The 52,689-nt window shown below is 65.0% G+C and carries 53 protein-coding genes and 4 pseudogenes; 32 read left to right on the top strand and 25 right to left on the bottom strand.

The window, feature by feature from the left end:
• Positions 1–211 (bottom strand): annotated as a pseudogene (locus A5634_RS05795) (hypothetical protein); the annotation flags it as partial.
• Between the two features lie 267 nt (positions 212–478).
• On the opposite strand from A5634_RS05795, the gene A5634_RS05790 reads away from it, so the two are divergent.
• Complete coding sequence (locus A5634_RS05790) at positions 479–2,065, top strand: PE family protein (protein ID WP_065143122.1); 1,587 nt, start codon at positions 479–481, stop codon at positions 2,063–2,065.
• Here A5634_RS05790 and A5634_RS05785 read toward each other — a convergent pair.
• The 7 genes from A5634_RS05785 to A5634_RS05755 form a co-directional block, all read right to left on the bottom strand.
• Positions 2,062–2,517 (bottom strand): DUF350 domain-containing protein, encoded by a 456-nt coding sequence (locus A5634_RS05785; RefSeq protein ID WP_065143121.1) that lies wholly within the window; start codon positions 2,515–2,517, stop codon positions 2,062–2,064. The two genes, A5634_RS05790 and A5634_RS05785, sit on opposite strands and share 4 nt — an antisense overlap.
• Before the next feature lie 31 nt (positions 2,518–2,548).
• A complete protein-coding gene (locus A5634_RS05780) occupies positions 2,549–3,715 on the bottom strand; it encodes a glutathionylspermidine synthase family protein (protein WP_065143120.1) in 1,167 nt (388 codons plus the stop codon).
• Positions 3,712–4,509: a hypothetical protein gene (locus A5634_RS29220; RefSeq protein WP_253861491.1), complete on the bottom strand. Its 798-nt coding sequence runs from the start codon at positions 4,507–4,509 to the stop codon at positions 3,712–3,714. The genes A5634_RS05780 and A5634_RS29220 overlap by 4 nt, the downstream gene beginning before the upstream one ends.
• Before the next feature lie 70 nt (positions 4,510–4,579).
• Positions 4,580–5,410: a Cof-type HAD-IIB family hydrolase gene (locus A5634_RS05770; RefSeq protein ID WP_065143119.1), complete on the bottom strand. Its 831-nt coding sequence runs from the start codon at positions 5,408–5,410 to the stop codon at positions 4,580–4,582.
• Positions 5,388–6,191: a lysophospholipid acyltransferase family protein gene (locus A5634_RS05765; RefSeq protein ID WP_065143118.1), complete on the bottom strand. Its 804-nt coding sequence runs from the start codon at positions 6,189–6,191 to the stop codon at positions 5,388–5,390. Before A5634_RS05765 ends, A5634_RS05770 begins: the two co-directional genes overlap by 23 nt.
• Before the next feature lie 15 nt (positions 6,192–6,206).
• Positions 6,207–6,968, bottom strand: coding sequence for a lysophospholipid acyltransferase family protein (locus tag A5634_RS05760; RefSeq protein ID WP_065143117.1), 762 nt, complete (start codon positions 6,966–6,968; stop codon positions 6,207–6,209).
• Between the two features lie 3 nt (positions 6,969–6,971).
• Positions 6,972–7,751, bottom strand: coding sequence for a lysophospholipid acyltransferase family protein (locus A5634_RS05755; RefSeq protein ID WP_065143116.1), 780 nt, complete (start codon positions 7,749–7,751; stop codon positions 6,972–6,974).
• Positions 7,752–7,790: 39 nt separating this feature from the next.
• Between A5634_RS05755 and A5634_RS05750 the strand changes: the two genes are divergently transcribed.
• From A5634_RS05750 to A5634_RS05740, 3 genes are read left to right on the top strand one after another with little or no spacing between them, the layout of a single operon-like run.
• Positions 7,791–8,534 (top strand): phosphotransferase, encoded by a 744-nt coding sequence (locus A5634_RS05750; RefSeq protein WP_065143115.1) that lies wholly within the window; start codon positions 7,791–7,793, stop codon positions 8,532–8,534.
• Between the two features lie 46 nt (positions 8,535–8,580).
• Positions 8,581–10,131, top strand: a complete 1,551-nt coding sequence (locus tag A5634_RS05745) for an MBL fold metallo-hydrolase (RefSeq protein WP_065143114.1) — start codon at positions 8,581–8,583, stop codon at positions 10,129–10,131.
• Positions 10,128–10,466 carry a hypothetical protein gene (locus tag A5634_RS05740; protein ID WP_065143113.1) on the top strand — a complete coding sequence of 113 codons (339 nt, stop codon included), beginning with the start codon at positions 10,128–10,130 and terminating at the stop codon, positions 10,464–10,466. Before A5634_RS05745 ends, A5634_RS05740 begins: the two co-directional genes overlap by 4 nt.
• A gap of 43 nt (positions 10,467–10,509) precedes the next feature.
• Here A5634_RS05740 and A5634_RS05735 read toward each other — a convergent pair whose 3' ends face one another.
• Both A5634_RS05735 and A5634_RS05730 read right to left on the bottom strand, forming a co-directional pair.
• Positions 10,510–12,078 (bottom strand): phytoene desaturase family protein, encoded by a 1,569-nt coding sequence (locus A5634_RS05735; RefSeq protein WP_065143112.1) that lies wholly within the window; start codon positions 12,076–12,078, stop codon positions 10,510–10,512.
• 49 nt (positions 12,079–12,127) lie between these two features.
• Positions 12,128–12,754 (bottom strand): TetR/AcrR family transcriptional regulator, encoded by a 627-nt coding sequence (locus A5634_RS05730; protein WP_065143111.1) that lies wholly within the window; start codon positions 12,752–12,754, stop codon positions 12,128–12,130.
• Between the two features lie 87 nt (positions 12,755–12,841).
• Here A5634_RS05730 and A5634_RS05725 point away from each other — a divergent pair, with 87 nt between their 5' ends.
• Positions 12,842–13,363 carry a DUF2834 domain-containing protein gene (locus tag A5634_RS05725; protein ID WP_065143110.1) on the top strand — a complete coding sequence of 174 codons (522 nt, stop codon included), beginning with the start codon at positions 12,842–12,844 and terminating at the stop codon, positions 13,361–13,363.
• Here the strand turns inward: A5634_RS05725 and A5634_RS05720 are convergent.
• Entirely contained in the window at positions 13,360–14,460 is a 1,101-nt protein-coding gene (locus A5634_RS05720; protein WP_065143109.1) for a GGDEF domain-containing protein, read from the bottom strand. The genes A5634_RS05725 and A5634_RS05720 overlap by 4 nt on opposite strands.
• Before the next feature lie 75 nt (positions 14,461–14,535).
• Positions 14,536–15,792 (bottom strand): serine--tRNA ligase, encoded by a 1,257-nt coding sequence (gene serS / locus A5634_RS05715; RefSeq protein ID WP_065143108.1) that lies wholly within the window; start codon positions 15,790–15,792, stop codon positions 14,536–14,538.
• 109 nt (positions 15,793–15,901) lie between these two features.
• Between serS and A5634_RS05710 the strand changes: the two genes are divergently transcribed.
• The 3 genes and pseudogenes from A5634_RS05710 to A5634_RS29215 all read left to right on the top strand — a co-directional run bounded on the left by A5634_RS05710 (position 15,902) and on the right by A5634_RS29215 (position 17,967).
• Positions 15,902–17,344, top strand: a complete 1,443-nt coding sequence (locus A5634_RS05710; RefSeq protein WP_437339946.1) for a septum formation family protein — start codon at positions 15,902–15,904, stop codon at positions 17,342–17,344.
• A 4-nt stretch (positions 17,345–17,348) separates the two neighbouring features.
• A pseudogene (locus A5634_RS05705) lies at positions 17,349–17,755 on the top strand (metallopeptidase family protein).
• Positions 17,752–17,967: a hypothetical protein gene (locus A5634_RS29215; RefSeq protein WP_081290220.1), complete on the top strand. Its 216-nt coding sequence runs from the start codon at positions 17,752–17,754 to the stop codon at positions 17,965–17,967. Before A5634_RS05705 ends, A5634_RS29215 begins: the two are co-directional and overlap by 4 nt.
• On the opposite strand, the gene A5634_RS05700 is transcribed toward A5634_RS29215, so the two are convergent.
• Entirely contained in the window at positions 17,944–18,633 is a 690-nt protein-coding gene (locus A5634_RS05700) for a histidine phosphatase family protein (protein ID WP_065143106.1), read from the bottom strand. The genes A5634_RS29215 and A5634_RS05700 overlap by 24 nt on opposite strands.
• Positions 18,630–19,571, bottom strand: coding sequence for a prephenate dehydratase (gene pheA / locus A5634_RS05695; RefSeq protein ID WP_065143127.1), 942 nt, complete (start codon positions 19,569–19,571; stop codon positions 18,630–18,632). Before pheA ends, A5634_RS05700 begins: the two co-directional genes overlap by 4 nt.
• A 94-nt stretch (positions 19,572–19,665) precedes the next feature.
• Here pheA and A5634_RS05690 point away from each other — a divergent pair, with 94 nt between their 5' ends.
• Positions 19,666–20,445 carry a DUF2470 domain-containing protein gene (locus A5634_RS05690; RefSeq protein ID WP_065143105.1) on the top strand — a complete coding sequence of 260 codons (780 nt, stop codon included), beginning with the start codon at positions 19,666–19,668 and terminating at the stop codon, positions 20,443–20,445.
• 36 nt (positions 20,446–20,481) lie between these two features.
• A complete protein-coding gene (locus A5634_RS28890; protein WP_065143104.1) occupies positions 20,482–21,630 on the top strand; it encodes an LCP family protein in 1,149 nt (382 codons plus the stop codon).
• A gap of 100 nt (positions 21,631–21,730) precedes the next feature.
• Here A5634_RS28890 and A5634_RS05680 read toward each other — a convergent pair whose 3' ends face one another.
• Both A5634_RS05680 and A5634_RS05675 read right to left on the bottom strand, forming a co-directional pair.
• A complete protein-coding gene (locus A5634_RS05680) occupies positions 21,731–22,555 on the bottom strand; it encodes a glycerophosphodiester phosphodiesterase (protein WP_065143103.1) in 825 nt (274 codons plus the stop codon).
• A 4-nt stretch (positions 22,556–22,559) separates the two neighbouring features.
• On the bottom strand, positions 22,560–23,600 hold the full coding sequence (locus A5634_RS05675; RefSeq protein WP_081290219.1) for a DUF4328 domain-containing protein: 1,041 nt from the start codon (positions 23,598–23,600) through the stop codon (positions 22,560–22,562).
• A 560-nt stretch (positions 23,601–24,160) separates the two neighbouring features.
• Here A5634_RS05675 and A5634_RS28575 point away from each other — a divergent pair.
• The 9 genes from A5634_RS28575 (at position 24,161) to rraA (ending at position 29,674) form a co-directional block, all read left to right on the top strand.
• A complete protein-coding gene (locus A5634_RS28575) occupies positions 24,161–24,313 on the top strand; it encodes a hypothetical protein (protein ID WP_172831630.1) in 153 nt (50 codons plus the stop codon).
• A 168-nt stretch (positions 24,314–24,481) separates the two neighbouring features.
• Entirely contained in the window at positions 24,482–25,105 is a 624-nt protein-coding gene (locus A5634_RS05670) for a superoxide dismutase (protein ID WP_065143102.1), read from the top strand.
• A gap of 232 nt (positions 25,106–25,337) precedes the next feature.
• Entirely contained in the window at positions 25,338–25,871 is a 534-nt protein-coding gene (locus A5634_RS05665) for a peptidase (RefSeq protein WP_065143125.1), read from the top strand.
• A gap of 243 nt (positions 25,872–26,114) precedes the next feature.
• Positions 26,115–26,846 carry a TMEM165/GDT1 family protein gene (locus A5634_RS05660; RefSeq protein ID WP_065143124.1) on the top strand — a complete coding sequence of 244 codons (732 nt, stop codon included), beginning with the start codon at positions 26,115–26,117 and terminating at the stop codon, positions 26,844–26,846.
• Positions 26,847–27,306: 460 nt separating this feature from the next.
• The gene (locus A5634_RS05655) at positions 27,307–27,705 is read left to right on the top strand and encodes a helix-turn-helix transcriptional regulator (protein WP_065143101.1); all 399 of its coding nucleotides are present in this window, start codon (positions 27,307–27,309) and stop codon (positions 27,703–27,705) included.
• Between the two features lie 123 nt (positions 27,706–27,828).
• Positions 27,829–28,482 (top strand): DUF6474 family protein, encoded by a 654-nt coding sequence (locus A5634_RS05650; RefSeq protein ID WP_065143100.1) that lies wholly within the window; start codon positions 27,829–27,831, stop codon positions 28,480–28,482.
• Entirely contained in the window at positions 28,482–28,658 is a 177-nt protein-coding gene (locus tag A5634_RS28020) for a hypothetical protein (protein ID WP_155769375.1), read from the top strand. The genes A5634_RS05650 and A5634_RS28020 overlap by 1 nt, the downstream gene beginning before the upstream one ends.
• A gap of 68 nt (positions 28,659–28,726) precedes the next feature.
• Entirely contained in the window at positions 28,727–29,185 is a 459-nt protein-coding gene (locus tag A5634_RS30275) for an Rv3852 family protein (RefSeq protein WP_065143099.1), read from the top strand.
• A 3-nt stretch (positions 29,186–29,188) separates the two neighbouring features.
• Positions 29,189–29,674 (top strand): ribonuclease E activity regulator RraA, encoded by a 486-nt coding sequence (gene rraA / locus A5634_RS05640; RefSeq protein WP_065143098.1) that lies wholly within the window; start codon positions 29,189–29,191, stop codon positions 29,672–29,674.
• Here the strand turns inward: rraA and A5634_RS05635 are convergent.
• Positions 29,671–31,140 carry a flavin-containing monooxygenase gene (locus A5634_RS05635; protein WP_065143097.1) on the bottom strand — a complete coding sequence of 490 codons (1,470 nt, stop codon included), beginning with the start codon at positions 31,138–31,140 and terminating at the stop codon, positions 29,671–29,673. The two genes, rraA and A5634_RS05635, sit on opposite strands and share 4 nt — an antisense overlap.
• Positions 31,141–31,293: 153 nt before the next feature.
• Between A5634_RS05635 and A5634_RS05630 the strand changes: the two genes are divergently transcribed.
• Complete coding sequence (locus tag A5634_RS05630; protein ID WP_065143123.1) at positions 31,294–31,965, top strand: TetR/AcrR family transcriptional regulator; 672 nt, start codon at positions 31,294–31,296, stop codon at positions 31,963–31,965.
• Between the two features lie 48 nt (positions 31,966–32,013).
• A complete protein-coding gene (dinB, locus tag A5634_RS05625) occupies positions 32,014–33,213 on the top strand; it encodes a DNA polymerase IV (RefSeq protein WP_065143096.1) in 1,200 nt (399 codons plus the stop codon).
• Here dinB and A5634_RS05620 read toward each other — a convergent pair.
• Together A5634_RS05620 and A5634_RS05615 are read right to left on the bottom strand one after the other, a co-directional pair.
• On the bottom strand, positions 33,202–34,212 hold the full coding sequence (locus A5634_RS05620) for a PHP domain-containing protein (RefSeq protein WP_065143095.1): 1,011 nt from the start codon (positions 34,210–34,212) through the stop codon (positions 33,202–33,204). The genes dinB and A5634_RS05620 overlap by 12 nt on opposite strands.
• Positions 34,212–34,637, bottom strand: a complete 426-nt coding sequence (locus tag A5634_RS05615; RefSeq protein WP_065143094.1) for a hypothetical protein — start codon at positions 34,635–34,637, stop codon at positions 34,212–34,214. The genes A5634_RS05620 and A5634_RS05615 overlap by 1 nt, the downstream gene beginning before the upstream one ends.
• 40 nt (positions 34,638–34,677) lie before the next feature.
• Here A5634_RS05615 and A5634_RS05610 point away from each other — a divergent pair.
• The 10 genes and pseudogenes from A5634_RS05610 to A5634_RS28010 all read left to right on the top strand — a co-directional run.
• Positions 34,678–34,872 (top strand): annotated as a pseudogene (locus A5634_RS05610) (LLM class F420-dependent oxidoreductase); the annotation flags it as partial.
• Between the two features lie 248 nt (positions 34,873–35,120).
• Positions 35,121–35,357, top strand: a complete 237-nt coding sequence (locus tag A5634_RS05605) for a hypothetical protein (RefSeq protein ID WP_065143092.1) — start codon at positions 35,121–35,123, stop codon at positions 35,355–35,357.
• Between the two features lie 37 nt (positions 35,358–35,394).
• Complete coding sequence (locus A5634_RS05600; protein WP_065143091.1) at positions 35,395–36,378, top strand: hypothetical protein; 984 nt, start codon at positions 35,395–35,397, stop codon at positions 36,376–36,378.
• Positions 36,375–36,557, top strand: coding sequence for a hypothetical protein (locus tag A5634_RS05595; RefSeq protein ID WP_065143090.1), 183 nt, complete (start codon positions 36,375–36,377; stop codon positions 36,555–36,557). Before A5634_RS05600 ends, A5634_RS05595 begins: the two co-directional genes overlap by 4 nt.
• Entirely contained in the window at positions 36,554–36,991 is a 438-nt protein-coding gene (locus A5634_RS05590; protein ID WP_065143089.1) for an HNH endonuclease, read from the top strand. The genes A5634_RS05595 and A5634_RS05590 overlap by 4 nt, the downstream gene beginning before the upstream one ends.
• Positions 36,992–37,345: 354 nt before the next feature.
• Complete coding sequence (locus A5634_RS05585; RefSeq protein ID WP_155769374.1) at positions 37,346–37,693, top strand: hypothetical protein; 348 nt, start codon at positions 37,346–37,348, stop codon at positions 37,691–37,693.
• The gene (locus A5634_RS05580) at positions 37,690–38,001 is read left to right on the top strand and encodes a hypothetical protein (RefSeq protein ID WP_065143087.1); all 312 of its coding nucleotides are present in this window, start codon (positions 37,690–37,692) and stop codon (positions 37,999–38,001) included. Before A5634_RS05585 ends, A5634_RS05580 begins: the two co-directional genes overlap by 4 nt.
• Positions 38,002–38,384: 383 nt before the next feature.
• Positions 38,385–39,560: a phage major capsid protein gene (locus A5634_RS05575; protein ID WP_065143086.1), complete on the top strand. Its 1,176-nt coding sequence runs from the start codon at positions 38,385–38,387 to the stop codon at positions 39,558–39,560.
• A gap of 1 nt (position 39,561) precedes the next feature.
• On the top strand, positions 39,562–39,732 hold the full coding sequence (locus tag A5634_RS28015; RefSeq protein ID WP_155769373.1) for a hypothetical protein: 171 nt from the start codon (positions 39,562–39,564) through the stop codon (positions 39,730–39,732).
• Complete coding sequence (locus A5634_RS28010; protein ID WP_155769372.1) at positions 39,729–39,899, top strand: hypothetical protein; 171 nt, start codon at positions 39,729–39,731, stop codon at positions 39,897–39,899. Before A5634_RS28015 ends, A5634_RS28010 begins: the two co-directional genes overlap by 4 nt.
• Before the next feature lie 261 nt (positions 39,900–40,160).
• Here A5634_RS28010 and A5634_RS05570 read toward each other — a convergent pair whose 3' ends face one another.
• The 4 genes from A5634_RS05570 to A5634_RS05555 all read right to left on the bottom strand — a co-directional run bounded on the left by A5634_RS05570 (position 40,161) and on the right by A5634_RS05555 (position 44,618).
• Positions 40,161–40,610 (bottom strand): hypothetical protein, encoded by a 450-nt coding sequence (locus tag A5634_RS05570; RefSeq protein WP_065143085.1) that lies wholly within the window; start codon positions 40,608–40,610, stop codon positions 40,161–40,163.
• A 62-nt stretch (positions 40,611–40,672) separates the two neighbouring features.
• On the bottom strand, positions 40,673–41,170 hold the full coding sequence (locus tag A5634_RS05565) for a hypothetical protein (RefSeq protein ID WP_065143084.1): 498 nt from the start codon (positions 41,168–41,170) through the stop codon (positions 40,673–40,675).
• 1,020 nt (positions 41,171–42,190) lie between these two features.
• The gene (locus A5634_RS05560) at positions 42,191–42,991 is read right to left on the bottom strand and encodes a toll/interleukin-1 receptor domain-containing protein (RefSeq protein WP_172831629.1); all 801 of its coding nucleotides are present in this window, start codon (positions 42,989–42,991) and stop codon (positions 42,191–42,193) included.
• 181 nt (positions 42,992–43,172) lie between these two features.
• Positions 43,173–44,618: a recombinase family protein gene (locus tag A5634_RS05555; RefSeq protein WP_065143082.1), complete on the bottom strand. Its 1,446-nt coding sequence runs from the start codon at positions 44,616–44,618 to the stop codon at positions 43,173–43,175.
• Positions 44,619–44,657: 39 nt separating this feature from the next.
• Here A5634_RS05555 and A5634_RS05550 point away from each other — a divergent pair.
• Positions 44,658–45,353, top strand: a pseudogene (locus tag A5634_RS05550) (LLM class F420-dependent oxidoreductase); the annotation flags it as partial.
• 352 nt (positions 45,354–45,705) lie between these two features.
• On the opposite strand, the gene A5634_RS05545 reads toward A5634_RS05550, so the two are convergent.
• Complete coding sequence (locus A5634_RS05545) at positions 45,706–47,172, bottom strand: glutamate synthase subunit beta (protein WP_065143081.1); 1,467 nt, start codon at positions 47,170–47,172, stop codon at positions 45,706–45,708.
• Positions 47,165–51,748, bottom strand: coding sequence for a glutamate synthase large subunit (gene gltB / locus A5634_RS05540; RefSeq protein WP_065143080.1), 4,584 nt, complete (start codon positions 51,746–51,748; stop codon positions 47,165–47,167). Before gltB ends, A5634_RS05545 begins: the two co-directional genes overlap by 8 nt.
• Positions 51,749–52,689: the final 941 nt, after the last annotated feature.

The raw sequence follows: 52,689 nt of genomic DNA, 5'->3' as shown, positions 1-52,689 counted from the left end.
CCAACTCCGCCGGGGTGGCCACCACACCCAGCTGATTGATCACCGCATGCCCAGATACCCGCAACTTACGCACCACCTGCTGCACCCGATCCATGATCGACAGCAACTCCGACGTGCCAGGAGCATCAAAGGTCAACTCACACAAGCGTTCCGCACAGCCATTGAGGTCGTCGAGTACCTCGGCGATCTGCTCAACCGTGCTCGAACCCATGCCCCGAATTTTACGAAGACCCACCGACAAGTAGGTCCGATGCTTCGCGGCCGAGAGCATTCTCACCGGAATGCACGCCGCGTGCTAGCACGCCGCAGCTGTCGGCTGAAGTACCGCGCCTTCGCTACGTGGACCGTTTTCGGTACCGGATCGCCTTGATCGGCGCTGAATCCGGTTCGAAAAGCGCAAACTCCGGCGCGGCCGGGTGACCTGGTCATACGCTCGATTTGGCGCTCATAGCGTGAGGTCGGTCGAGAGGAAGTTGCCGTGTCGTACGTCGTCACAGTGCCGGAGTTGGTTACGACTGCGGCCGAAGGTTTGGCAGGAGTCGGTTCGACGATTCAACAGGCAACCGCGGCGGCGGCAACTCCCACGACCACACTCGCGGCCGCGGCTGCCGACGAGGTTTCAGCCGGCATCACGCAGGTGTTCGGCAGCTATGGTCGGGAGTTTCAGGCGATCAGCGCAAGAGTGGCGACCTTTCACGAAGAGTTCGTGCGGTTGCTCAACCAGAGTGCCGCGGCTTACGTGGCCACCGATATCGCCACCGCGGGCCAGGGCCTCGCCAATGCGGTGAATGCCCCGGCTCGGTCGCTGCTGGGCCAAGCGACGGGCGGACTGCGAGCGCTGGAAGCCGCTGTGCAGCCATTACTTTGGACGCCGAGCGCGGCGGCAGCGACCGCTCCGGGCGGCGCGTATGGGCAACTCGTCGCCAACACTGCCACCAACCTGCAGGCCCTCGGCAATTCCTGGGCCGCCGACCCATTTCCCTTCCTGCGGCAGTTTCTGGCCAACCAGCAGGGTTACGCGCAGCAGATATCTACCGCGTTGGCCGGTGCTATCCAGAATTTCCCCGCTAACCTGGCGAACTTGCCGACCGCCGCCGAGGCCGCTATCCGGCAGTTATTATCTTTCAACGCAGCGGCTTTCGCCCAACAGTTCGTCGCGACCCAGCTCGGCTTCGCCCAGACGTTCTTCACCTCCGCAGCCAACGGCATCAGCGGCCTGGTGGCCGGGCTGCCCAACTTCGCCTCCGGGCTTCAAGTTGCCTTCCAACAACTCCTGGCGGGCAACTACACCGGTGCGGTATCGGATCTGGGCAGGGCGTTCATCGGGCTGCTGGTGAACGGAGTTAATCCCGGCCAGGTCAACCTCATTTTCGACATTCCCAACGCGACCATTACCGCCGGCGTGAACCCGACGCTGATCGGCCCGCTGGGAGACCTGTTCACCATCATGAACATACCCGGCCAGGAAGCGCAGTATCTCACCAATCTGTTACCGCCATCCATTCCCCGGCAGATGGCGCAGAACCTGACCAATGTACTGAATACGCTTACGGTCCCCATTATTTCGGCACAAGTCATCCTGCGCATTCTCGCCGGAACCGCCGAGCTCGACCCCTTCTTCGGGTTGCCCTTGATCGCTACCTACGCGGCGGCGGGCGCACCGCTGTCCACGCTAAATGCGATCGCGACTAGCGCTGAAACCATCCAGCAGGCCTTGGCGACCGGGAACTATCTCGGAGCGGCGGGGACGCTGTTTGATCTGCCGGCGGTGGCCCTGAACGGCTCCCTCAATGGCAACATCCCCATCGACACGACGATCAACGTGCCGACAGGCCTGGACCCGAATTTCCTTCCCACGAACGTAGAAATCGTTCTGCATCTCCCGTCGGACGGGATCCTCGTTCCGCCCCACCCGGCCACCGCGACAATCGTTGTGCCGAGTTCTCCCTTATTCCCATCCGCGACCTTCCCGGTGACCATCCTCGGCACACCGTTCTCGGGACTGGTCCCCCTGCTGGTGAATTACGCTCCGCAGCAACTCGCGATGGCCATCAGGCCGGCCTAGAGAATCGCGACCGAGACCACGATGCCGAGCGCGAACTGCGCCGCAGCCACCATCAGTGCGTCGTAGCTGAATTCGTCGGCGAAGAACAAGGTTTCCATGTCGATGCCGATCACCAACGCCGCGATTCGCATCATCACGACCTGCGCGGCAATCCCGACCAGCCCGAAGACAGCAGACGCCAGTAGGCCCTGCCGCAGATTTCCCGACGACGAGTAAATCGCAATAACGACAATGAAAGCCATGCTGACCATGCCGGCAGACGACACGATGATCGCGTTCGGCTTTCCGGCATTAACCATCTTGCGCAGCGGACCCGGTGTGGTCAGGTCGATGGCGTAGAAGCCGATGATCATCAGCACCAGGCCGAGGATCGAGTAGAGGACGATGGCTCCCGCGCCGCGACCGAGCCAGCTCCAGTAGTCCGAATGCAGCGCCACAATAGTTGTCGTCATCGAAACTCAACTCCGTTCGGTTCGGTGGAAGTCATTTGAGCGCAATGCGGTGCGGGACGAAGGCGGCGCCGTCGTCGGTGATCAGTCCCCCGGTCTCGCGGATGCCCAGCCCCGCAGCGGTGTCGCCGACCACCCACGCCCCCAAAGCCGGTCGCATGTCGTCGAATTCGGGAAGCGGGTCCAGTAATTGGTAGACGAAGCCCTCCTCGCCGTAGAAGCCGCCGGTAGCGGTCTCCAGGCCGGCGCCGACGACGGTGACGTTGGCGCCTTCCCGCCCGAGCTTGGGCTTGCGCACATATTCAGTGAGTTCGTGCGGATCGTCGAGGTAGGCGGGCAGCAGGTTCGGGTGACCCGGATACATCTCCCACAGCACCGCCAGGATCGCCTTGTTGGACAGCAAGGTCTTCCACAACGGCTCGATCCACATCGTCTGCGGGAGCGACGACACCACGTGTTTGCCGAATTGGTCGTCGAGCACCCATTCCCACGGGTGCAACTTGAAGATGGCCCGGATCGGGTCCTCTTCCAGATCCACGAACCGCTCCAGCGCCGAGTCCCAACCGACGTCCTCGATCAGCAATCCGACGGTATGGAAACCCGCTTCCGCCGCCGTCTCCTGCATGTAGGTGGTAGTGATCTGATCCTCACCGGTGGCCTCCACGCCGGACCAGGAAAAGTGTAATTCGTTGCTGGGCAACAAATTACCGACAGCCTTCCACCGATCGACCAGTTGCTCGTGTAGTGAATTCCATTGATCGTCGGCGGGGAACTTATCCTTGAGCCAATACCATTGCAGGATGGCGGCTTCCAGCAGCGTCGTAGGGGTGTCGGCGTTGTACTCCAGCAGCACCGCCGGGCGTCGACCATCGTAGCGTAAATCGAAGCGGCCGTAGACATGTGGATCCGAACGACGCCACGACTCGGCGATGTAGGGCCAACTCCATTGTGGTAGACCGAAATCCGCGTACCGCTCCATCAGAACGATTTGCTCGACTGCGTTGAGGCACATCGAGTGCAGCAGTTCAACGTCGGCTTCCAACGCCAGGATCTCGTCCATCTCGAATTCGTAGTAGACCGACTCATCCCAGTACGGGCGGTCGGCGCCGGTCGCGTCGCGCGCCGGGGTCCCGTAGACGAGGCCTTGCGATTCGACGATCGACTGCCAGTTCGGCCGCGGCTGCGTCCTGCAGCGTTTCACGAGCCGCCGCTCCCGCTACCCTTGCCGCCACTGCCGCCGATGCCACCACGCTGAATTGTGGTGCCGGACTTGGTAGTAACCGTTGCGCCCCTCGGCAAAGACGTCGAGCCCCCACTCGGCCGCTGTCCGACCGACCCTGAACTGCCGTAGTAGTAGCGGTAGGAATGCCCGCCCCAGATGAAGAATCCGTTCAGGCCCGGGGTGTGGCCGGTGCAGTAGCTGTCGGGGACGACCACCGGCTGCCCGTTCGGGTCGTCCTGCACGCACTGCGCGGTGACGTGTTCCGGCGTCAACAACCAGTACCCGAAAGCAGCCACCAGGCCGACCACTCCGACCGCAGCCGCCGAACCCATCAGAATGCGCTTCTGCCGGCGGCGTTTAGCCTCGGCTGCGAGTCGCGCCTCCTCGATCTCTTGTTGCTTGTCCTCATACTTCTGTCGAGCACGCAATTCCGCCGGCGTCGGCGGTCGCGGCCTCGTTGTTGCCGGGTCCTGGAACTGGATGCTGCCCAGCGGTTCAAGCTTCGGTGGCTTCGGCGTTCCCTTTTCGGGCCGGTTTGCACCGAAGCTGCCTTTTCGGGGACCGCTCTGCGGGGGCGGTTTGCTCGGACTCGGGTCCGGAGAAGATGTCTTTCCGTGCGGCAGCAGTTTGGGCGGCTGATCGGACGGCCCCGGGGCCTTCGGGTCCGTGGAGCCACCCTGGGACTCGATCTTGCCGTGCGGAAGCCACTTGGGCGGCGGGGTAGGCGCGTCCTTGTCCGGCGTCCCACCGTCGGGCGGTGGCTCCGATCCCACTAGCCGTTCTCCGGTGCTAGCCGATATGCGAACACGCGGGCAGTGTCCCACAAAGTCGCCGCATTCAGGGCTAGGACCACCAACGCTCCAGCACGCGCGCGACACCGTCCTCGGTATTGCGGGACGTAACTTCGTCCGCGGCGGCCAGCGCGTCAGGGTGCGCGTTGCCCATGGCCACACCCAAACCGGCGCGCAGCAGCATCGGTATGTCGTTGGGCATGTCGCCGAAGGCGATGACGTCCGTCTCCGCGATGCCCAGTGGGGCACCTACTTCGCGTAGTCCGCTGGCCTTGCTGATGCCGCGCGGCACGATTTCGAGCAGGCCGTTGTTGGTGGAGTAGGTCAGATCGCCCTCCTCGCCGAGGTGTGGGCCCAACGCAGCGGCCATTTCCGCACTCGAGGCGCCCGCCTTGCGGATCAGCAGCTTGATGGCCGGTGCGCTGAGCAGATCGTCCAGGGACACCTCGGTGTTGTCGGGGTTGAGCCAAGCGTGCTCGTAGCCGGGAGAGCTGACGAATTGCGGGGTCGCCGCGTCGTGAGCGCGCTCGCCGATCCGCTCGACAGCCAGACCGGCGCCGGGTATGACGCGCCGGGTGATGTCGGCTAGCGCGGCCAGGGTGTCAGCGGACAGCGTGCGCGCTGACACCACCCGGTCATGCTCGGGGTCATAGATGACGGCCCCGTTCGCGCAAACCGCCATCGGAGCGAAGCCAAGTGCCTCGACGACCGGCCTGATCCAGCGCGGTGGCCGCCCGGTGGCCAACACGAACTGTGCACCGCCGGCGACCGCGGCTCGCACCGCGGCGCGCGTTCGTGGACTGAGGGTTTCGTCGTCATTGAAAAGGGTGCCGTCGACATCGCACCCGATGAGTGCGGGCTTATGGTTGGCCGACCTCGTCAGTTCTTTCCTCTTTTCTGGGTTTCTTCGACGTCACACCGTCATGCCCGCGTTTTTGCGCGCGCTCAGCCAATTCGGCAATGCGAAATTCCTTGGACTCGTCCGGAGTGGGCGCACTACCACCCAGCCGTCGGGGCACCCAGTACTCCCCTTCGGGATGTGGGTATTGCTCCTGCACCCAGTAGAGGATCGCGTTCATCGCCTGGCGCAACGTGGCGTTCAACTCGTCGGCGTTGCTGCCCGGGTACAGCGGCGGGCCGATGGCCGCGGTGATCGGAACCTTGCCGCGGAACAGCTTCTTCGGGTGGTCTTTGGGCCAAATCCGATGCGCCCCCCAGACAATCATCGGAATGATCGGCACCTGGGCTTCGACTGCCATCCGGGCCGCCCCGGTCTTGAACTCCCGCAGTTCGAAGCTGCGACTGATGGTCGCCTCCGGGTGCACCCCGACGAGCTCACCCTCTCGCAGCCGCTCTACGGCCACCGAATACGCCTCGGCCCCCATGGTGCGGTCCACCGGGATCAGCTGGATGTGCTTGATGACGTAATTGACCGCTTTGACTTCGGCCATCTCGGCTTTGATCATGAAGCGCAGCCGCCGTTTGCGCTCCTTGGCGGCCAGCGACGCGGGAATCCAGTCCACATAGCTGGTGTGGTTGAGGGCGATGATCGCGCCGCCGTGCTGGGGAATGTTCTCCAGGCCGTGATATGTGATCTTGTTGCCGTTCAGCGCCATGGCCGTCGGAACGAGATATTCCAGCATCCGGAAGACTGGCTCAGCCATAACTGACTTCTCCTTCTACCCCTTACGCGACTTATTCGGTGTGCGACCGGCGGCCCTCGCCGCGGTCTCGTCAGCGTCCATTTGCGCCGCCTGCGCCCGGGTCGGCGCCGCGCCGCCAAGCCGGTGCGGCACCCAGTACGCACCTGCCGGGCACGGATAGTGTTGCTGCACATCGGACAACAAGGCGGTCATCGACGCCCGCAGCATTTCCTCGGTCACCGAAACATCGTGCGCGGCACGCAATGGCGTACCCACCGCCACGGTTACCGGAACCTTGTTGCGCCCTAAGCTCTTTGGCTGGCCCTTGGTCCAAATGCGTTGCGCGCCCCAAACTATCACCGGGATGATGGGGACGTCGGCCTCGATGGCCATCCGGGCGGCGCCCGTCTTGAATTCCTTGAGTTCGAAACTGCGGCTGATCGTGGCCTCCGGGTAGACCGCGACGAGTTCGCCGTCCCGCAGCGCCTGCACCGCCAGGGCGTACGCGTCGGCGCCAGAACTGCGGTCGACCGGAATCGCCCCGTTCTGCTTGATCAAGAAGTTGACTATCTTCACCCGCTGCATCTCGGCCTTGATCATGAACCGCAATCGCCGGTGCCGTCGGCGCATCGCCAATCCCGCCGGCAGGAAATCGACGTAACTGGTGTGGTTGATCGCCACCACCGCCGCACCGCGCTGCGGGATGTTCTCCTCGCCGACATAGCTGATCCGGGTGCCGGTACCCAGGACCAGGAGGCGGGCGATGATCTCGCAGGCGCGGTAAAACGGTTCCGCCATCGCTCACGGCTCCGGCGGCCCGGTGGGCTGGGCCCGTTCAGCGCGGCGCGCCGCCTTCAGCGCCGCTTCCTCGGCGTCCAGGCGGGCTGCATCGGCCAGCGAAGGTGCGCCACCGCCCAGCCGGTGCGGCACCCAGAACTCACCCGCCGGATGCGGGCCGTACTGCTCCTGCGCACGGATCAGCAGGTGCTGCATCCGGGAGTGCAGGAGGGCGGTCAGTTCGGCGGTGGGCAGCGTGGGTTCGATCGGTTCGCCGACGATCACCTGGATCGGCACCTTCGGACGGAACAGCTTTTTCGGGTGGTCCTTGGTCCAGATCCGCTGGGCGCCCCAGATGACGTGCGGAATGATCGGCACGCCGGCTTCCACCGCCATCCGCGCGGCACCGGACTTGAACTCCTTGATCTCGAAGCTGCGGCTGATGGTCGCCTCGGGATAGACGCCGACCAGTTCCCCGGCTTTGAGGTTTTCGACGGCTGCGGCATAGGAGGCCGCGCCGCTTTCCCGGTCCACTGGAATGTGGCGGAACGACCGCATCAATGGTCCGGTGAACTTGTGGTCGAACACCTCCTGCTTGGCCATGAACCGCACCTTGCGGCCCAGGCCCTGCCGGTAGGCGGGTAGACCCGCCAGGGTGAAGTCGAGGTAGCCGGTGTGATTGATTGCGACCACGGCACCACCGCTGGTCGGTAGATTTTCCACGCCGGTCACGGTGATCTTGAGACCCTGCAGGCGAAAGATCATCCGGGCGAGCGTGATGGCAGTGCCGTATGCAGGTTCCACAGCATTTCAGCCTAGTGGTCCCGGCGATAAGGGGAAGGCATGGCATATCCGTCCGGTCCGAAGTCGGCAGCCGTCCCCGCAGTGGTGCGACGCTTGGCCGCCGGCCGGCCGGTGCATGCGGTGTGGCGCAACGAGCTCGGTGACCTCACTTTTCGGATCGCGCACGGGGCCGAGTTCGTAAAGGTGACTACCCGTGAATCCGCCGACTTCGCCAACGAAGCGCGGCGGTTGCGCTGGGCGGGGCGCTACATTGCGGTGCCGCCGGTCCTGTCGTTCGGTGTCGACGGCGCACGCCGGCCTTATAGCGCGTGGCTACACACCCGCGGGCTGTCCGGGCTGTCGGCCGTCCACCCACGCTGGCAGGCGGCCCCGGGTACCGCGGTGCGGGCGATTGCTGTGGGCTTGCGCACAATGCACGACGCCCTGCCGGTAGCGACTTGCCCGTTCGACTGGTCGGTCGCGAGCCGACTGCCGCTGCTGCTTCCGGCACACCGGGCGAACCTGCCAGACCAGCCGCCGATCGAGAAGCTGGTGGTATGCCACGGCGACGCTTGCGCACCTAACACGCTGATTTCCGACGTCGGGACCTACTGCGGCCACGTCGACTTCGGCGAACTGGGTATCGCTGATCGGTGGGCCGATCTCGCGGTGGCAACGCTGTCCCTTGGCTGGAACTACCCCGGCCACAACTGGGAAACGGAGTTCTTCACCGCCTACGGCATCGAGCCCGACCCGGTCCGCATCGACTACTACCGGCGGCTGTGGCAGGACCCAGACCTGTGATCCCGCTAAACTCGAAGCGACTCCGACCGTCCCTCGAAAGGCATTTGTGCAGGTCACAAGCGTCGGCCACGCCGGCTTTCTGATCCAGACCCAGGCGGGCAGCATCTTGTGCGACCCGTGGGTCAACCCGGCGTACTTCGCTTCGTGGTTCCCGTTCCCGGACAACACCGCACTGGACTGGGACGGGATGGGCGATTGTGACTATCTGTACGTCTCTCACCTGCACAAGGACCACTTCGACGCCAAGCTGCTGGCGTCCCACGTCAACAAGGACGCGGTGGTGCTGCTGCCCGACTTCCCGGTGCCGGACCTGCGAAACGAGTTGGAGAAGCTGGGGTTTCACCGGTTCTTTGAGACCACCGAGTCGGTCCAGCACCGGCTGTCCGGCCCCAAGGGCGAACTGGACATCATGATCATCGCGTTGCGGGCGCCCGCGGACGGCCCGATCGGTGATTCGGCGCTGGTGGTTTCCGACGGCGAGACCACGATTTTCAACATGAACGACGCGCGCCCGGTGGATCTGGACGTGCTTGCGGCCGACTTCGGTCACATCGACGTGCACCTGCTGCAGTACTCGGGCGCCATTTGGTATCCGATGGTCTACGACATGCCCGCGCGCGCCAAGGAAGCGTTCGGCACCCAGAAGCGGCAGCGGCAGATGGACCGCGCCCGCCAGTACATCGCACAGGTAGGCGCTACCTGGGTGGTGCCGTCGGCGGGCCCGCCCTGCTTTCTGGACCCCGAACTGCGCCACCTCAACGACGACAGCGGCGATCCGGCCAACATCTTCCCCGACCAGATGGTGTTCCTCGACCAGATGCGCAGTCATGGCCACGACGGGGGCCTGCTGATGATGCCGGGGTCGGTTGCGGACTTCACCGGTTCGACGCTGAACGCGCTGCAACACCCTATTCCCACCGAGCAGGTCGAAGCGATTTTCACCACCGGCAAGGCCGATTACATCACCGACTTCGCCGAGCGGATGGCGCCCGTGCTGGCCGCGGAGAAAGCCGGTTGGGCGCCGGCGACCGGTGAACCGCTGCTCGAGCCGCTGCGGGCGCTGTTCGAGCCGATCATGCTGGCAAGCAACGAAATCTGCGACGGCATCGGTTATCCGGTCGAATTGGTGATCGGCCCGGAAACCGTCATCCTGGACTTCCCCAAACGTGCGGTGCGGGAACGCATTCCCGACGAGAAGGTGCGCTACGGGTTCGCGATCGCACCGGAACTGGTGCGCACCGTGCTACGCGACAACGAGCCAGACTGGGTCAACACCATCTTCCTGTCCACCCGCTTCAAGGCGTGGCGGGTCGGCGGCTACAACGAATACCTGTACACCTTTTTCAAGTGCTTGACCGACGAACGCATCGCTTACGCCGATGGATGGTTCGCCGAGACGCATGACGACTCGGCGTCAATCACGCTGGACGGCTGGGAGATTCAGCGACGTTGTCCGCATCTGAAGGCTGATCTGTCGAAATTCGGTGTGATCGAGGGCAATACGCTGACCTGCAACCTGCATGGTTGGCAATGGCGGTTGGACGACGGCCGCTGCCTGACCACGCGTGGGCACCAGCTGCGGAGCTCTCGGGCATGAGCAACGACACGGAGCGGTGCTACGACGACGGCGTGGTACAGCTGGACCAGATGGCGATCACGTTGCGCCGCTACCACTTTCCGTCCGGAACGGCGAAAGTGATCGGACTCGACCAGGTCCGGTCGTACAAAGTCGAGCCGCTCGGATTGTTCACGGTCCGGTTCAATATCTGGGGCAGCCCGGACTTTCGCCGCTGGTTGCCACTGGACTTGTACCGACCGCTCAAGTCCACGCTGGTCACCCTCGACATTCCCGGGTCCACGCCGGCTTTCACCCCGGCGCGTCCCGACGAGTTCATCGAATGTCTGGACGAACTGCTGGACGCGCGCCGCTAAACCCTGCGCCGAACGTGCGACTGGCTTCACGTTCGGTGCTCGGTTAGCGGTCCGCCAGGGCCGCCCGTCCCGCGTTGTAGCCCGGTGTGAAGGTGATGCCCGGCCCGCCGTGACACCCGGCACTGCCCAGATACAGTCCCTGAATCGGAATTGGCTGTCCGATATAGCCTTTCGGGCCCGGGCGGTTCTGCCCGACTTGATCGGAGTGCAGCAGGCCGTGGCAGTAGTCGCCGCCGGGCGCACCGAACATCACCCCCATGTGCTTGGGCGTGAAGGTGGTGTGCCGGATGATGCTGCGTTCGAAATTCGGTGCCAGCCGGGTGATCTTGTCGATCACGCGCTGGCCCATCTCTACCTTGGCCTGACCGTAGTCGGCCCCGCCCTCGATCGGGAACCACAGCGCGAACGCCGATGCGGCGTGCTTCCCCTCGGGCGCCAGATCCGGGTCGTGCACAGACGGAATCTGCAACACCAGCGTCGGATCGGCCGGCACAATGCCGCGACGGCAGTCCTCCCACTGCTGTTGGACTTCCTCCGGCGTGCAGAACATGCCGATCGACGCCTGCATGGTCGGGTCGTTGAGCGCCTCATACGGGGCGGCGAATTGCGGCGCCTCCTCGAGCGCGAAATGCATCTGCAGGTAGCTGCCGCGGTGGTCGATGCGGGCGTACCGTTCGCGTATTTCCGACGGCAGCGCGGCGGGGTCGATCAGGTCGTTGAGCGTGGCGTCGGGCGCGATCGAGGAGACGACGATCGGGGCCGAGAAGGTGTCGCCCGCTTCGGTGCGCACGCCGGCCACTCGCCCGTCGGTGACCAGGATCTCGCTGACCTTGGAGCGCAACCGCACTTCGCCGCCGTTGTCCTCCAACACCCGAGCCAGGTGCGCGGTGAGCGCGCCGATGCCGCCGCGCAGTTTCTTCATCTGCACGAAGTCGCCCTCGGGGATGCCCAGCCCGAAGGCGAGTGCGGCGGCACTACCCGGCGTGGACGGGCCGCGGTAGAGGGTGTTGACGGCCAGGACCGTCATCGATCCCCGGATGGCGCCATGCTTGTCGCGGTCGGGGAAGTAGCGGTCCAGCACATCGGTGACCGAGCCGAACAGCATGTCGTCGATCGCGGAGCGTTCGAATTCGTTTGTGGCGCAGGCATACATCTCGTCGAATGTTTTGGGCAGTGTGCCGGCCTCGAAGCGGCCCAACGCACGGGTCGGCGCTTGGGCCCACATCAACAGGCCACCCATTCCGGCCACAGCATCCGCCCCGTGCACCTCGTTGAGATGAGCGAACATCTTCATCGGATCGCTGTACTGCACCAGTGGGTCATCGCCCACGCCGCGCAGCGCTACCGACATCACCTCCAGATCCACCGTCGGCAGAGTGTCCAGGCCAAGTTCGCTGATCACTTCCAAAGAGGTCGGGAACTGCACCGACCCGGCGATCTCGAAGTGGTAGCCGTCGAACAGTTCCACAGTGGAGGCCATGCCACCCGCGTAGAGCTTGCCGTCCAGGCAGACCGTGCGCAGTCCCGCCCGTTGCAGCAGCACCGCCGCGGTCAAGCCATTGTGGCCTGCGCCGATGACGATCGCGTCGTACTCGGTTCCTGACTCAGACATGCGGCTACCTCCCGGATTGGAGGCTGGCACGCGGGCGAAGTTTTGTCAATTATGACGAAACTTGCGGCGAAGTCCAGGTGTCGGCGATGCCCGCCCGCAGCGACTCCAACGCCAGGTGGCTCATCTTGGCCAACGCTCCCAGCGACCGGTCTTCACCGACCATCCAGGCCTCCATGGCACCGAAAACCGCTGCCGCGATGCAGCGGCCGAGCACCGTGACCCGCAACCGGTCCTCGGAGGTCTGCTGCGCCGCGCGTCTGCGGAGCTGTAGCTGAGCCTCGATCGCATCGGCGAGATCGGCCTGAACATCGCGGATGTGCCGGACGATGCGGCCCTGATCCAGATCACCACCCCGAAGGGCGGCGATCTTGGTGACGGCTTCGACGTCGTAGGGAAACGCGAAGATCGCCGCCTGCACGGAGTCGATCACCGGTTCGTCGACGGGACGGGCCTCCAGCGCGGCGCGAAACCAGTTCAGGCCGGTGTAGTCGGCGAAGAGCAGGTCGTGTTTGGAACTGAAGTGCCGGTAGAAGGTTCGCAGCGAGACCCCGGCATCGGCCGCGATCTGCTCGGCCGAGGTGTCTTCGACACCCTGGGCCAAAAAACGCACCACCGCGGCCTGCCGCAACGCCTCGCGGGTGCGTTCGCTGCGCACTGTCTGCGCTGGCCTGACCATCTCAGTAACGTACCAAGCCGAAGTTTTCCCTATGTACTCGTTTTGACAATATTGACAAAACTTCTACGGCGGGGTGAGACTGCGGCCATGGTGTCGCTCATCGCCCACGCTGTCCTCGGTATCGCCGTCATCTTGTGGATCGTCAAATCAAATCCGGCGGTTTATGCCAGACCGGCCAACGGTCCCGCGTTCTCCACGCTCGAAATCGTGTACTACGTCGTCGGCGTCGCCTCGATCGCCTTGGGCTGGTACTTCAACATCCGGTTCGTGCAGGGCTACGCGCCACACGGGATAACCGGGATGCACAACCCGATCTGGGGTCCGGGCAGCTGGACGCAGTACATCCAGTTGATGTACACCAACCCGGCCGCGGGATCGGCGAGCCAGGACTACACGATCGCCAATGTCATTCTGCTGCCGCTGTTTTCGATAGTCGACGGCTATCGGCGCGGTTTCAAGCGGCCCTGGCTGTTCTTCGTCAGCAGCCTGTTCACCAGCTTCGCGTTCGCGTTCGCGTTCTACTTCGCCACCATCGAGCGCCAGCACCGCCACGAGCGTGCCGCGGCGTCGGCGGCACCGGCTTCGGCGGCCTCGAAGACCCGCGCCTAAGCGCTGCGGTAATCGCTGTTCGGGCCCTGGTAGTGATAGGTCTGGTTTCCGCCGCGCCGTTTGGCGACGTACATCGCGTTGTCGGCCGACGAGATCAGTTCGTTGAGCGCGGCACGGGTGTCCAGGGCTGGCGGTACCCGCCAACCCGCGTCGGCAATGGCCGTGCCGAGGCTCGCGGTTATCTGGAACGGCAAGGCGGCAATGGCGTCGCAGAGCCGCTGCGCCCGCAAGTTCACCTCGGCGGGATCCCAGATGTCGGCAATCACGAACTCTTCACCGCCCACGCGGCCCAGGACTGCGGTGTCGTCGGTGTACTCCTGCAAGGCGTGGGCCACCGCCACCAACGCATCATCGCCGGCACCGTGCCCGAACCGGTCGTTGAGTTGCTTGAAGCGGTCCAGATCGATCACGCTGATCACCAGGTGACCCGCCAGAGGGCGGCCGGATTCCAGGTGCTGCTTGGCGCGCAGATGAAATGCCCGCCGGTTCAGCAGGCCGGTGAGTTGATCGCGTTCGGCGCGCATCGCATCGATGCCCAGCACGTGCGCCACGGCCTGAATACCGAACGGCACTGCGAGATTGAGCGTGATCACCAGCGTGTAGGCGCACGCCGACGTGAGCACTCCATGCACGTCCGCGACGCGCTTGGACTCGACGACACCGACCGCCGCGGCAACCACGAAGTTGTACAGCATCAGTGGGGCGGCGTGAAACAGCGCGATATAGCCGGCCATCGTGGCGAATGCCGTGCATGCCAACATCGCCACGAGGGGGTTGCCCTGGGCCAGCACGCCCACCGCGATGCTGGCGTTGGCAAGCAGGGTGAAGCCGATTGCCTGGCCGCGGGTCGGCCAGCGCAGCGCCCACAGCAGCGCGCCGAGTGCGGCGCCACCGGCCGCGGCCAGCGCGGCTCCCTGCTGCAGGGCACCGCGCGGTCCGGTCTCGCTCCACAGCGTCACGAGAATGACGCCGGCCAACGCCGCACCTATGAATGCGATCGACGCGCGGGTGCGCCCGGCCATCCCGCGCGCGTGCAAAAGGGAATCGAGCTGGTCGTAGTGATCCGGCTGCCGCCACCACAGACCGAGCCACCCCATCGCATTCACCTCCCCGGTGCTGCGACAAATACTAGTTCAGCTAGGTATCTGCGGCTCTAGGCCTGATCGGGCATTTCAGGCCGGTTCGATCACCTCGGTGCCGACGTAGGGCACCAGCGCCGCCGGGACGCGGACACTGCCGTCGGGCTGCTGATGGTTTTCCAAGATCGACACCAGCCAGCGGGTGGTGCCCAGCGTGCCATTGAGGGTGGCCGCAATTTGCGGCTTGCCATTGGCGTCCCGGTAGCGCGTGGCCAGCCGGCGCGCCTGGAACGTCGTGCAGTTCGAGGTCGAGGTCAGCTCGCGGTAGGCGGCCTGGGTCGGAACCCATGCTTCGCAGTCGAACTTGCGCGCGGCTGAGGAGCCGAGATCGCCGGCGGCCACGTCGATCACCCGGTAGGGCACCTCGATGTGCGCGAGCATCTCGCGCTGCCAGCCCAGCAGCCGCTGGTGTTCGGCCTCGGCATCTTCGGGACGGCAGTAGACGAAGCCTTCCACCTTGTCGAACTGATGCACCCGGATGATGCCGCGGGTGTCCTTGCCGTAGCTGCCGGCCTCCCGGCGAAAGCACGACGACCAGCCCGCATACCGCAGGGGGCCGTCCGATAAGTCCAGGACTTCGTTGGAGTGATAACCCGCCAACGGCACCTCGGAGGTGCCGACCAGGTAAAGGTCGTCGGCTTCGAGGCGGTAGACCTCGTCGGCGTGCGCGCCCAGGAAGCCGGTGCCCGACATCACTTCCGGTCGCACCAGCACGGGCGGGATCATCGGCACGAAACCGTTCTCGACAGCCACTCGCAGGGCCAACTGCAGCAGACCGAGTTGTAACAGCGCGCCACGGCCGGTCAGGAAGTAGAACCGGGACCCGGACACTTTGGCGCCGCGCTTCATGTCGATCAGCCCGAGCGATTCGCCGAGCTCGAGGTGATCCTTCGGGTCGGTCAGCGCAGGTGGCTCGCCGACGAGTTCGAGGACCGCGAAATCGTTCTCTCCCCCGGCCGGGACCCCGTCGATGATGACGTTCGAAATCGCCATATGGGCCGCCGTGAACGAGGTTTCGGCCGCAACCTGTTCCGCTTCTGCCGCCTTGACCTGCTCGGCGAGATCCTTGGCGCGTTGCAACAGCGCCGGACGCTCCTCGGCAGAGGCTGCACCGACACTCTTGCTGGCCGCCTTCTGGTCGGCGCGCAGCGAATCGGCCGTCGAGATCGCCGCGCGACGCGCGGCATCAGCCGTCAGCAATGCGTCCACCAAGGCTGGGTCTTCGCCGCGGCTGAGTTGGGAGCGTCGTACGGCGTCGGGCTCTTCGCGGAGCAGCTTCAGGTCGATCACGGCGCAAGACTACTTTTGGCGTTGTGGCTGGCTGGCAGGCCACCCGCCCGGTCTCGCCCCGATCTCACCTGAGCATCATTTTTCACGGCACTCGGTCGGCCCTGTCAGAATGGAGCCGATGTTGGACCTGCACAAGAAACACCCGGTACCCGACGACCCCGCCGGTGACGACGCGGAAGAGTCGCCGGCTGTGCCAGCGTCTGAAGAACTGACCGCTGCCGAACCCGCGCTGGTTGCCGACGAAGTGGTCGAGGACGACGCGCCGGCCACCGAAGTAGCGCGCAAGCGATCGGGCGGGTTCCGTTGGCCGCTCGCCCTGCAGGCGTCCGCCACCCGCCGTGCGCTGCTGCTCACCGCGCTGGGTGCGTTGTTGATCGCGGGCCTGGTCACCGCGCTGCCCGTCACCGGTCCCGGACGGCTGGCCGGCTACATCGACGACAACCCGATGCCTAGCACCGGCTCTAAGGGCAACGCCACCTTCGCCCGCGCCGTCAGCGGGGACTGCCTCAACTGGCCGGACGCCACACCGGAGGCGGCCACCATTGTCAGCTGCGCCGACGACCACCGTTTCGAGGTGGCCGAGTCGATCGACATGCGGACCTTCCCGGGATCGGAATACGGTCCCAACGCCGCACCTCCCTCGCCGGCCCGCATCCAGCAGATCAACGCCGAGCAGTGTGATCCCGCCGTGCGCCGCTACCTCGGCACCAAGTTCGACCCCAACAGCAAGTTCACCGTGAGCATGCTGTGGGCCGGAGACCGCGCCTGGCGCTCGGCCGGCGAGCGCCGCATGCTGTGCGGACTGCAGCTACCGGGGCCGAACAATGAACAAGTCGCCTTCAAAGGCAAGGTCACCGACATCGACCAGTCCAAAGTCTGGCCCGCCGGTACCTGTCTGGGTATCGACTCGACCACCAACCAGCCGGTCGACGTTCCCGTCGATTGCGCGGCGCCGCACGCCATGGAAGTCACCGGCACCGTCAACCTGGCCGAGAAGTTCCCCACCGCGCTGCCCCCCGAACCCGAGCAGGACGGGTTCATCAAGGACGCGTGCACCAAGATGACGGACGCCTACCTTGCGCCGATCAAGCTGCGCACCACGACGCTCACGCTGATCTACCCCACGGTGTCGCTGCCGAGTTGGTCGGCGGGCAGCCGCGAGGTCGCGTGCAGCATCGGGGCCACGCTAGGCAACGGCGGCTGGGCCACCCTGGTGAACAGCGCCAAAGGGCCGTTGCTCATCAATGGCCAGCCGCCGGTACCGCCGCCCGACATCCCACCGGAACGGCTCACGCTGCCGTCGATTCCGGTGCAGGTGCCGACCCAGCAGCCATCGGCACCCGCCCAACAACAACCGCAGCAACAAACTCCGACCGCTCCGCCGGGCAACCAGCATCTGCCGAATCAGCAGCCGGTGGTGACGCCCACCCGGGCACCGTCGTCGCCGGCTCCGCAAGCACCGCCCGCCCAGGCGCCGCCGGCGGACGGCGGGGCACCGCCACCGGCGCAGGCACCCGAAGGGCCGCCTCCCGGCGAGGCTCCGCCGGGCTAGCCTCGTGCCCGTCCGGATGGACCCGCAGCGGTTCGACGAACTGGTCTCCGACGCACTCGACCTGATCCCGGCCGAGTTGGCGGCGGCCATGGACAACGTCGTGGTGTTGGTCGCCGACCGCCATCCCGCCGAGAGCGGTCTGCTCGGCCTCTACGAAGGAGTGGCCTTAACCGAACGCGACTCTGACTATGCCGGCGCGTTGCCTGACGCGATCACGATCTACCGCGAGGCGCTGTTAGATGTCTGCGAATCACCCGAAGAGGTAGTCGACCAGGTCGCGATCACGGTGATCCACGAGATCGCGCATCACTTCGGAATCGACGACGACAGGCTCGACGAACTGGGTTGGGGCTGAACATTCCGCCAAACATCCCTGATTTGTCGGCAACCGGTGCTAAGAACGGCTTATGAGCACAGGCTGCCGCGACTGCCGGGCAGGCTTAGATCACTGCCACGGCACCATCATTCGTCATTCATTCGGCAGGCCGGAATGTACCGAGCCGGACTGCGTCGCTCCCGAGTTGTTCACCCACGTCTTCGTCGTCGACTGCGAGGTAGTGGGCTGCGTCTGCGCGGAGGCGACCGGCGATCTGTTCCGATCAGCCCATGGGGTCGGTGCTTGACGCGACAGCGTCCGCAACCGGCGTGACATCGGGTTCGGGGTAGAACGGCGGGGTTAGCGCGCCCCACCGCAGGCAACTCCACCGCCCGTCGGTAATCGGCGCCAACACCACCGACTCGGCGTTGTTCAACGGATTGTCCAGCACGAAGCTGCCGTCCACCCCGGCCAACACGGCGGTCGCCAGCCGGATCGCCGCGCCGTGGCTGACCACGACGATGTCGCCGTCCCAGCTGTCGTCGTCCAGATAGCGCATCCGCAGGTCGGTGAGCACCGGCACGTACCGATCCAGCACCTCGTTACCGGTCTCGCCGCCGGGCAGCGCGACATCACGCTCGCCGAGGTGCCAGCGCTTGTAGATGGCGTTGAACTCGGCGACCGCGTCGTCGTCGTTACGGTTTTCCAGTTCGCCGACCTGAACCTCGTGGATGCCGGCCATCTCGTGAGGGGCCACCTTCAGTTCCGTGCCGATCACCTGCGCCGTCTGCGAGGCGCGGACCGCCACCGAGTGCGCCAGGATCGCCGGGCGGCTGTGCCCGCCCCGTGCGAATCCCCGCGCCTGATCGCGGCCCAACGGGGTCAACGCCGCGCCCGGCGGCAGCGTGTCCAACCTGCGCTCGACGTTGCCGAACGACTGTCCATGCCGCAACAGAATCAACCGGCCACTCATTGCTGCCCTTCCCCCCGGTCGCCGCCGGTCCGCAACCGCGCCAGCCAGCTGGAGGCCTCGTCAGACGGTGGCGGCGGCACGCCCGCAATCTCGCCCGTGGACCAAGAACCCAAGTAACGCACCTCTGCACAACGACTGTGCAGCGCCTTGAGTGCCTCGGCCACCGCACCGTCGTCGATGTGACCGACGCAGTCCACGAAGAACCTGTAGGTGCCCAGCCCGGTACGGGTGGGTCGGGATTCGATCCGGGTGAGATCGATGCCACGCATGCCGAACTCGGTCAACGCCAGCAGCAGCGCACCGGGCACATTCTCGAGCCGCAGCACCACCGATGTGCGGTCGGCACCCGTCCGCGCCGGCGGAGGTCCAGGCGGGCCGATCAGGACGAAGCGGGTGCGGGCGTTGGACTCGTCGACCACGCCTTCGGCCAACGCCGTCAAACCCCAGTGCGAGGCGGCCAGTGCGGAGGTCACCGCGGCGTCGACCTGCCCGTGCGCCACCTGCTGCGCGGCGTCCGCGTTGGAGTAGGCCGGCTTGAGTTCGACATCGGGCAGCTGGGCGTTGAGCCACTGCCGCACCTGCGCGGCAGCCACGGGAAACGCCGCCACCGTGCGCACGTCGACCGCGGTGCGGCCGGGTTGAACCGCAATGCTGAACGCAACGTCCAGGGTGGTCTCGGCGAAGACCTGCAGTGGCGATCCGATGGCCAGGCTGTCCAGGGTGGGTGCGAGCGATCCGTCGATCGAGTTCTCGATCGGCGCACAGGCGTAGTCCGCCTTGCCGTCTCGCACCGCGTCCAGTGCGGCGGGCGTGCTGTGCACCGCCAGCCGCTGCACGGCGGCGGGCTGGTGGCCGGGAACCAGTCCGGCGGCGGTCATTTGGAGCAGCGCCGCCTCGGTGAACGTTCCCTCCGGACCGAGATAAGCGATGCGGGCCACGTCCACAACCCTAACGGCGCGTCACTTCCGGGGTGGTCCTTGCTACCGCTTCGTCCCTAAGTTACCTTAGGCTTACCTAAATAGGGAGGTAAGCGTGCTACCGGTCACACATCCGACGCCCACGACTGCAGAACGCATTCGCAGCGCCTGTGCCCGGGCCGGCGGCGCCTTGTTGGCCGTCGACGGTTCAGATCCGGTAGCCACACCCGTGCACCACCTGCTCTACGGCGGCACTTTTGCGGTCGCGGTCCCGGGCGAAGAGTTCGACGGACCGGACTGCGGCACCCAAGCGTTGCTGGAGCTGACCGACTACGCGCCGTTGCCCCTGCGTGAACCCGTCCGCTCGCTGGTTTGGGTGCGCGGCAGGTTGCATCGAATCCCGGCGGGCGCGGTGACCAAGCTGCTCGATCTGATCGCCGCCGAGGACCCCGATCCCGTTCTGCTACAAGTTCACCGACCGAACAGCCCGGCAGACGACGGCGACACTCGCTACACCTTGTTGCGCCTCGAGATCGATTCCGTGGTGGTGACCGACGCAACCGGAGCCGAGCCCGTCAGCGTCGGCGACCTGCTGATGGCCCGGCCGGACCCGTTCTGCGAAGTCGAATCGACGTTGCTGTGGCACCTCTCGACCGCCCACGACGATGTGGTGGCGCGCCTGGTTTCCCGACTGCCCGCGCCGCTGCGTCGCGAGCACGTCCGTCCCCTCGGCCTGGACCGGTACGGCATGCGGTTCCGGGTCGAGGGAAGCGACGGCGACCGCGACATCCGGCTGCCGTTTCACAAGCCCGTCGACGACATGAACGGACTCAGCCAGGCCATTCGCGTTCTGATGGGTTGCCCATTTGTGAACGGGCTGCGCGCGCGGCACTGAGCGTCTGCCGGGGATGCGCCACGTACGTTTATCCGGGTGAACGGGGATCGATCACCAGGACGTCCGGAGTGGCACATACCCCGCCCGTCGGTACCGTCGCCGCCGCGTTCTGAGCAGCCGGAACCATCCCAGGTCATACGTCGCCGCGAGCACCCACCTGCCGCGGCCCCTTCCCGCACCGGAGCCCCACCCCCACGTCCGGCGGCGCCGAAGCCGCGACCGAAGCCGCGCCACAAACGCGGGAAGCGCCGCTGGGTTCGGACGACAGCGTTGAGCCTGTTGGTCGTGCTGCTGCTGGTTACCGCCGGTGTGCTGGGCGGCCTGCTGTGGTTCGACTCGGCGGTGCGCCGGGCAACGGTACTGACCGACTACGCGGACCGGCCCGCGCCCGGCCGCGGCACCAACTGGTTGCTGGTCGGCTCCGATAGTCGCCAGGACCTATCCGCCGAGCAGCAGCAAGACCTGGCGACCGGGGGCGATGTGGGCACCGGCCGTACCGACACGATCATCCTGGTGCACGTCCCGGATTTCGGATCCAGCACGCCGCCCACACTGGTGTCGATACCGCGCGACTCCTACGTGCCGATTCCCGGTCAAGGCAAAGACAAGATCAACGCCGCGTTCGGTATCGGCGGTGCGCCGCTGCTGGTGCAGACGGTGGAGCAAGCCACCGGACTCCGTCTCGACCACTACGCCGAGGTCGGATTCGGCGGATTCGCCGCCCTCGTCGACGCGCTCGGCGGGGTGACGGTGTGCCCGACCGACCCGATTCACGATCCGCTGGCCGGGCTCGATCTGCCCGCCGGCTGCCAGCAGTTGAACGGCCGCAACGCACTGGGCTACGTCCGGACTCGCGCAACCCCCCGCGCGGATCTGGACAGAATGACCCACCAGCGAGAGTTCATGTCGGCGCTACTGCACCGCGCCACCAGCCCGGCGGTATGGCTCAACCCGTGGCGGTGGTACGGCGTACCGCACGCGGCCGCCGCAGCCCTGACCGTCGATCGCGGTGACCACGCATGGGACCTGGCCCGGCTCGGCTGGACTCTGCACGGAGACATCACCGCGATCACCGTGCCGATCGGCGAGTTCACCGACAACGGCGTCGGCTCAGTGGTGGTGTGGGATCACGATGCTGCCCGCGAGCTGTTCGACGCGCTGAACTCTGACGCGGCGGTGCCGTAATTCTTCTGGCCGCGAGCCGAACCTGGCTGCGGTTTTAAGCCGACTTTTTAGTGGTGTGGTTCGGCTCGTGACGCGCAGGCATCCGGCCCGGATCGATACGTCAGCCGCTGTTCTCGCTCGCCTCGCGTTTCTCCAACCACGCCTTGGTGCGGCCGGGGTAGTTGGTAGCGATCCACGCCACCCCGACCTCGCGGCAGAAATCGATGTCGGCGTAGTCGTCGACGGTCCAGCAATACACCGAGCGACCCTGCGCGGCCGAACGGTCCACCAGTTGTGGATAGTCCCGCAGCGCAGCCAGCGAGGGCCCCACCGCGGTGGCACCCACCGCGGTGGCCGCACTGCTGGTGAGGTAGCGGCCCGTCTTGCCGAGCAGCACTGTGGGCAGCATCGGCGCCGAGCGGCGCACCCGCCACACCGCGGCCGCCGAAAATGACATCACCACCGCCCGCGAGCGGTCCGCGGACGGCGGTGCGGCGATGCCGAAGCGGTGCAGCAACGCCAGCAGCTTGTTCTCCACCAGCGAGCCGTACCGCACCGGATGCTTGGTCTCGACGAATATCTTCACCGGCCGGTGCCAGTCGAGCACCAGTGCGACGAGGGCGTCCAGTGTCAGCAGACCGGTGTCGCCGTGCGTGCCGTCCGAACGCCAACTGTCGTGCCAGACGCCGTATTCCAGCTCGCGTAACTCGGCAAGGGTCGTCGTACTGACCGGACCCTCCCCGGTCGAAGTCCGATCCAACCGGCGGTCGTGCACACAGACCAGGTGTCCGTCACTGCTCAGCCGGACGTCGCATTCGACGCCGTCGGCGCCCTCTTTGAGCGCCAGATCGTAGGCAGCCAGGGTGTGCTCCGGGCGCGACGACGACGCACCGCGATGGGCAACCACGAAAGGATGCCCGGCGAGGACCTCATCCGCCCGCGTCATAGGCCTATGCTGCCGGTTCCTGTCCCTCCGACTCAACCGCAGCGGCGGATTGGTTCGGCGCCGGCCGGTCCCGCTCGACGACGAGCCAGCGGTGCGCGGGGCGCTCGACCGGTTTACGTTCGAATCCCTCGAAGACTCGGGCGACCGCGCCGATGGTGACCGCGGCGAGCAGGTATGCGACCACCACCATGATGGTGTTGTTAGCGATGCCCTGAGCATCGCTGGTCAGGCTGGTGAGCAGGGCGAACAGAGAGACCGCATAGCTGGCAATCCAGGTGACCCACCAGATCATGACCGGTTTGCGCACCCGCTCGTAGTGGTCTTCGACCAGCGCGAGTTCGATGACGTACACCGGCGCCATCACCAGGTTGGCGAACGGCAGCAGACAACCGGCCCACAACCTGCGGGCCGTGCGATGTTCCGGCAGTCCGTGGTAGCTGAACGCGGACGCCCGCCGCGCGATCAGCCATTTGATCAGCACCACAAAGCAGCTCAGCAGCGCCGCCAAGACGGCCACACTGGCGGCTATCCCCAGCCAGTCCGCCGCGCCGGCCACCCACGAGTTCAGCAGCGTGTCGCGGTTGTAGATCAACAAGCCGTATCGGGCCGCGTAGACCAGTGCGGCGGCCGCGAGCACCAACTGCGTGGCGAACATCAGCACGCGGACAGTGTCGGCATTCGGGCCGGCCTTGACGGCCGCCTCCGGGGCCGCCGGTATGGGTTGGGGCACCCGGTCGGCCAGGCCCCAACGAGGTATGACGGCGTAGCGGGGGGTGGGACCCAGTGGCCGTCGTACCCGGCGTATCGGAGGTGCGGCGCCCGGACGCACCGCTATCCAGCGAAAACCAGGTGGGAGTCGCGGCGGTGTGCGTGGCATGGCGGGGGGCACCGGCACCCGCGGCGCGGGCGGCGGACTCCATCGGGGACCACCAGCTGGCACGTCGGCCAGCGGTGCCAATAGCGCGCCTCTGCAGCGGGGGCACCACGTGCGCTGCCGGTCGCGCACATTCCATCGCGTGCCGCACTGGGAGCACACCTGAATCACCGGACCAGCCTAGCCGTGCGGTCCAGAGAGACCCCGGAGAGACTGTCCAGAGAGAAGAGACGCGCGGCACGCCTGAGTGGTGGCGGCTTGGGTGTGAAGCGGGCCACATTAGATCAACTAAGTGACGCGGGCCACAGCTAAGAGCGGCTATCCACAATTTCCACAGGTTTATCCACAGCGGGGATAGCCCTTCGGCACAGCCTCTATCGGCCAGATTTGCGGCCGGTTGTGGATAACGTTGCGATAACGAGGCGTAGCAATCGACAGCCTCGCCGTGCTCTGAGCGAAATCGATTGCCGCGACGTTAGTCGCGGCTCGGAGTTATTTTACCCACGGTTGCGGGGGGCCAAACATCTAAAGAGCCACAAAGTTTGACGGGCTTCGCGCGTCGGCGAAGACGTTCGCGATCCGCAGGAACCGACGCCACCGCGCAGCGGTTTAGCCAAGCCCGCGACTTAACGCTATGATCGCGGACACGAGACCTGACTGTGACGCACCTCACGTGTGTCTTGTGCGTGTCGTTCGCGGGTCAGGTGAACGTTCTAGGTGGGAGGAGTTTGATGGCTACACATTCGTTCCGTTCGGGATCAACGCCGTCGAACTCGTACTCAGGATCTCCCGCCTGGAACCAGGCCTACGTCGTGGCATCTCTGCGTGCCGGCCTGATCGCGCTGGCCCTGCTCGCTGTTTTGGCCCTTATCGCGCTGTCCTGATTTCAGCTTGATCCGACCTGGCCCGGGTATACGGGGCGGGTGTCCTGGCATTGGCTCGTCCTTGCGGCATCCGCGGACATGGAGCAGGGTTGAATATGCCAGGTCGCCGCGTGGCGGGACCCCGCTAGTGACACGTCAGACGATCCGCTTATCAAAGGAAGGAAAGCCGTGGCTGAATACACCCTGCCCGACTTGGACTGGGACTATGCAGCTCTTGAGCCGCACATCTCCGGTCAGATCAACGAGATCCACCACAGTAAGCACCACGCCACCTACGTCAAGGGGCTGAACGACGCTGTCGCCAAGCTCGATGAGGCCCGCGCCAAAGGCGACCACTCGGCGATTTTCCTGAACGAGAAGAACCTGGCCTTCCACCTGGGCGGCCACGTCAACCACTCCATCTGGTGGAAGAACCTGTCGCCCGAGGGCGGCGACAAACCCACCGGTGACCTGGCCTCCGCCATCGACGACCAGTTCGGATCGTTCGACAAGTTTCAGGCACAGTTCAGCGCCGCGGCCAACGGGCTGCAGGGCTCGGGTTGGGCTGTGCTCGGATACGACACGCTGGGCGGGCGGCTGCTCACCTTCCAGCTCTACGACCAGCAGGCAAATGTCCCGCTCGGCGTCATTCCGCTGTTGCAGGTCGATATGTGGGAGCACGCCTTCTACTTGCAGTACAAGAACGTCAAAGCCGACTACGTCAAGGCCTTTTGGAATGTGGTCAACTGGGCAGACGTTCAGTCCCGCTACGAAGCGGCCACTTCGAAGACATCGGGTTTGATTTTCCCCTGATTGTCTGATCTCGCAGGACTCGGGCGTCGCGCGACAATGCGCGGCGCCCGTGTCCTTTTGCGGAACCTTTTGATCGCGGGCCGTCCGTATTGCCAATCCGTAACGCTGGCAGCTACCGGCCCGTGTCGACTTGCGTGACGCCAAAAGCCCGCGCATGCTTAATCATTCGGACTACCATTTGTTTCGAGCTACCAGCGTGGTTACTTCGGATGAAGGCGTCACGGAGGGCAAAATGGATGCTGGGTCTGATCGACCTATAGGTGTTGCTCCCTTTCACGCTCGGGGTGCGTTGAAAGGGTTTGTCATTTCCGGACGTTGGCCCGATTCCACCAAAGAGTGGGCTCAATTGTTGATGGTGGCTGTTCGGGTTGCATCATTGCCCGGTTTGCTCTCCACCACAACGGTCTTCGGCGCCCGCGAGGAATTGCCGGACGAGCCGGCCCCGGGAACCGTGGGCCTGGTGCTGGCCGAAGGAACCGTCTTCGGCGAAACGGCTATCCAGCCGGGCTATTTCGCGGATCATCAACCGCCCGCGCTGCTGATGCTGCACCCGCCATCAGAGACCACGCCGTCGCTTCCGGAATGCACCGGCGCGGCGTCGGGATGCGTATTGCTGCCCGGGTTGCCGTATTTGGGTTTGGAGCACCGGGCGGCGTGGGTGGAAGCGGAAGCCGACGGCACCATCACCTCGATGGTGAGCCGCGTCGGCGTCGATCCGATCAGCCATCCCGACACCGCAATTCTGGCGATGCTCCTTGCCGCATAAGCGAATACAAATCAATGTATACGGCTGGCCGAACTCGGCTGTTGCGCTAGCGCGGGCTGAATATCGCGGCTAACGTGGGATTGTCAGCGAAGGGGAGTAGCCCCGAATCGTCGTGTCGACATACTGGCGAAAGCCCGGCCGGCGAACCGATCCAATTGGACGGTGGGTGAGACCTTCGACCGATGTCCGATGTCCGTTTGGCTTCCAAACGGCTATTGGCAACGCGTCGAAAGGTCGATTTTCATGCTCGCCGCCATACTGCTGAGTCTGGGAGTGGTCTTTGTCGCCGAACTAGGCGACCGTTCCCAGCTTCTGACCATGACCTACGCGCTGCGCTATCGCTGGTGGGTGGTGCTGACCGGGGTCGCGATCGCGTCATTCACGGTGCATGGCGTCTCGGTGGCGATAGGCCATTTCCTGGGCGCCACGCTGCCAGCCCGCGCAATGGCCTTCGCCTCGGCGATCGCCTTCCTGATTTTCGCCGCCTGGACGTGGCATGAGGGCGCCGAAAGCGAAGACGAGACGCCGACTCCGCGCAACACGCGGTTCGCCCTACTCACCGTGATCTCCTCGTTCGTGCTGGCCGAGATGAGCGACAAGACCACCCTGGCCACCATCACGTTGGCCAGCGACCAGAACTGGGTTGGCGTGTGGATCGGCTCCACCCTGGGCATGATTCTCGCCGACGGCCTGGCGATCGGTGCGGGGTTGCTGCTGCACCAACGGCTACCCGAGCAACTCCTGCACATGCTGGCCAGCTTGCTGTTCCTCCTTTTCGGCTTGTGGATGTTGTTCGACGGCGCGCTCGGGTGGCGTTGGGTGGCCGTAGGAGTGACTGCAGCGGTCGGCATGGCGGCCGCGACCGCAATCGCGGCGCAAACTCTTCAGCGGCGGCGCAAAGCGGCCGCGCGGGCCCCGAGCTCCGACTGGCAGATACCGAACACCACACATCCGGGACCGACGCGGCGGCTCTGATTGCGACCGGGCCGCAGGCCCGCTGACAGTGCCTCCTCGGTCCTCTTTTGAGTCGTCTCGACGGGCTGCTGCAGCGCCGCCGTTCGGCAGCTGGCGCCGGCGAGGGGATCATCAGCAAAGTGACCAGTGGTCGCTTTTTGGCTGCTCATTCGTTGCCCGCGGCCCCGCTTACCGCCGCTGCGGAGGTCGACAAATCCCGTCGCGACCCATACCGATCGGAGCGTTTTGCGTCCGTTCGCATGACGCATTCTGCGGATAACCTGTGAAATTCAGTCATTTTATGGACACCCGGCCAAATCGTTTGGATGCTCATCGGGGGCGTCCTACCCGGTCGCCCGGCACGCCCATATTGAATACGAGTAGGTTTGCACTTGGTGGTGGCCACGAACAGTGGCTACCATGGTCAGCAAATACCTATAGACAATCGTTTGCTCTTACAGCTCCGGTGGAGGTCATATCGATGAGCACGACGTTCGCTGCCCGCCTGAACCGCCTGTTTGACACGGTGTATCCGCCCGGCAGAGGTGCGCACACCTCTGCCGAGGTGATCGCTGCGCTCAAAGCGGAGGGCATCACGATGTCGGCTCCCTACCTCTCGCAGCTACGTTCCGGCAACCGTACGAACCCGTCGTCAGCGACCATGGCCGCGCTCGCCAACTTCTTCCGGATCAAGCCGGCGTACTTCACCGACGACGATTACTACGAGAAGCTCGACAAGGAACTCGAGTTCTATGCCGTGGTGCACGACGACGGTGTGCGCCGCATCGCGAAAAGGGCCCACGGGTTGCCGGCGGAGGCACAGCAGAAGGTCCTCGACCGGATCGACGAGCTGCGGCGCGCCGAAGGACTCGACGCGTAAGCACCCGCGCCCAGCGGCGGATTCACCCTGGCGGTCTGACCGCCGCTTGCGCGGATTAGGGTTGGCCCAGCGCTCGCGCACACGCACCGCGTCAGTTCACGAGATACCGGGAGGCGGCCGGGAATGGGCCTGTTCGGCAAGCGAAAGAGCCGCGCGACTCGTCGCGCCGAAGCCCGCGCGATCAAGGCCCGCGCGAAGCTGGAAGCCCGGTTGTTGGCCAAGAACGACCGGCGCCGCATCAAGGCCGATCGCAAGGCTGCCGAGAAGGCATTGAGCGCGCAGCTCAAGGCCCAGAAGGACAGCGACAAGACCGCCTTGAAGGTCGCCGAAACAGAGCTCAAGGCGGTGCGCGAAGGCAAGTTGCTCTCCCCCACCCGAATCCGCCGGGTTTTCACGGTCTCCCGGTTGCTGGCACCGGTACTGACGCCGCTGATCTACCGGGCAGCTGTCGCAGCCCGCGGTTTGATCGACCAACGCCGCGCCGACCAGCTCGGCATTCCGTTGGCGCAGATCGGCCAGTTCTCCGGACACGGCGCACGGTTGTCGGCGCGGGTAGCCGGAGCCGAGCAATCGCTGCGGGCGGTGCAGGAAAAGAAACCGAAGGATGCCGAAACCAAGCAGTTCGTCACGGCGATCAGTGAGCGCCTCGGCGACCTGTCCGCGGCCATCACCACCGCGGAGAACATGCCGACCCAGCGACGCCGCGCCGCGCACGCGGCCATCTCGTCCCAGCTCGACGGCATCGAAGGCGACCTGCTCGCCCGCCTGGGCGTCTGATGCTCGCACGGGTACTCATCCGGGTCGGACTGCTGGGTGCGGTCCTGATGCTGACCGCCGTCTTGACCGCCGCCGCTCCCGATCCCGACGCCGAGATGCCCGCCTGGCCGTTCGTGCTGGGAGCCGTTGCCGCGGTCGCCGTCGTCGCTATTTGGTCCGTACGGCGCAGGCCATAGCTCCTGGGCGCCCTGGCATGATGAAACCTAAGTGTTGAGCGACGACCAAGCTGCAAAGGAGCGGCCGCATGGCAGACCCGCAGGATCGGCCCGAGGGCGAACCCGAATCGAAGCCGCCCGCCAAGAAGGCACCCGCCAAGAAGGCCGCAGCCGCTAAACCGGCCAAGAAGGCACCCGCGAAGAAGGCGCCCGCCAAGAAGGCCGCCGCGAAGAAGGCGCCGGCCAAGAAGGCACCTGCGAAGAAGGTCTCCCCACCCGAGCAGCAGCCGCCCGCGCAGCAGCCGCCCGCGCAGCAACCGCCCGCGCAGCAGCCCGCCGACCTGCCCCGGCTCGCCGAAACCAATGGACAGCTTGCTGCGGCGAAAGATGCGGCCGCACAAGCGAAATCGACTGTCGAGCGCGCCAAGAACCCGCTGCCCGCGGAGCCATCCGAGCCGTCTGCGTTGCAATCGCCGGTGCCGTGGGTGGTTGCGGTCACTCTCAGCGTGCTCGCCATGCTGTTGGTCCGGCAACTGCGCCGTCGCTGATCTATGGCCCTGTCCTTTCGACCGACGGCCGATCTCGTCGACGACATCGGCCCCGATGTGCGCAGCTGTGACCTGCAATTCCGCCAGTTCGGCGGCCGCAGCGAGTTCGCCGGGCCGATCACTACGGTCCGCTGCTTTCAGGACAACGCGCTGCTGAAGTCGGTGCTGTCGGAACCGGGCGATGGCGGGGTATTGGTGATCGACGGCGACGGCTCGCTGCACACCGCGTTGGTCGGCGACCTGATTGCCGAGTTGGCACGCGCGAACGGCTGGGTCGGTCTTATCGTCAACGGCGCGGTGCGAGATGCGGCCGCGCTGCGCGGCATCGAGATCGGCATCAAGGCCCTCGGCACTAATCCGCGCAAAAGCACCAAGACCGGTGCCGGCGAACGCGGCGTCGAAATCAGTTTGGGCGGTGTGACATTCGTGTCGGGCCAAGTGGCCTACAGCGACGACGACGGCATTGTCGTCGTCGCAGCAGGAGATTAAACCGATACGGGCGCTGGCTTTTTGGCAAATCGCAGACCTTCGCCGCTAATCTTGCCCCGCCGGATCAGATGGATGTCGCGCAAGTAGTTCTGATTTAGCCGCCACGGTGTGCGCGAACCCTGCTTCGGCAGCTCGTCGAGGGCACGCAGCACGTAGCCGGGAGTGAATTCCATAAACGGGCGTTCTTCGACGTCGGCAGCTGGCTCTTCGACGGTTACCGTGTCAAAGTCGTTGTCGCTCATGTAGTTCAGCAGGCGACAGACGAACTCGGAAACCAAATCCGCCTTCAGCGTCCATGACGCATTGGTGTAACCAACCGTGTAAGCCATGTTGGGGATGCCGGAGAGCATCATGCCCTTGTATGCCGTCGTTCGGGTCAGGTCGACCGGAGCGCCGTCGATGCTGGTGGTGGCGCCGCCGAACAGCTGCAGGTTCAATCCCGTTGCGGTGATTATGATGTCGGCCTGCAGCTCGGCGCCCGAATTCAACCGGATGCCGGTCGGGGTGAACCGCTCGATCGTGTCGGTAACCACGTCGGCCTTTCCGTGCCTGATCGCCCGGAACAGATCGCCGTTGGGCACCAGGCACAGCCGCTGGTCCCACGGGCCGTAATGCGGACCGAAATGCTTTCGCACGTCGTAGTTTTCGGGCAGTTGGGCTTTGACCATACCCATGAACATCTTCCGCATGCGCCGCGGCCATTTCCGGCACGCTCCGTATACCGCCTGCTGCCGCAGTACGTTCTTCCACCGGATGGCCGTATAGGCCGCCCGCTCCGGCAGGAAGCGATTAAGCCTGTCGGCAATGCCGTCCTGTTCGGGCTGCGACACGATGTAGGTGGGTGAGCGCTGCAGCATCGTGACGTGTTCGGCGCCCGAATTCGCCAGTGCCGGAACGAGAGTGACAGCGGTTGCGCCGCTACCGATCACCACCACCTTTTTGCCCTCGTAGTCAAGATCCTCGGGCCAATGCTGGGGGTGTACGACCGGGCCGGTGAATTCTTCGACGCCTTTGAAAGTTGGCGTGAAGCCCTCGTCGTAGTTGTAGTAGCCGCTGCACAGGAAGAGAAATGAGCAGGTGATCGTCAGCGGTGCGCCCTCGCTGTCGATTTGCAGGATCCACCGGTTCTGCGCGCTCGACCAGTCGGCACCGACGACGTTCTGGTTGTACCGGACGTGCTTGTCGATGCCGTACATGGCCGCGGTGCTCTTGACGTATTCGAGGATCGGTTTGCCATCGGCGATGGCTTGGCGTTCCGTCCAGGGACGGAACCGAAATCCGAGGGTGTACATGTCCGAGTCGGACCGAATTCCGGGGTAGCGGAACAGGTCCCAGGTGCCGCCCATATCGGCTCGCTTTTCCAGGATGGCGTAGCTCTTATCCGGGCAGCGGTCCTGTAGATGCCAGGCGGCGCTTACCCCGGAGATGCCGGCGCCCACGATGACAACGTCCAGGTGCTCAGTCATAGCGCCACGTTATCAACGCTGTGTTGAGGCCGCCAACGAAGTGTCGAGCGGCGATGGCGGTTGCAAAGCACCTCGGCGAGGACGGCCACGACGGCTTATCGAGTAGAACCTCGACATGCTGTCGAGTTTCTCGACGCCATGTAGGCTGCCGTGGTGGCCGTCTCCCCCGCGAGCTCCCCCGCGAGCTCCCCCGCGAGCAAAACCTCGCTGCCTCGGGGACGGCGCACCGCCCGACCATCCGGCGACGAGCGCGAGCAAGCGATCCTGGTCACCGCCGAGCAGTTGCTGGAACATCGGCCTCTGGCCGACATCTCGGTCGACGACCTGGCAAAGGGCGCCGGCATTTCTCGCCCCACGTTTTACTTCTACTTCCCGTCAAAGGAAGCTGTGCTGCTCACGTTGCTGGATCGGGTGGTCAACACCGCCGACGCGGCGCTGCAATCCCTGACCGAACGCTTGGCCGAAGACGGCGGCAACAGGTGGCGCACCGCCCTCACGGTGTTCTTCGAGACGTTCGGATCCCATAAGGCAGTGGCCCGGGCCAGCATGGCCGCGCGGGATACGAGTCCCGAACTCCGGGAACTCTGGTCGAGTTTCATGCAGAAATGGATCACCTTCACCGCCTTGGGAATCGACGCCGAACGCAACCGCGGTGCCGCACCGCACACCCTGGCGAGTTATGAGTTGGCGACCGTGCTTAACCTGATGAACGAGCGCGCGATGTTCGCCTCGTTAGCCGCCGAGCAGCCCTCGGTTCCTGAATCGCGCGTCCTGGACGCCCTCGTGCACGTTTGGGTGAGCAGCATCTACGGCGAGCAACGCTAGGACTGTCTGGCCGCTTGGCGCACTCATGTCGGAGGCGCGTGCGAACATATGTTCGTGCGCTGCGAGGCGTCCATTCTGCATGCAGACCTGGACTCGTTCTACGCCTCCGTCGAACAGCGAGACGACCCCGGGTTGCGGGGCCGGCCGGTGATCGTCGGTGGCGGTGTCGTGCTGGCCGCCAGCTACGAGGCCAAGGCCTACGGTGTTCGAACGGCGATGGGCGGGGCACACGCCCGCCGGTTGTGCCCGCAGGCCGTGGTGGTGCCGCCGCGTATGCGCGCCTATTCGAAAGCCAGCGAAGCGGTGTTCGAGGTGTTCCGGGATTGCACTCCCCAAGTGGAGCCACTGTCGGTGGACGAGGCATTTCTCGATGTCGCCGGACTACGCCGCGTATCGGGCACGCCGGCGCAGATCGGTGCGCGCCTGCGTGCCGATGTGCGCGATCGGGTCGGCCTGCCCATCACCGTCGGGATCGCCCGCACCAAGTTCCTCGCCAAGGTCGCGAGCCAAGAGGCCAAGCCGGACGGCCTGCTGCTGGTGCCCCCCGATGGGGAACTTGCGTTTCTGCATCCGTTGCCGGTGCGCCGATTGTGGGGTGTGGGCGCCAAGACCGCTGACAAGCTGCACACCCACGGCATTACGACGGTCGCCCAGGTGGCCGAACTCGGTGAATCGATGCTGACGTCGATGCTCGGCCAGGCGATGGGACGCCAGCTTTACGCGCTATCCCACAACATCGACCGCCGCCGGGTCACCACCGGGGTGCGACGCCGCTCGGTCGGTGCCCAGCGAGCGTTGGGCCGAGCCGGCAGCGGCATGTCGGCCGCTGAGATCGACGCCGTCGTCGTCAACCTGATCGACCGCATCACCGGCCGGATGCGCGCCGCGAACCGCACCGGACGCACCGTCGTGCTGCGGTTGCGGTTCGACGACTTCAGTCGGGCAACCCGATCGCAAACCATGCCGCGGGCCACCTCGTCGACGCAACCCATCCTCACCACCGCCCGCCGGCTCATCGCGTCGGCTGCTCCGCTGGTGACCGAAAAGGGTTTGACGCTAATCGGTTTCGCGGTGTCGGGCATTGACCGCACCGGCACCGAGCAGCTGGTCTTGCCGTTCGAAGGCGAAGCGCCCACCGTTGATGCGGCCATCGACGAAGTACACCGCCGCTACGGCAGATCCGCCCTCACCCGCGCCGTGCTGGTCGGGCGGGACCCTGGTCTCGAGGTGCCCCACCTACCCGACTGATCCAGCCCAGTCCAGCAGTTTGTCGGCCGGCCAGGTGTTGACGATCCGATCCGGCTCGATGCCAGCATCCAACGCACGTTGGGCGCCGTAGCCGAGGAAGTCCAGCTGCCCTGGGGCGTGCGCATCGGTGTCGATGCTGAAGACGCAGCCGATGTCGCGTGCCAGGTTGAGCAGACGTGTCGGTGGGTCTCGACGCTCGGGCCGGGAGTTGATCTCTACTGCGGTGCCATGGTCGCGACAGGCGGTGAATACCTTCTCGGCGTCGAACTTCGATTCGGGTCGAATTCCGCGGCCACCCGAAACCAACCGGCCGGTGCAGTGCCCCAGCACATCGGCCTGACCATCGGAGACAGCGCGCACCATCCGGCGCGTCATCGCCGCGGCATCCATGGACAGCTTCGAGTGCACGCTGGCCACCACGATGTCGAGCCGATCCAGCAGTTCGGGCTCCTGGTCCAAGCTGCCGTCGTCGAGGATGTCCACCTCGATTCCGGAGAGGATGCGCATCGGCGCGAACTGCTCACGTAGTTCGTCGATCACATCGAGCTGTTTGCGCAACCGGTCCGGCGAGAGCCCGTTGGCGATCGTCAGGCGTGGCGAATGATCGGTCAGCGCACAATACTCGTGGCCAAGTGCGGCCGCGGCGCCCATCATCTCCTCGATCGGCGCCGAGCCGTCCGACCAGTTCGAATGCAGGTGCAAATCCCCGCGCAACGCCGCACGGATCTCTCCCCCGCCCAGATCCTCTGCCGTGGAACGCAATTCGATGAGCTGATCGGGTTCGTGGCCGGCCCACGCCTGGGCGATCACCATTGCGGTCTTTGGTCCGATCCCTGGGATCGACTGCCAACTGTTGTCCTGCCCGTGGCGTTCCAGTTCGGCATCGTCTAACCGGTCGATGATGTCCGCGGCGTTGCGATACGCCATGACCCGGCGCGAATCCTGGCGACTGCGGTCCTTGTAATACGCGATCTGGCGTAGCGCGGCGGCCGGATCCATCAGAGCAGCTGTCCCACCACGAAGCCGGCCAGTACCACCCCGAATCCACCCATCTCACCGACGATGAGCAGGCCCATCGCCAGCCGTGTTCCCGGTACGGGCGGGTTGAACTGGTTGTCGGTGTCGCGTCGCGCCCCGTGCAGGATGTAGCTGCCGATGGCGGCGACGAAGAAGAAGACCGCGACCATCGTCGCGACGAGATTCACCCACGCCGGCCAGGCGCTGAGTTCGACGAAGGGTGCGAACAGCAGCGTGGCGAACGAATACAGCAGTGCCGCCCGGTGCGCGATGTCGACGTAGGGATGGGCCCGGTGATCATCGGACTCCATGATCTGCTGGTATTTCCACACCCCGAGGCCCAGGGCCAGCATGAAAATCAAGCCGGCGGCCAGCAGGGTGAGCTTGGTGTCGATTCCAATGGTCATCGTTGTATCGAGTCTAGATTGCGGTACTACGGTCGAAGTCATGCGATTCGCTTTCAAGACCTCGCCGCAGAACACCACCTGGCAGGACATGCTGGATGTCTGGCAGCACGCCGACGACATCGACATCTTCGAGTCCGGCTGGACTTTCGACCACTTCTACCCGATCTTCAGCGACTCCACCGGACCCTGTCTGGAGGGGTGGACGACGCTGACTAGGGTTGCGCAGTTGTACACTAACTAATCTGAACCTACTGTCGCGCTTGATGATTGGCGGCAACACACCCTCGCGCGCTACCGGCTGCCGTGCCTTCCAACTGCTAACGTAGGCGGCAGCTTCACCGCGCCACATCTCAACGGACGTGCGCCGACCTGGCCCCCTTGGTGGGAGTCCCCTTGTCGGCAGAGCCGCAGACGGCGGGCAGCAGCTCCTATAGCGGCCGCCCTTGCAGCGGAAATTCTCTTACCGATCCGTGGAGAATCACCGTGGCTACCGCCAACCCCGAAAAGACCCACCTGCGCGCTCGCAACGCCGCGCTCACCCGTGCCGTACGCAACGGGGAGCGAGCGGCAGACGATCCGGCCCTGGAAAACTGCCGCCGCCAGCTAGCCGAGATCCGCCTCACCGAGTACGTCGAGAACATTGTGGCCAACTGGCCACGCTTGACCGATGAACAGATAGACCGCATTGCCGGACTGCTGCGGTCCGGCCGCCCAGCATGAGCCTGCCGCTGCCCCTCTACGACATCGCGGGTGCCTGGTGAGCGGTCAGCTAGTAGGACGCATCCTCGCTTTGACCGCCGAGGGGTACTTCGACGGCCTGGACGAGAGGTACTGGCGGGCGCTTATCGCGATTGCCGAGAAGGCCGGTGCCGACCGCAGACGGCCCGCCACTCACGCCCAGGTGCGCTGGGAGTGGATCGAGGGAGCCACACGCGACCTGAAGAAGGGCAAGCACGCGTCGCGCCGAACGGCGGACAGGGCCGTGGCTGCGCTCAAGCAGTGGGGTGTCATCACTTTGGTCCAGCGCGGCTACCGCGCCACCCCGAATGCTGATCCCCAGGCCCCTGTGTATGAGGTCGTCCTGCCGCCCGACCGGCCTAGCGTTCGCGCCACCCAAACAAGTGGCGCGAAAGACCAGGAACCGTTTACGCCACATTCAGGACCGTTTACGCCAAATCCGGACACCGTTCGCGCCACACCCAACGCTGTCACCTGCGGCGATAGTCCACATGACGTAGTACATGACGTAATTAATGACGTAACCCCCTCGCTTCGCTCGGGGGGGAAGGTCTCCCCCGAGCAGCCTTTGCCTCGGTTCGACCCCAACGATCCGGATGCACCACCACCGTCTGAGTTCTGCGACGAGCACCCGCACGGCACCGAGGAACCGTGCATCCCGTGCAAGTACCGGCGGCTCAACGCCAAGCGGTACCTCGAAGACCTCAATGCCTACTGGGACAGCCAGGAGCCGCCACCCACCGAGATGGCTCGCGCATCGGACTGGGCAGTGGCCGGCGAAGCTGCACCACCACCCCCCGAGCCTGATTTTGCTCGCTCGTTGTTCGCCCCCGTGGCCGTGCCAGCGCCGTTGGCACTGGAAGCGTCGGGACCGAGGCGCGTCACGTCTACCCCACCGCTGACCCAGGACGAGCAGTGCGCGAAGCACCCAGTCCAGCCGAACGCGAATTGCGTGGTGTGCCGTACCTACGCCCGCGGTCGGGGCGAGAGGCCGCAGCCGTGAGCGCCGAAGTGCAGCGCCTCCCCGCCTCAACCTGGGCCGACGTCGTACCCGGCGGACACATCGTCATCGCATTCGTCACCGAGCAGTGCAGCAGCAGCGTCCTGTACCTGACACGTGACAACGCCGCCAAACTCGGGCAACGCCTCCTCGCCTTGGCCGAAACCGTGGAGCTGCCGTGACGCGCTCCTGCGAACTCTGCGCCGCCGAACTCGCCTACGCCAACAACGGCCCCATCTGCGCTGAATGCTTCCTACTGCTCCGCAACGGTGACCTCGGCGTCGAGGTGTGGCGCAAAATTCCCAGTCACCCTCGGTTCCAGATGTCCAACCTCGGACACGTGCGCGGAACCTGTACCCGTCGGCTCTGCCCACCCGATACCTCGGGCCGCTACCCCCGCATCTCCATCGAAGGCAAGCGTTACGCGCTCCACGTGCTGTTGGCCCGCACATGGCTCGGACCGCGCCCTCGCGGCCTGCACGTACTCCATGCCGACGACGACCCGCAGCACTGCACCCTCGCCAACATCGCCTACGGCACCCCGGCCGAGAACCGCGCCGACGCGGTGCGCAACGGCCGCATCAAAACCGCGACGACCGAAAGGCAGACCCGATGAGCCGCAAACACGGCAAGACGAAGCCCCCCACGGCCGACTGGCGCTGCCCGTACTGCGGGCGATCCCGTATGCAACCCCACCGCCCAACCTGCCCGGACGCCCCAACCGAAACAGCCGACCGGTTTCGCCGGCGACAAGGGACATGATGACCTGGACCTTCACCTTGTGGGCCCGGCGTCGCGCCACGTGCCCGTCTTGCGCCATCGACGTTGATGGCGGCAGCCCGCACCGCTCATCGTGCCCAGCGAGGCGTTGCCGCCGCTGCCGTGACGGTCGCGCGGCGGGTCTAGACCGGCACTGCGAATCTTGTCGGGCGGTGGTCGACGCCGTTCTGGACCACCCGTGGTAAATCCAGTGGTGCTTATCTGCCTGAGAAGCAGCTACACCCGCGACCATTGGGGTGGCGCACTTCGAAATGAGTGGACCTCTTGGGCCACCGTGCAGGAAGCGACACAGGTTCTCGAATCGCTATGCACCCCGCGCTGCGGCCCGTACTGCGAAGGTGCTCACGTCGCGGTCTGGACCGACGAAGACGGCACCCAACACGTCTTCGGCGACTCCCGACCGCCGCCGACGCTGAACGAGGTGTACCCGCCGAACTGGTACCGCTCGGACACGCTTCCGCTGGCACCGGACTTCAACGAACCCCTCGACGCCGCCGGTGTACTCCGCACCGCCGAGAAGGAAAAGGAAAACCCATGACCGATAGCCCGTACTCCGAACAACCAGCTCCCCAGGATCTCAAGAAGATCGCCGCTGACTTCGCTACCGCGCGGCGGCTGTTCGCCGACATGGCCGCAGCCGACCAGGAAGGCGTCGCAGAAGGGCTGCGCCGCGTCGAGGAGTCCGGCCGGGGCGCCAGCGTGTTACTCGCCGCCTGCCAACTGGGCCTTGAATTCGCCCGCACCTGCGAGTCGGCGAACCTTCTGCGCGATGACGAAGGACCGCTGACGCTGCAAGTGTTCCTAGACAGCAGCGCGCTCAACCAGCTTGCCGCGCAAGCCGATTGAACAATCGACCTGTGCTTTTGCGCCTTGGCAGCCAGCCGTGCGCGCCCGCAACACTTGCAATTCCACTGTGGTGGCCGCTAGCGGCAGAACACCACGCAGCCGGTATAACCAGCTACCCCCAACGGTTTTCACAACACCACGGCCAAGCTGCCGACCTACCGCCTCGGGTGGTTGAGCCTGTCAGTCCCGCGTCCTAGAATCAGCGCAGAAGTGGTGAGGTGAGTTGCAACGCCTTCTCGGCGCTCTGTCTACCAACTCCTCACCACCGTCTCGGACCCGATGCGATTCGTCAGGGTGGCACTCCCGCCGCATCCGTCGCCCGGCGGCGGCGTCATGGCACAACCGCCCTCGCCCATCCCTGTCCCGAGATCGGATCAAGTGCCATGCCCGGAACTATTACTGCCTCCTTCCTTCAGAAGCTGGAATCCCGCCGCGCGGCTGAGCGCGCCGCCGCTGAGCGGTTGCTGCTCAACGCCAAGCGCGAGGGCCGCGACGAACTCACCGACGCCGAGGACGCCGAAATGCGGGTCTATCGCTCGACGCTCGGGGATTTGGACCAGCACATTGCCGAGACCCGCCGAGAATTGGAGCGTTGCGGCTCGCACGCCATCACCGGTAGCGGCATAGATGCAATGAGCTACGGCCGGATGTGGGCGCAGCAGGTAGCCGAGAAGCTGCACCGGTCGATGGGCGGCGACGGCCTGGAACGCCGCGTCGTCGTCTCCGGCAGCATCGACATCCCCCAGTTCATCGAGCCGCAGGTCATTCCGATGGCTCGACCACAGCGACTCATCGACCTGTTCTCCAACCGCCTCGGCCTGAGTGGCAACGCCTTCGAATACTTCGTTCAGTCCGCCAGGACCAACACGGCGACCGCGGTCGCAGACAACGCAGTCAAGCCCACCTCGACCTTGACCGTGACGCCCAAGACCGACAGGGCAAGGGTCGTAGCGCATTTGAGCGAGCCGACCCCCCTGCGGCTGTGGTACGACCACGAGGAATTCGTCACGTGGCTGACCAATGAAATGGTCGCCGGCGTGCTCGACGGCTTGGAGGCGCAGATCGTCTCCGGTGATGGCACCGGTGAGAACATGCTGGGCCTACTCGCAACGCCCGGTCTAACAACGGTCGCGTTCGCCACCGACCCCATCACCACGCTGCGCTCGGCCCTCACCGCTCTACAGGTCAAGGGCGAGACCCCGACCGGCTGGGCGCTGCACCCCGCCGACGCGCAAGCGATCGACCTCACCCGGTGGGGCACCTCCGGCGGCTTCTTGTCCGGTGGCTACGAGAATGACAGCGGCAACGGGTTCGGCACGTCGGAGAATGTGTTCGGCACCGGCCTCAAGCGCGTCGTCACACCGAGCATTCCCCAAGGCACAGCCGTACTCGGAGACTTCAGCAAGCTGCGCGTCTACGTCCGTCAGGACGCCCACATCGCTGTGGACGCCTCCGGAGTGCTATTTACGAAAAATCAGTTCGTGGCTCGTGGTGAGGGTCGCTTCGGTATCGGGGTGCTGCGGCCGTCCGCGTTCGCGGTCTGCGACCTGACGGCCTGACATGTATTACGGCGAGGAATGGGACGACTACCTCACCGTGGGCCAGTGCGCGCAGCAGCTCAACCTCAGTGAGAGCCGCGTGATCGAGCTGGTCCAACAGCGCATCCTCAAGAGCTACTGGGACGGCGTGATGTGGGTGCAGCCCGCGCTCATCGCAGGGATCACGGCATGACCACCTGGTGCACCGGGGAGGCTGCCGCCGAACTACACGGCAAGACCGTTGCGGAGATCGACGCCGCCGCCGCATCCGGGCAGCTTCCCGCCCAGTACCACGGCTGGCAGCTCTTGGTCGCCGCTCCTCCGAAGCCACGGAAGGCGGCACCCAAGAAACCTCGGTAGTCGGTAGGTCGGTGCCACGGCCTACCGGTTGTGTCGCTGCGCGGCGTTTCTCTCTCTCAGACCGCCTGCGCCGACACCCGAGGGCCACCGGCCGCGGATCATCCTTTGCCCGCGGCCGGTGGTTCCTTCCACCTAAGTGGGGGTGCGCCTGGCCGCGCGCCGCCGCGCCGTCTCGTACCAGGCGTCGGGGCAGTTTCCTTTCGGCACCCTCGCAGCCCACCCGCGTCACCGGCATCGGCCGTCGCATCAGTGCGCCGCGTTTCAGCGATCCTGCCAGCGGGTCTCGGCCTGGCCACGCTTGGTCTGCGCGCCGTACCGCCGGTACTCGGTGGCGCCGGTTTTGCGGTCCACGTACCACTCGAACACGTCCGCGCCTTGCTCCACCGTTTGCTCCTTACGCGTGCCCGACGCTATCTGCGCTGCCACCTCAGCAGCCTGTGCCGCGAACACTTTGAAGCTGTCCAACGTCAGCGGCCTGGCCTTCTCAGTTGCCGCCTTCTCCACCGCCTTGCGCTCGGCGTGAATGCTGCGTCCGGGGAGCCGCTGCCGGGAGGCCTTCGGCTTCGGGCGATGAACCCGGCCGGTCGCCGCGCCATGCCGCGCGCCTGGCGCTTCGTACAGCGCCGCGTTCAACATCAGGCGCGGTTCGCGCTCGTGTTCCTCGAAGTCGTACATCGGCTCGCCCTTCTCAGCCAAGTCCACCGGCTCCATGCCGGTAGGCCAGGCCGAGCCAGGTGGGTTCTTCCCCTCACCCACCTGCTCGGCAAGGTGCGTCAAGCGGGTCGCGCCTGCGCCGTAAGCCCTCGGTGGTGTGCAACGCAAGCCTGGTAGCACTTCGAGTGCGCACCCACCTCGACCAGGTACTGCGGCTCACCGTCATCCGCCTTGACCACGGCGCTGAACTTCCCCTCCTGGTCTTCCACCGGCAGGATGGCGTACGCGTGCCCGGCGCTATAGGCCTGTTGGCCCTCAACCTCCCGCTCCGCATAGCCGCCGTCACCGAACTGCCAGCGCAGCTTTACTGGCTTGCCCGCCGGTTGGTCTGTGGCCGCTGGCTTGTCCGCCTTCGGCGTCGCCGCTGCTGCCTTCGGGGTCGCTTTCTTTGCCGGGTCTCCCGTTTTCACGGGGGCCGCTGCCTTCTTCACCGCCCCGGCGCTCGCGGTCGCCACCGGAGCCGCGTTGCCTGCCGGGTGCCGCTGCCGCGATGCTGCCTTCTCTTCGCGGGTCTCGTCCAGCGGGGTCACATCAGCGGTGTTGGTGTTTGCCATCATGCAATCTCCTTCGATCAGTAGCGGCGCTCTGCCGCTGCTTACACCCCCAATTATGCCTCCCGACCTAGTGATACTCAAGTTTGCTGACGTGAATTCTGTTGCAGCACAACATAATTGGAGCTGCTGCCCCTCAAGCCCCCGTCAAGCGCACAGCCACCGCACCGGCAAGGGGGCCAATAACTCTGTCGCCAGACCAAGCGGGCCAGGCAGGATGTCGCGGTGTACCCCCCCGTGACTTTCAGAACGCAGCGATGGACGAGCGTTTACATGCGAGGTGTTGCCCTGATGTTGAGCGGAATCGGATTGGGCTGCAATTGAATTACGGCCGGATGATCGGGCCGGTGCTCGGCAGCGCCGTACAGAGCGCGCTGCGCACTGTCCTGCGGAAGTGCCTGATGATCAACTGCTGCCGCGCGGGAACGAAGTAGCCGAGCAGGGCCGGGCTTCGGTCAATGAGAAATATTCGCGTCGGCTGCAGTAGCGGTCCATGTCGCGGGTACCAGGAACGAGCCTGCGCCGGGTGAACCGCTAGTAACATTCAAACCGTATATGCAACCGCGGGCGGGGGCGTTGGTGCTTTCGCCCACCACGGGGTAAGACACAAAGAGTGTGTTGAGGAGGACCGGCGCAGTGCAGTCGTACAGATGAAGATCATTGATCGGATTGTTTGGGAAACCTACCGTTGAGCAGGCGGATTAGCGCGGGTATCACCGGTCTAGTAGCTCTGGGCATTGCGACCGCGGCAGTCGCTACTGCTGACCCGACACCACCACCAGCGCCGACGCCGACGCCGACGCCGACGCCGACGCCGAATTACACGTGGGAATGTGACACTGACTACTCCGGTCATACGTCCTGCAGAGCGGTACCGATCCAGACGTGCGCCCTGTCGCCTGATCTCAAGTGGGTTGTTGTGGTTCCTCCTGGCAGCAGCAGCGCGAGTCAGATTCCTGCACCATGCCTCGGCGGGCCCCCGAACTTCCCCAAAGCGCCCTATCCCACCACAATTCCGGGCGCAAGCTAGCGCGGGTCGTGGCCCATCAGTACCCGGTGGAGCCGTTGGAATACCTCGTCCACACCGACGTCGGTGTTGATGGCAACGATGTCCGCGACGAGTGGGCTGTAATCTGCAACCTCTGCCCGCGTCACGCCATGCCAGATCGGGATGACGACGTTGCCGCCGGAGGTTATGTGCTTGTTCATGGCGGCGTTGAATTCGGCTTTGCCCCAGCCGGGGTTACTCAGGAAGTTCGGTGAGAGTACGACAACGCACCGCTCGCTGTCCCGCATCCCGGCGTCTATCGATTCGCGGAGACTGTCACCTGGTTTCAGTGAGAATTCGTCGTACCAAACGGGACACAGTACGCTGCGCAGCTTCTGCGCTAGTTCCGCCACGAATGGCTTATCCCGCGAATCGTGGCTGATGAAGGCCAGGGGCTTTTCGTCCTCGTTCACAAATTGCTCCCAGCTCCTGTCGCGTATCTGCACGCGCAACTTTCTAGCGTGGCCCGCTGCGACCAATGCTTGCTTTGTGGGGTCGTCGAGGGTGGCGTCAACATACAGGATGACGCGTCCGGTAAACACCAGCTCGTAGGACCATACCCACGATGGTTCATAGATCGGGTGGCTCATGGCCGAGTTGACACCGCGACAACGGCTCAAGGAGTCTTCGTACTGGTCGAGGAGAATTTGCAGCTTCTCACGTGTGGCGAATTCTTCGGTGACGTAGTAGGCGAGAAAACATGCGTATTCATCGAACGCTAGGTACACCCGAGCCATCGCTTCGCAGACCGTCTGGCCAAAGTCGGCGGAGAACGTCATTGCGCAATTCAATGTGCCGTAACGGAATTCGGACTCGAAAAGCTCATGAAGAGTGGCCATCCCTAGCAGGCCCGCCACGTGATAATGAGGTAGTCGGGGTCGAAGCCGGGGCCGCGCTGCAGTACTGGCTGGACGGTACTGGAGACCATTACGTCGAATACGGTGCGCAGCCGGTGCATCATCACGACCTTGGTTCGATCACGATGAGGCTTGGGTCGAATCCGCGCGACCGCCAGCCGTCCGGTTGCGGATTTACCGTCACCGTCATCAGCTCGTCGACCACCTTGCCGCGGATGTCCGGTGACGCCGCCGCCCAGTGCGTCCGCAGTTGCTCGGGTCCATCCACGAGCAGCGTGGCGGCGGTACACCTCCGAGCCGCATCGGTCAGCGCCGTGGTGATCGCCGCGATCTTGATTCCGAGCTTCTCGGACTCCCGGCGGACTGCGTTGCCGTCCAGCACGCCTTCTGCGAATAGCTCCGCCAGGCCCGCCTTCCGTGCTTCCAAAGCGGTGCGCTCGGCCCGCAGGGTCACGGTGTCGATTCCCGGCTCCTGCTTCACCAGCCGCTCGACAATGTTCGTCTCGGACAACACGCTCAGGGCCACTGCCTCGACGATCTCGTCGATTGGTGCGCCCGTCCGTCCCAGGTGCGCCTTGCGGCAGCGATAGATGAAACGCCCTGGTCGCGGGCAGTTGGCGTACAGCCGATCACCGCACACCCCGCACACGTAGATGCCGCTGCCAAGGTATTTGCGTTCGAACCGACTCGCCGGCCGTCTCTCCGGATCGGTCAGAACTTGAACCAGCGCCTCGTGAATGTCCACCGTCCACAGCGGCTCCCAGTCCCCACCGGTGAGCTGGCGCTTCCCTTCCGGGTCTGTGTAGGTAAGCAGGCCCGCGTAGACCGGCCGCATCAGGGTGCGCCGGAGGGACAGGTTGCTCCAAGGCATCCCGCCCTTCTTCTTGCCGGTCTTGGCTTGGGGTGTGCGCAGCCCCCGCTGATTCCATGCCACCGCGATGGACCGGAGCGAGACATTGTTGAGAACATCTTCGGCAGCTTGGACCAGAAGCTTGGCCTCATCCGGTACCGGCTCTCCCGGCTCCCCGTTGCCGCCCTGGGTGTAGCCGAATACCCGCGGTCCGTCCGCGCGCCAGGCACCTTTGATCGCCCGGTCCAGGTTGGCAGCGCGCCGCCGTTCCCCCTTGTGCTCGCTCTCTTGCTCCGCCACCGACCCGAGGATGCGCGCGACCATCTTCCCGGTGGCGGTGCTCAAATCCAGCTCGCCGCCGTTGACACTGGTGACGACCACTCCGGCGTCCGTCATCTCCAACAGCCGCTGCAAATCCTTGACTCGCCGGTACAGCCGGTCCGGATGCCAGCACACGATCGCGTCGATCCGACCCTTCTCAATGGCGTCGAGCAGTGCCTCGAATCCCGGTCTCATGCTGCCGCTGTATGCGCTGATGTCGTTGTCGTCGTAGGTGTCGACTACCCTCCATTTCAGTCGCCGCGCTAGCGTCTTGCACTCCTTGAGCTGCCGTTCCACCCCGGCTTTCTTGCCGGTGCTGTCCTGCGATATGCGCACGTAAATGCCTGCGCGCCGCGGCTTCTCGTGGTCTACTGCCATAACCGTTTACCCTACCTCCTAGGGGTGTACCAACGCGCAAGCCTTACCGCCCTGGCCCAAGCCACCAAGCGGCTCCGGTTGGGGACCCTGGTCACCGGCATCCACTACCGCCACCCCGCCGTGCTGGCCAATATGGCCGCAGCACTCGACATCATCTCCAACGGACGCCTCGAGTTGGGCATCGGCGCCGGCTGGAACGAGGAGGAATCGGGTGCGTACGGGATCGAGCTGGGCAGCGTCAGGGACCGCTTCGACCGGTTCGAGGAAGCCTGTCAGGTGCTGATCAGCCTGCTCAGCGAAGAGACGACCACCTTCGACGGAAAGTTCTATCAGCTCAAGGACGCTCGCAACGAGCCCAAGGGTCCGCAGCGCCCACACCCGCCGATCTGCATTGGGGGTAGCGGGGAGAAGCGCACACTGCCGCTGACCGCACGCTATGCGCAGCACTGGAATTTCGCGGGTGGAACGCCCGAGGAGTTCGCCCGCAAGCGGGACGTGCTGGCGGCGCGCTGCGCGGACATCGGGCGCGACCCCAAGGAGATCACGCTTTCGGCCCACCTCGGTCTCGGCGAAGACCGCAACTACGGGCAGCTCATCGAGAATGCGGCCGCCCTGCACGCCGAAGGGCTGGACCTCGGAATCGTTTACCTTGCGCCGCCCCACGAGTCCGCCGTGCTTGAGCCGCTGGCCGAGGCGATCCGGGACTCTGGTCTGTGGCGCCCGGCTCCGCACTGAGGGTGCTGCCCGAGCAGCTAACCCAGTCGCCGGCAAGCGCCAGGCGGAACTGCTCGGTCAGACGGCAAAACGCAGCAGTTCGTCTGCCGTGATCAAGCGCTCGTTCCGGGCGGGGAACTCACGGCTTTTCACTGGATGCCGTAGCAGTGACCAGGCCATACGCGCCATTTTGGTCCGGGGAACTGGGTTCATGTGCACAGTCATCACTCCCGCGATCGTTCTACGCAATCGGGGCTGGTATCACGACCCGTGTGTGACCGAGCCCACAGATTGTTATTAGACACCTGGGGGCTGGCAAACGTCCCACGACGCGCCGGAGTTTTATCAAATGTTTCGTATGTGACTGGTGTGGTTAGACGAGCGGGGCTGCGGTCGGCTTGATCGGCGCCGGCAACGCGCTGGACCCCATCAAGAACCGGTCGACGGCTGCAGCTGCGGAGCGGCCCTCAGCAATCGCCCATACGATCAGTGACTGGCCGCGACCCATGTCGCCAGCTACGAACACGCCGGGCACCGATGTCTCGTAGTCGTCGCTGCGGGCGACGTTGCCACGCTCGGTGAACTTCACGCCCAGCTCGGTGAGCAGACCCGGCTTCTCCGGACCGACAAATCCCATCGCCAGCAACACCAGGTCGGCCTCGAGTTCGAAATCGGAGTCCTCGACCTTGACGAACTTGCCGTCCTTCATGGCCACCTCATGCACCTTGAGTGCCGAGACGTGACCGTCCTCGCCAAGGAACTCCTCAGTGTTCACCGAGAACACCCGCTCGCCGCCCTCTTCGTGCGCCGATGCGACCCGGTACATCAACGGGTAGGTCGGCCACGGGGTCGACGCGGCGCGGGTTTCCGGCGGACGCGGCATGATCTCGAACTGGTGGATGCTGGCCGCCCCCTGACGGTGGGCGGTGCCCAGGCAGTCCGCACCGGTGTCGCCCCCGCCGATGATCACGACCTTCTTGTCCTTGGCGGTGATCGGCGGCTCGCCGTCGGGTCCGAGGACGTCATCGCCCTCCTGCACCCGGTTGCCCCACGGCAGATACTCCATCGCCTGGTGAATGCCGTCCAGGTCGCGCCCCGGGATCGGCAAGTCACGCCAGGCGGTGGCCCCACCGGCGAGCACCACCGCATCAAAGTCGGACAGCAGCTGCTCAGCGGTCAAATCTGCACCGACATTGATACCGGCGCGGAACTGCGTGCCCTCAGCCGTCATCTGCTTCAGCCGCCGGTCCAGAACGCGCTTTTCCATCTTGAACTCGGGAATGCCGTAGCGCAGCAGCCCACCGATGCGGTCCTCGCGCTCGAACACGGTGACCTCGTGCCCGGCCCGCGTAAGTTGTTGCGCCGCAGCCAGTCCAGCCGGGCCAGACCCCACCACGGCGACCGTCTTCCCGGTCTCGCAGTGCGGCACCACCGGCTCCACCCAGCCTTCGTCGAAGGCCTTGTCGATGATCTCCAGCTCGATCTGCTTGATGGTCACCGGATCCTGGTTGATGCCCAGCACGCACGCCGGCTCACACGGCGCCGGACACAGCCGGCCGGTGAAGTCGGGGAAGTTGTTCGTGGCGTGCAGCCGCTCGATCGCGTCGCGGAACCGGCCCCGCCGTACCAGGTCATTCCATTCCGGAATCAGGTTGCCCAGCGGACACCCGTTGTGGCAGAAGGGAATACCGCAGTCCATGCAGCGGGTCGCCTGGTGGCGCAAGGTCTCGATATCGAAATCCTCGTAGACCTCGTTCCAGTCCTTCAACCGCAACGGCACGGGACGCCGCTTGGGCAGCTCCCGGTGCGTGTACTTCAGAAAACCACTCGGGTCAGCCATGAGCCGCCGCCATAATCGCCTTGTCGACATCGATGCCGTCGCGTTCCGCCTCGGCGATCGCTTCGAGCACCTTCTTGTAATCCCGCGGCATCGCCTTCACAAAATGACGCTGCTCGTTCCGCCAGTCAGCCAGGATACGTTGGCCGACAGCGGAATCGGTGGCATCGACATGCGCCTGGATGACGCCGTGCAGGAACTCCGCATCATCCGCGTCGAGGGCTTCGGGGTCGACCATCTCAGTATTGAGGTTGGCCGACAATTCCTCGTCCGGGTCGTAGACATAGGCCACACCGCCGGACATACCGGCGGCGAAGTTGCGTCCGGTGCGGCCGAGGATGACCACCCGGCCGCCGGTCATGTACTCACAGCCGTGGTCACCCACGCCCTCGACCACCGCATGCGCCCCGGAGTTGCGGACGGCGAATCTCTCACCGACCACGCCGCGCAGGTAAACCTCGCCGCTGGTGGCACCGAACAGAATCACGTTGCCCCCGATGATGTTGTTCTCGGCGACGTAGCCTTCCGGCGCATTGTCCGAGGGCCGCACCACAATACGGCCACCGGACAAGCCCTTGCCGACGTAGTCGTTCGCGTCACCGTAAATCCGCAAGGTAATCCCCTTGGGCACAAAGGCCCCGAAGCTGTTGCCCGCGGATCCCTCGAACGTGATGTCGATGGTTCCGTCCGGCAACCCTTGCCCGCCATAGGCTTTCGTCACCTCGTGGCCGAGCATGGTGCCCACCGTGCGGTTGACGTTGCTGATCGTGGTGGAGAAACGGACCGGCTTCTGCGAGTCCAGTGCCTCGCGGCTCATGACGATCAACTGTTGGTCGAGCGCCTTGTCCAGCCCGTGGTCCTGTCGTGAACTGCAGTACAGGTCCTGGTTCATGAACGCCGACTCGGGCTCATGCAGCACCGGGGCCAGGTCCAGTCGATGCGCCTTCCAATGCGCACGCGCCAAAGTGGTGTCCAGTGCGCCGGCCTGGCCGACAGCCTCGTTGATGGTTCGGAAGCCCAACTGCGCCATGTACTCCCGGACCTCTTCGGCGATGAACATGAAGAAGTTCTCGACGAATTCCGGTTGGCCGGTGAAGCGCTCCCGTAGCACCGGGTTCTGAGTGGCCACCCCCACCGGGCAGGTGTCCAGGTGGCAGACACGCATCATGATGCAGCCGGCGACCACCAAAGGCGCGGTGGCGAAACCGAATTCCTCGGCTCCCAGCAGCGTCGCGATCATCACGTCGCGTCCGGTCTTGAGCTGACCGTCGACCTGCACCACGATCCGGTCGCGTAAACCGTTGAGCAACAACGTCTGCTGGGTTTCGGACAGACCCAACTCCCACGGCGCGCCGGCGTGCTTCATCGACGTCATCGGGGTGGCCCCGGTGCCGCCGTCGTGGCCGGAGATCAGCACCACATCGGCGTGCGCCTTGGAAACACCAGCGGCGACGGTCCCTACCCCGTTCTCGGACACCAGCTTCACGTGCACCCGCGCGGATGGGTTGGCGTTTTTCAGGTCGTGAATGAGCTGCGCCAGATCCTCGATCGAGTAGATGTCGTGGTGCGGCGGTGGGGAAATCAGGCCGACGCCGGGTGTCGAGTGCCGGACCGAAGCCACCCACGGGTACACCTTGTGGCCCGGAAGTTGGCCTCCCTCACCGGGTTTGGCGCCCTGGGCCATCTTGATCTGAATGTCGGTGCAGTTGGTCAGGTAGTGGGAGGTGACACCGAACCGTCCCGAAGCCACCTGCTTGATTGCACTGCGCCGCCAGTCCCCGTTGGGATCGGCGTCGAACCGCTTGACGTCTTCGCCACCCTCACCGCTGTTGGAACGGGCCCCCAGTCGGTTCATCGCGATGGCCAGCGTTTCGTGGGCTTCCGCTGAGATGGAGCCGTAACTCATCGCGCCGGTGGAGAACCGCTTCACGATCTCGCTGGCGGGCTCGACCTCCTCGATCGGCACCGAAGGACGCACGTCGGCACGGAACTTGAGCAGGCCGCGCAGCGATGCCATCCGCTCGCTCTGGTTGTCAACCAGCCGGGTGTACTCCTTGAAGATCTTGTACTGCCCGGTGCGGGTCGAGTGTTGCAACTTGAACACGGTCTCGGGGTTGAACAAGTGGTATTCGCCTTCGCGGCGCCACTGGTATTCCCCGCCGACCTCGAGTTCGCGATGCGCACGTGCGTCGGGCCGGTCCAGATAGGCCAGGGCATGCCTCGCCGCAACATCGGTGGCGATGTCATCCAGCGTGATGCCGCCGGTGGGACAGGCAAGCCCGGTGAAGTACTCGTCCAGCACGTCTTCGGAGATACCGACCGCCTGGAACAGCTGCGCGCCCGTGTAGGACGCGAGCGTCGAGATGCCCATCTTGGACATCACTTTCAGCACGCCTTTGCCCGCCGCCTTGACGTAGTTGTTGAGCGCCTTATTGCGCTCGATGCCATCGATGATTCCACGATCGAGCATGTCCTCGATCGACTCGAACACCAGATACGGGTTGATGGCCGCCGCGCCGCAGCCGACCAGCATTGCCATGTGGTGCACCTCGCGGGCATCCCCAGACTCGACCACGAGTCCGACATGCGTACGGGTGCGCTCCCGGACCAGATGGTGGTGCACACCGGCCACCGCCAGCAGCGACGGGATCGGCGCCATCTCTTCGTTGGAGTCCCGATCGGACAGGATGATCAGCCTGGCACCGTCGGCGATGGCCGCCGACGCCTGCGCCCGGACCTCGTCCAGCGCGGTAGCCAACCCGGCACCACCTGCAGCGACCGGGTACAGACAACGAATCACCTTGGAGCGCATGCCATGTGGCCGCCCCTCGACTTCGTCATCGGGGTTGAGGTTGATCAACTTGGCCAACTCGAAGTTCCGCAGAATCGGCTGCGGCAGCGTGATCTGGTGACACGAGTGCTCGTCCGGGCTGAGCAGGTCGCGCTCACCACCCGTGGTGCCCTGCAGGCTGGTCACCACTTCTTCGCGAATGGCATCCAGCGGCGGGTTGGTCACCTGAGCGAACAGCTGGTGGAAATAGTCGAAGAGCATTCTCGGCCGCTTCGACAGCACGGCGATGGGTGTGTCGGTGCCCATTGATCCCAGGGCCTCGGCGCCGGTGCGGACCATCGGAGCCACCAGAAGATTGAGTTCCTCGTAGGTGTAGCCGAAAGCCTGCTGACGCATGACCAGCCGGTGGTGCGGCATCCGCACGTACTTGTTGGCCGGCAACTTTTCCAGCGGTACCAAGTTGTTGTCGAGCCACTCCTGATACGGGTGCTCGGCGGACAGTTCCGCCTTGATCTCCTCGTCGGAGACGATGCGGCCCTGGGTGGTGTCCACCAGGAACATCCGGCCCGGCTGCAGGCGCATCCGCTTGACCACGGTGGACGGATCCAGGTCCAGCACCCCGGCCTCGGAGGCCATGACCACCAGGCCGTCTTCGGTCACCCAGATGCGGGATGGGCGCAAACCGTTGCGGTCCAGCACCGCGCCCACGATGGTGCCGTCGGTAAACGTGATCGACGCCGGGCCGTCCCAGGGTTCCATCAACGACGCGTGGTACTGGTAAAACGCGCGTCGCGCCGGGTCCATCGACTCGTGCCGCTCCCAGGCCTCGGGGATCATCATCAGCACCGCGTGGGCCAGACTGCGTCCGCCCAGGTGCAACAGTTCGACCACCTCGTCGAAGCGCGCCGTGTCCGAAGCTCCTGGGGTGCAGATCGGGAACAGCTTCTCCACGTCGTCTTGCGATCCGAAGACGTCGGTCTTGATCAATGCCTCGCGGGCCCGCATCCAGTTCTCGTTGCCGGTGACGGTGTTGATCTCGCCGTTGTGCGCAACACGCCGGAACGGATGCGCCAGCGGCCAGGACGGGAAGGTGTTCGTGGAGAACCGGGAATGCACAATGCCCAGCGCGCTGGTCAGCCGGTTGTCCTGCAGATCCAGATAGAAGGCCTTGAGCTGCGGGGTGGTCAACATGCCCTTGTAGACGAAGGTCTGACCGGACAGGCTCGGGAAATACACGGTCTCGCGACCCGGACCGTCCTGACCCGGGCCTTTGGTGCCTAGCTCGTGTTCGGCCCGCTTGCGCACGATGTAGGCACGCCGTTCCAGCGCCATGCCGGAGGCGCCGGCCATGAATACCTGCCGGAAGGTGGGCATCGCGTCGCGCGACAACGCGCCAAGCGACGAGTCGTCGGTGGGAACATTGCGCCAGCCGAGCACCTTCAGGCCCTCAGATTCGGCAATCTTCTCAACCGCGGCGCAGGCCGCCGCCGCATCCTTGGACGACTGCGGCAGGAACGCGATGCCAGTGGCGTAGCTCCCCGGCTCGGGCAACTCGAAGTCGACCACCTCGCGCAGGAATTCATCCGGGACCTGAATCAGGATGCCTGCGCCGTCACCACTGCGCGGCTCGGCGCCGGCGGCACCGCGGTGTTCGAGGTTGAGCAACGCGGTGATCGCTTTGTCGACAATGTCGCGGCTTCGCCGGCCGTGCATGTCCACGACCATGGCTACACCGCACGAATCGTGTTCGTACGCGGGGTTATACAGCCCGACGCGCCTGGGCGTCATTCCCACCTAACCCTTCAGCAGACTTTCTGCACGGCCGCTTTGCGGATCGACTTTCTCCGATCGGGGACCGCACCCAGAGGTTGCGGGCTGGACCCCTTCGGTCTCGTCGATAGGCTGTCCGCCAAACGGAGATAATCCGGTCAGGGATACGTCCGTGCAGCGTTGAACGGTGGCCCTGTTACCTGGTTTCGACAAGTCGTAAAACGATATGACAAAAACCGCCTGACATGCCAACTTACCCATACTAACCTTTTGACCGGCGGCTCCGTAAATTCGCTGCTACAGGCTTGTGACATAGGCTTCGGCCAGCCGAGGTGCGCACCAGCTGTGGCGAGGATCGCACCGCGACGGCGCCGGGCCGAGTTGTTGGCTTGAGTTTGCTGTGGGTGTTTGCGCGGGCTTCGCGCGGCAGCTCTCACGCAGTGCCGGGGGTGTCACAGCTGTCACAACTCACGCGATAAGGCGTGGCAGCAATCGCGGGGGAAACGGCGTCGGATTCGCGCTGGTGTTCGCAACGGTAGCGTCGAGGCGGCTTCGGGGAGTTTGCACAATACAGAAAAGAATCCGAACGTCACAGCAGTCGCTCGGAGGCGGGCAACGGGGTGACCGATACTGGACTTCATCGTCCGGCGTTTGCGGAAATGCCGATGGTTGAGTCGCCTTTGCATCCGAGGAGCCCATGAACGAGCCCCAAGAATTCCTGCGCAACCGTGTGCGGCCCGACCAGGGCAGGACACGCCCGCCGGAGGTACGAGGCTCCGGCCCGCGCCCGGCATCTGCCGCTTCGCCACGCGTCGAGGCACCGCCACCTGCGCCGCCACGCGCCGAGGCACCCCAGCCGCCTGCACCGCCGCGTGCCGAACCGCACCCGCCGTGGTTTCTTTAATGTGTACCAGTATCGCTGTGGGACTCGCACATCGATAGTCCAGCCAGGTTAACAA

The sequence above is a fragment of the Mycobacterium asiaticum genome, from assembly GCF_001673365.1.
Classification (GTDB): Bacteria; Actinomycetota; Actinomycetes; order Mycobacteriales; family Mycobacteriaceae; genus Mycobacterium; species Mycobacterium asiaticum_A.
The sequence above is the reverse complement of the archived record's forward strand: the minus strand, read 5'-3'. Positions and strand labels throughout refer to the sequence as shown.

Bases quoted from the DNA above. Each gene is read 5' to 3' on its own strand.
- A5634_RS05785 (WP_065143121.1), bottom strand. From the start codon at position 2,517: ATGACGACAACTATTGTGGCGCTGCATTCGGACTACTGGAGCTGGCTC.
- A5634_RS05765 (WP_065143118.1), bottom strand. From the start codon at position 6,191: ATGGCTGAGCCAGTCTTCCGGATGCTGGAATATCTCGTTCCGACGGCC.
- A5634_RS05760 (WP_065143117.1), bottom strand. From the start codon at position 6,968: ATGGCGGAACCGTTTTACCGCGCCTGCGAGATCATCGCCCGCCTCCTG.
- A5634_RS05750 (WP_065143115.1), top strand. From the start codon at position 7,791: ATGGCATATCCGTCCGGTCCGAAGTCGGCAGCCGTCCCCGCAGTGGTG.
- A5634_RS05740 (WP_065143113.1), top strand. From the start codon at position 10,128: ATGAGCAACGACACGGAGCGGTGCTACGACGACGGCGTGGTACAGCTG.
- A5634_RS05735 (WP_065143112.1), bottom strand. From the start codon at position 12,078: ATGTCTGAGTCAGGAACCGAGTACGACGCGATCGTCATCGGCGCAGGC.
- A5634_RS05730 (WP_065143111.1), bottom strand. From the start codon at position 12,754: ATGGTCAGGCCAGCGCAGACAGTGCGCAGCGAACGCACCCGCGAGGCG.
- A5634_RS05725 (WP_065143110.1), top strand. From the start codon at position 12,842: ATGGTGTCGCTCATCGCCCACGCTGTCCTCGGTATCGCCGTCATCTTG.
- A5634_RS05720 (WP_065143109.1), bottom strand. From the start codon at position 14,460: ATGGGGTGGCTCGGTCTGTGGTGGCGGCAGCCGGATCACTACGACCAG.
- A5634_RS05710 (WP_437339946.1), top strand. From the start codon at position 15,902: ATGGAGCCGATGTTGGACCTGCACAAGAAACACCCGGTACCCGACGAC.
- A5634_RS29215 (WP_081290220.1), top strand. From the start codon at position 17,752: ATGAGCACAGGCTGCCGCGACTGCCGGGCAGGCTTAGATCACTGCCAC.
- A5634_RS05700 (WP_065143106.1), bottom strand. From the start codon at position 18,633: ATGAGTGGCCGGTTGATTCTGTTGCGGCATGGACAGTCGTTCGGCAAC.
- A5634_RS05680 (WP_065143103.1), bottom strand. From the start codon at position 22,555: ATGACGCGGGCGGATGAGGTCCTCGCCGGGCATCCTTTCGTGGTTGCC.
- A5634_RS28575 (WP_172831630.1), top strand. From the start codon at position 24,161: ATGGCTACACATTCGTTCCGTTCGGGATCAACGCCGTCGAACTCGTAC.
- A5634_RS05665 (WP_065143125.1), top strand. From the start codon at position 25,338: ATGGATGCTGGGTCTGATCGACCTATAGGTGTTGCTCCCTTTCACGCT.
- A5634_RS05660 (WP_065143124.1), top strand. From the start codon at position 26,115: ATGCTCGCCGCCATACTGCTGAGTCTGGGAGTGGTCTTTGTCGCCGAA.
- A5634_RS05655 (WP_065143101.1), top strand. From the start codon at position 27,307: ATGAGCACGACGTTCGCTGCCCGCCTGAACCGCCTGTTTGACACGGTG.
- A5634_RS05650 (WP_065143100.1), top strand. From the start codon at position 27,829: ATGGGCCTGTTCGGCAAGCGAAAGAGCCGCGCGACTCGTCGCGCCGAA.
- A5634_RS28020 (WP_155769375.1), top strand. From the start codon at position 28,482: ATGCTCGCACGGGTACTCATCCGGGTCGGACTGCTGGGTGCGGTCCTG.
- A5634_RS30275 (WP_065143099.1), top strand. From the start codon at position 28,727: ATGGCAGACCCGCAGGATCGGCCCGAGGGCGAACCCGAATCGAAGCCG.
- rraA (WP_065143098.1), top strand. From the start codon at position 29,189: ATGGCCCTGTCCTTTCGACCGACGGCCGATCTCGTCGACGACATCGGC.
- A5634_RS05635 (WP_065143097.1), bottom strand. From the start codon at position 31,140: ATGACTGAGCACCTGGACGTTGTCATCGTGGGCGCCGGCATCTCCGGG.
- dinB (WP_065143096.1), top strand. From the start codon at position 32,014: ATGTTCGTGCGCTGCGAGGCGTCCATTCTGCATGCAGACCTGGACTCG.
- A5634_RS05620 (WP_065143095.1), bottom strand. From the start codon at position 34,212: ATGGATCCGGCCGCCGCGCTACGCCAGATCGCGTATTACAAGGACCGC.
- A5634_RS05615 (WP_065143094.1), bottom strand. From the start codon at position 34,637: ATGACCATTGGAATCGACACCAAGCTCACCCTGCTGGCCGCCGGCTTG.
- A5634_RS05580 (WP_065143087.1), top strand. From the start codon at position 37,690: ATGACCGATAGCCCGTACTCCGAACAACCAGCTCCCCAGGATCTCAAG.
- A5634_RS05575 (WP_065143086.1), top strand. From the start codon at position 38,385: ATGCCCGGAACTATTACTGCCTCCTTCCTTCAGAAGCTGGAATCCCGC.
- A5634_RS28015 (WP_155769373.1), top strand. From the start codon at position 39,562: ATGTATTACGGCGAGGAATGGGACGACTACCTCACCGTGGGCCAGTGC.
- A5634_RS28010 (WP_155769372.1), top strand. From the start codon at position 39,729: ATGACCACCTGGTGCACCGGGGAGGCTGCCGCCGAACTACACGGCAAG.
- A5634_RS05570 (WP_065143085.1), bottom strand. From the start codon at position 40,610: ATGGAGCCGGTGGACTTGGCTGAGAAGGGCGAGCCGATGTACGACTTC.
- A5634_RS05565 (WP_065143084.1), bottom strand. From the start codon at position 41,170: ATGATGGCAAACACCAACACCGCTGATGTGACCCCGCTGGACGAGACC.
- A5634_RS05560 (WP_172831629.1), bottom strand. From the start codon at position 42,991: ATGACGTTCTCCGCCGACTTTGGCCAGACGGTCTGCGAAGCGATGGCT.
- A5634_RS05555 (WP_065143082.1), bottom strand. From the start codon at position 44,618: ATGGCAGTAGACCACGAGAAGCCGCGGCGCGCAGGCATTTACGTGCGC.
- A5634_RS05545 (WP_065143081.1), bottom strand. From the start codon at position 47,172: ATGGCTGACCCGAGTGGTTTTCTGAAGTACACGCACCGGGAGCTGCCC.
- gltB (WP_065143080.1), bottom strand. From the start codon at position 51,748: ATGACGCCCAGGCGCGTCGGGCTGTATAACCCCGCGTACGAACACGAT.